This window comes from Candidatus Nomurabacteria bacterium (assembly GCA_023898665.1).
GTDB lineage: Bacteria > Patescibacteriota > Saccharimonadia > Saccharimonadales > HK-STAS-PATE-42 > HK-STAS-PATE-42.
The window spans coordinates 345,097-402,767 of record CP060233.1 but is presented as its reverse complement, the minus strand read 5'-3'; the positions used below and the strand labels follow the sequence as shown (position 1 = coordinate 402,767).

Below are 57,671 nucleotides of genomic sequence, written 5' to 3'. Positions count from 1 at the left end.
CTCGCTTACAAAAGTTGTGTAGAGATTCCCCAATTAGCTCAAGATGTAATTTAGGAACATTAGAACCTAAGACCTCAATCGCTCTGTCTATTATTTCGCCACACTCCCCAAAATAAGGGTCTTCTTTAATTAAATCATTCATATTTATTGTTAATCATTTACTGCGGCTATTATTGGGTGTGGGGCAGTGTATGTGTCTCCATCATGCAAATCAATATGGTCTGACAGAATTGTTGAACCAGTTTTAAAAACATCTACATGTCCGCGTATTAATTCAACCTCAACATCACTGCCTTGATTTATCGCAAGACATATACCTCTTGCCATACATAGCCTGCCACATTCTTCCATAGAATATAAATATGATGCTCGTACTTCTGCTATGTCAGATTCAGAACCAACACGACTTATTCGTTCCAGGGCTTTGTCAGCAAATTCTTGTCGAGGACAACCTGCCTCTCCAGTATTAATACCAGTCATCTTTCTTAAATTAAAAAATCTTAAAATTTTACAGTAGGAATATAAGTATAACAGAGGTTGTATATTTATTTCAAGAAATTATTTAACTTAAATGATCTTTAATATCATTGGCACTTAACTGTATGACAACTCCCGGTCTCGCTTCACCTCGCAAAATTCTTTCCGCGACAATATTCTCAACGGTTCTTTGGACAATTCTTCTCATTGGCCTTGCGCCAAGTAGGGGATCATTACCTTCTTTGACTAGAAGTTCTGCAGCCCCTTCCTCAAGAGAGACTTGCAGCTTTTGATTAGCTAAAGACTTATTAACACTTATCATAATAAGTTTAACAACTTCTACCAGCTCATCTTCGCTCAAACTTCTAAATGTAGCAACTTCGTCAAACCTATTCACAAACTCTGGCTTAAATATACCTTGATTAATAAGCTCTTTTAACAAACTATCCTCTAGGCTCTTCATAGAGGCTAAATCAGTACCATTTTTTTGCATGAAGTCGTTAATATACTCAGCTCCAGCGTTACTGGTAGCGATAATAATAGCCTCCCTAAAGCTGACTTGCTTATTTGCAGAATCACGTAGAATACCCTCATCTAGCATTTGAAGTAGTAAGTTCAAAACATTTGGGTGAGCTTTTTCGAGTTCATCCAGTAAAACAACGCTAAATGGTTTTTTAGAAATTTGGGCTGTTAAACTATTAGGATTCGCAGAAGCTGGAGCTAATAAGCGAGATACATCATTTGGCTGACTAAACTCGTTCATATCAATCCTGACCAAATCATCTTCCCCGCCAAAATAAGTGGCAGCTAAACTTTTGGCAAGCTCCGTTTTACCAACGCCTGTTGGACCTATAAACAAGAAAGTCCCGACCGGCTTTTTAGTGTTTCTCACTCCTGCTCGTGAACGTCTCAGCGCATCACTGACAACTTTTACGGCTCGAGACTGATTGATCATTCTCTGATGAATTAAATCTTCAAGATTCAATAACTTATCAGTTTCAGCTTGACCGACACTAGAAGCAGTCTGGACCTTAACTCCATAGTTTTTTTCAACAGCTTGCTCAATAGATTCCGGCATAACCCAACCATCTACAGCATAACTTGTACCATACTCTAAAAGCTTAATGACCTTACCAGGACTAGCTTCGTCCTGTATAAACCTTTCTGCAAGATCTACAGCCCGTTTTATTGTCTGATATAAGAATCTAACCTTGAGTTTTCCTTCTAAAATAAGAACTTGATCTTGAGCGACATGCATAGCTTCTTCTGAACTAACCTCGGACAAATTAATTCTATTTATTAATCCAGCTAACGAGGGATTAGAGTTACTCAATCTAAGCCATGCCTGATCGCTCATTGCTAAAATCAATTGATTTCCGCCAGCTTCTAGAACTTGAGACAAAACTCCACTTAAATCAATTTTTCCAGCACCATTTTCTAAAAATAATTCTGCATCATCCAAAAATAAAATGACATTTTTAGCTCTAAAAGCCTCATTAAATATTCTAATTAGTAGGTCCTCTAAACTTCCAGAACCCTTAGTATTAGCTATTAGAGTACTAGCTTCAATCTTAAAGATTTGTTTATATCTTAAGTTCTGTGGAACAGATGAATCTGGATATAGTAATTTCTCAGCAAGATTCCATACTAAATTAGTCTTTCCTATTCCAACTTTTCCGACAAGCCCAGCATTTAATCTTGAAGCCGCACTTAAAACATGCATCATTTGCTCAAGAGCTTGGCGATTACCTTCAAGTTCTCTATAAATATTTCCACTTCGGCCAATGCTATCACTTATATTGCTCGCAAAACTAGAAAGCAGAGGTGTATAGCCAAAACTTAAATCTCGTCCTATCCCTCCAGTTTTATTCTTTTTCTTACTCTTTTGGATTAAACTTTCAAAATGGTCAAACCATTCAATCGCATGAGGCAAATCTGTATCGTCTAAGCCAATACTACCCAAAACCTGACTTCGAGTATTAACATCCACCTCATCAAGCAGAACTAAAGCTATATAAATGCTTCTGACTAATCCTCCTGTTGATAAATTGTATTTTGATGTTTGAGAAATATTGTATGCCTTTTCAAGAACTGAAGAAATACTAATATCCTCTGGATTTTTAGCCTCAAGCATTATTCCGATTGTCTTTGGACTTATAGAAAATCTTGTAGACAAGAATCTGCCGCCAAAACTTTTTCTAAAGCACTCAAAGAGAGCCGAGATCATTACCATGTAAGTTTGATAGTAAATCTTGCTCTAATAAATCCGCGATTTCTTTAGGATCTTTAATAGCTTTTATCTCTTTTAGGCATAATGTGTAATAAAGCCATATCATTAACCAAATTATTGATGGGATTATAAATAAAAAACCTAGACTGCTAGAAAGTGAAGTTAAAAAGTAACCTGCCAAAAACAAAAAAGAAAGCCAGTAGAGTAAATAGAGCTCTCATCCAAGCTTCTTTTAAGAGATTAGACCTCCTAGCTTCTCTAGCTCTTTTATTATTTAAGTTTAAGTTAAAATCCATATCTTAAAACCCAAAGTTTAATATTGATAAGCCAACTAAAATTACTGGTAAAAGCGGTATAAATGGCCATAAGATATATGTTAGACCCATTGCAAATATTTCTAGTGCTAAAACTACTCCACCAAATAAGATCAAGAAAAACCTCACTAAAAGCCTATAGTCCTAGAAACTAAAGCATCAGTAATTTTTTCTCCGAAAGTTCTTTTATAGTTACTTACTGTTAAAGTTTGCCTGTAAGGCTGAAATAGATTCTTAGCCAGTAAACTTATACTAAAAAAATCTGATGTAGAAGAAAATAAAGCGTTAAACTTAATGCTCAAATCTTTAAGTCCAGCACCATACCACCATCCTAAGAGATCCACCCAAAACATACGTACAATTATAACAGATAGAGCTAATGTTTATATAACATAAAAAGGCCCTAGAAAATTCTAGGCAAAAAATATAGAGGGGCTATTTTTAATTTATTTTTAGTTATCATCCTCCTTTACTTTATTTTCATTACTAATGTGATGGCCTTTATCATGAGCTGGGAGTACGTCCTTAAGGTCTATATTAATACCTTGTTCTTTAAGCCATGCATCCATCTCATTCTTATTAGCATCCATTTTTAACTTCATTTCTTCACGAGAGAGTTTTTTACCAGAATTCATATTAGCTTGGTGTTCTGACTCTCTAGCCTGATGGACCTCCTTAAGCTTAACTTCTATGGCAGTTTTTTGCTCAGCCGTTATAGTGCCATCATCAACCTTTTTCTGTAAAGAAGCTTCTATTCTAGCCTGCACTTCTGATTCTCGCTTACCCCGCTCTTCTGATCTAAATGAATCTATTTCTTTAGATACATCTTCTTTATTTAAACCAAACTTAGTGGCGAGTCTTGCTGCGAGATTATCTCCACTACCTGAAGATGGAGAAGTAGCACTTACAGCCAAGCCAGCTACACCTAAAATCCCTAAAGTTGCGAAGCCCATAACCGCCATACTGGCTTTTTACTTATTTTTTCATTATTAATATAAGCCCGCTAAATTTGCTTGCTCATCCTCCTATTTGACTTATTAAAATTAATAACTAAATTATTTCGAAAACTAAATAGAAAGAATATGAGAAAATACGACTAAATTGTTGAAAGTTAAATTGTTAATACAAAAAGAGAAATTTAATAAAAATATAGTTCTTTTTGATGTTTTTATAGAAACTTTCTTTAGACTTCGCTTTCTCGATATTCCTCCTACTTACTACTACGTGAAGTATCTAAAAATTGTTTCAAACTTATCTTATGTTTCTACCTGCCGGATGATTAGCCGGAAGAACCCTGACCCATCTAGCTATCTTACTATCAGATTTTAAAATAACACCAACTACTTGATTCTCTCTTATCTCAGCTCCCATAGGGAAGACTTTGGTGTCCCCATCGATGCCAACATTAATCTCGCCACCTCCCATTAAAGATATTTTTAGATTATTTCTTTTTATATCAGTAATTTTGCCGTAAATTGTACTCTCGTTAAGAAGTCTATCCTCTGCCCTTAAATTATTATTTATTCCTAATTTATCAACGAATCTCTCAACTGGACCCTGCATTAAAACTGCACCAATTCCTATTGAACTAAATAAAACTATAGAAAATATTACAGTGTATCTAAGTCTATAGCCCCATTCACTACGATGAATCGCCCATGTTGCTGCCCCAACCAATATAATCAAAGAGAATAACATAAATAACGAGACTAATAGAGAAGATGTATCACCATAGTCAGAGTAGAATCTCACAGAGCTAGTAACACCGTAAATAGCTACTCCGCTACATAGCGCAAAGAAGACTCCAAGAACTAGCGGAAAATACTGCTTACCAGTTGTTCTGATCTCGCTCTTAGGTTTAAGTTTTTCAGCCTCTATTTTTTCTAAAACACTTAAACGCTCTTTGAGCTCTTTAATTTCTTGCTCATTATTCTTCTTTTTTACTTCTTTTGGCATACTAAATTACCTCCTCCATCTTTTTAACCTTAAGGTTATCTTTTGCCATCAGATCATTATTAATTACCTCTTTAAGCTTATCCTTCCCACGCTTTATTCTCGTACTAACCGTAGGAACCGGCATTCTTAAAATATCTCCAATCTCTTTATAAGATTTATTTTCAAGATAATACAACGTTAATGGCTCTCTATATTTAAGATCTACCTTTCTCAACCCATACATCAGGTTCTCATTGTTAAGTTTAATGTTCAACTCCTCAGTAATAGTCTCAGGGACTGAGATACTATCCCACCATTCATCCTCATCAACTGTTAGATCTTTTTTTGACTTTTTAAAAGAATCCATCGCACAATTATGAGCAATCCTATAAATCCAAGAGCTCCATTTGCCTTTTTTTGGATTGAAACTTCTTATATTTCTGTAAGCTTTTATAAAACAATCTTGAACCACGTCGTAAGCTAAGTTCTGCTCAACCCCTAAAGATCTTACATATCTCAACAATTTTGGCTCGTACCTTAAAATTAAATCCTCAAAGTATACTAAATTATTTAAATCATTTAAAAAAAGCTCTGCCACAGCTTCATCACTTTTTGTATCGTTCGTTTTCCTAGTCATATTTTTTTCTTTAGAGAGAAAAAGGGAAAATGAACATTTATATTTAATTATAAGATATCCCTACAATAATATTACTGTTCATATAGTCTAGATGTTTCAAACTATTTAAAAGAACCTGATGCCTGTGATGCAACTATCCCAAAAGCCACACTCACATTTAAACTTTCTTTTTTACCATATCTAGGTATTTCAACAATTTCATCCACTAAACTTAAGTCGTCAAAGTCTAGACCAGTAACCTCAGTACCTAATACAACAACATTCTTCTTACTCTTAAATTTATATCTACTAATATCCACAGACTTTGAGTTCTGCTCTAGGCCGATAATATTCCAACCCATATCTTTTAGTTTATTGACAGCTACTTCTAAAGATGATTCATGAATCATTGTTAAATTTTTTTCGGCACCTAAAGAGACTTTTTTAATCTGTTTATCTAACTTTTCTCTTATGTGAGGTAAACGTTGGTCATTTTCTAGGGTAGGGTAGGGAGTAACTCCCACAAACCACACATATTCGAACCCAAAAAAATCTGCAGTTCTTAAGATAGAGCCAACATTCTCACAGCTCCTCACATTATTTAACACCACAGCCAACTCTTTCATAATCTTTCTTATTCAAAGCTTTGTTAATTCAGCCAAGACTACCTTCGCACTATCTTCCCACTTAAATAATTTATTCCTTTCACGGCCTTTCTTTATTAAATCTTTTTTTAACTTCTCATTATCGATGGTATCTAGAATCTTTTTAGCAATATCGTCCTTGTCAGTAGGATCAAAATAAACTGCAGCATCCCCGCAAACTTCCGGAATGGCAGTCTTATCGCTTGCAATAACTGGAAGATCGTACGCCATCGCCTCTAGCGGGGGAATTCCAAATCCTTCAGAAAGAGAAGGGAAAACATACAGCTTTGCATGCTTAAATAACCAACCTTTTTCTCCATCACTGACAAACCCTAGGACATGAACTCTATCTTCAAGATTCAGCTCCCTAGCCCTATTTTGGATAGTCACATAATTTCTATCTTTCCTACCAGCAAAGACTAGGTTCAAATCAGGTTTAACATCTCGTATCTTATCCATCACTTCTAATAAGATATTTAAGTTCTTATGGCCATGATCTGTCCCAACATAAAGCAAAAAGTCTTTCTTAAGCAGCTTCTTAATAGACTCATCTTTTGTAAGTCTATTTAAAATAACACCCCCATTTACAGTTACACTAACTTTCTCTGGCTTTAGTTTGAAATAATCAATCACATCATTCTTTACATACTTAGAGGGAGTAAAGATATGCTTTGCACGCCAAACACTAAATCTAAAACTAAAGAGATTCAAAAAGAACATTAGAATTGAACGAGGAATAAGAGAGAAGGGGAGCTTACGGACTTTGTCCTTAATTACAGCTTTCTTATCCTTTTTCCACTCTTCACGCTTTTCAATCTTACTCTTAGGGTTAGCAATTCTGACTTGAGTCAGATCATGAACAGTTACAACAGTCTTTCTCTTAAAGTAAAAGAAAGGGATGTGTTGAAAACTTCCCCAAAAAACATCAGCTCTTAACCTGTACATTTCCCAAGCTAGGTTTAAATTACCTCTTATAAAGAACATATGGTTTCTAGCAGTGTTCTTAGAACGATATTCTCTAAAATTTGGAGCAGAAACATGCAACTTGGTCGCAGGATCTAAGATAATAATATATTCATTCTGATGATCTAACTTTTGAAGCTCATTTAAAATACCCTCAGCATAATCTCCAGTACCAGTACCAATTATGCGTGCATCGATTAAGATTCTTTGTTTAGTCTTGTTCATATGACAATGATTATACAAAATATCTAATGTTATAATCAGATTCAATGAGAATTCTAGTAACTGGAGGGGCTGGCTTCATCGGCAGTAATTTCGTTCACCTTACCCTCAAAGAACACCCTGAACACCATATAACTGTCATCGATAAGCTAACTTATGCCGGAAATAAACAAAGCTTAAGTGAGGTACTCGATAAGATCGAATTTATAGAGGGCGACATCTGTGATAAAAATTTGATTGATAAACTAATAAGCGAATGTGATTTAGTAGTTCATTTTGCAGCTGAAAGCCATAATGACAATTCCATTGCTGATCCTTATCCATTTATTGAGACAAATATTATAGGAACTTTTAGAATACTTGAAGCTGTAAAAAAACATAATAAAAAGCTTCATCATATATCTACGGATGAAGTTTATGGAGATTTAGAGCTTGATGATCCAGCTAAATTTACTCCAAATACACCGTATAATCCTTCCAGTCCGTACTCATCATCTAAAGCAAGTAGCGATATGCTAATAAGAGCATGGGTGAGAACGTATGGTATCCATGCCACCATTTCAAATTGCTCAAACAACTACGGTCCGAGGCAACATGTCGAAAAAATGATTCCGCGCCAGATTACTAATTTATTGTCTGGCTCAAAACTTAAACTCTATGGTAAAGGAGAGAACGTAAGAGACTGGATACATGTTGACGATCATAACAGTGGAGTATGGGCGATCATTGAAAAAGGTAAGTCTGGAGAGACCTACTTAATTGGCGCAGATGGTGAAAAAAGTAACATTGAAGTTTTTAATCTAATTCTTAAAGAGATGAATAAAGACGAAAGTTACTTAGAGCACGTTAAAGATAGGCCAGGCCACGACTTAAGATATGCAATTGACAATAGCAAGTTAGTAAATGAGCTCGGATGGTCACCTCGATATACAAACTTTGAAGAAGGACTTAGGGCAACAATCGAGTGGTACAAGAATAACGAAAAATGGTGGAAGCCTCAAAAGGTTGAGACTGAAGAGAAATACAAGAGGATAGGAGTATAAACATATGGCAGAAATACCTAGTACTGAATTCAAAGTCCAAGAAACAGACATACCAGGATTATTAGTTTTTGATGTTAACACAATAAGTGATGAGAGAGGTTTTTTCCAAGAGAAATTTCAAAAGGCAAAAGAAGCTCAATTAGGGTTGCCAGAAGATTTTGCACCAGTTCAGCACAATATTTCATTTAACAAAGATATAGGGGTGGTAAGAGGTATACATGCCGAACCTTGGAATAAATACATATCGGTTGTAACGGGTAGGATATTTTGTGCATTTGTGGACCTAAGAGAAGGGGAAAGCTTCGGCAAAGTAGTGCAAATTGAACTTGACCCTACCAAAGCAGTTTATCTTCCAAAAGGTTGCGGCAATAGCTTTATGACACTTGAACCTACATATTATTCCTATATCGTAGATGCACACTGGAAGCCGGACCAATATGATCAATATACATTTGTAAACTTGGCAGACCCCGAATTAGGTATTGATTGGCCTATCCCTCTTAGCGAAGCAACGATGAGTGATAAAGATAAAAATCACCCTTATTTAAAAGATTTAAATAAATAATATGAAAGTATTAATCACAGGGTCAAATGGTCAACTAGGCAGGGCACTAAAAAAGATTTTTCCAGATCATATTGCCGTAGATGCAGAAGAGCTAGATATAACAAATCTAAATAAAGTTGTGAACTTTAATATAGATGACTGTAAGGCAATTATAAATGCCGCTGCGTACACAAGAGTTGATGAAGCAGAAAAAGAAGAGAATGTGAAAATTGCTGAGACCATCAACGTTTCAGGTGTTACTAATCTAGTAGACTTAGCTGAAACTAACGAGATACCACTCGTTCATGTTTCTACAGATTATGTTTTTGACGGCACAAAGAATGGAGAATACACAGAAGTTGATGAGATAAATCCATTGAATATATACGGTAGGACTAAGGCTCAAGGAGACAAAGAGGCACAAAGAGCAGAAAGATTCTACATTTTTAGAACTTCATGGGTTATAGGAGACGGCAATAACTTTGTTCGAACTATGATATCTTTAGCGGAGAAAGGCATCAATCCCACAGTTGTAGATGATCAGTTCGGTAGACTTACATTCACTAATACTCTAGCAGCCGCAATTGAATTTGCCTTAACAAATAACGTCCCATATGGTGTATACAATCTCACAAATAGTGGCTCAATAGTTAGCTGGTTTGATATCGCAAAAAAAACATTTGAGCTTACTGGTCATGATCCATCCAGGGTGTTAGGAATTTCCACTGAAGAATACTACAAAGACAAAGAAAACATAGCTGCAAGACCAAAGAATAGCGCATTGAAGCTTGATAAAATAAAAGCTTCGGGTTTCAAACCAAGAAGTTGGGAATACGAATTAAAAGAATACATTAAAAAGGAGTTAGCAAACTAAATATGAAGGGAATTATTCTAGCGGGAGGTTCTGGAACTAGACTTTATCCAATAACAAAAGGAGTAAGTAAGCAGCTTATACCCCTATATGATAAACCAATGATTTACTACCCACTCAGTACATTAATGCTGGCTGGAATAAATGAAGTGCTAATTATATCAACACCAAAAGATCTGCCAAGGTTTAAAGAGTTATTAGGTGATGGAAAGGAATGGGGGATAAATCTAGAATATACCGTCCAAGAAGAGCCACGAGGCTTAGCAGATGCTTTTATACTAGGTGCAGATTTCATAGGAAGTGATAAAGTTGCACTAGTGTTGGGAGATAACATCTTCTATGGCTCGGAGATGGGCTCTAAACTTAAGCAATATACAGATATTGCTGGGGGACTAATATTTGGAGCAGAAGTCCATGATCCAGAAAGATATGGCGTCGTAGAGTTCGATAAAGACATGAATGTAGTCTCGATCGTAGAGAAACCAGAGCAGCCAAAGAGTAAATATGCCATTCCAGGATTATACTTTTTTGATAATAAGTGTGTTGAGTATGCAAAGAACGTTAAACCAAGCCCAAGAGGTGAGATAGAGATAACAGAAATCCAAAATGCATACCTAAAATCAGGTAACTTAAAGGTGGCTCTCTTAGATAGAGGTACTGCCTGGCTAGACACTGGAACCTTTGAGACACTTCATCAAGCAGGAGAATTTGTAAAAGTAATAGAACACAGACAAGGCGTAAAAGTTGGTTGCCCTGAAGAAATTGCTTTTAGAAACGGATGGATAGATAGAGATCAACTTATGACAATTGCCGAGCCATTAGTAAAGAGTGGCTACGGTAAATACTTATTAAGTATTGCAAATTCTTAACGCCAAAAGCTTAACTTTCTAACTAATTTAACCGTAGTGTTATCATTAATAATTTTTGGGTACCCAGGACTAATTAACATATAAATATCATCAGCGTTAATATTCTTTTTCTTTCTTAATCTTTGAATCTTAACTCTTTGTATGAACTTTTTTGGTAACAATACTATAAGTATTAATAAAGAAGATATTGTCTGCTTAAAATAACCCTGTTTTAAACCACTAACAATATTGCCGATCCATAAGACCTTAAATCTAAGCATTATTTGAAAGTAATTTTTTAAAGGTACATTTTTCACTAAAAGCATGATCTGATTTTTTACGCTCATCTTATAAGCTAAGCCACTTACCTTAGAGCTACTAGCTCCAATTTCATGCTCAACTATTGCCTTAGGAGTATAAATAACTTTCCAGCCCGCTAAATTTGCCCTAAAGCTTAAATCTGCATCCTCATAATAAGCAAAAAAATCTTCATCAAATAATCCAACTTCTTTTAGCATACTGACTCGATACATAGAGGCTCCACCAGAACCTCCAAAAACCTGGCATTCTTTATTGTATTGACCATTATCTTTTTCATCTCTTCCTCTAGGTGAAGATAGTCCCCAAGTATAAAACTGCTCGCCAGTCGTATCAATTGTCTTTCCATCAAGTTTTAATATTTTTGAGGTTGAGACTCCTGCTTTTTTGTTTTCATCAAGTACACTAGCTAAACTTAAAGTCCATTCTTTATGAGCTTTAGCATCAGAATTTAGAAGAGCTACGTAATCATATCCATTTTCAATGGCATGTCTTAAAACATTATTAGCCCCTCCAGCAAAACCTTTATTCTTTTTATTCTGATGAAGGATAATATTATCTTCATATTTATCCTTCAAAAAGTCGTAAGATCCATCGGTAGACCCATTATCGACAACAAAGATATCAATTTTAATAGATTGATCTAACAATGAATCAACTGCATCACTGATTATTTCAATATTATTCCAACAAAGGACACCAACTAGTATTTTTCTCATTAAACTTAAAGTGAAAATAGTTATTCAGGTATGCTAGAATTATACATTAACGTATTAAAAATGTCAGAAGTAAAAGCCCTATCCAATAACCTTTTCTCTAAGCGCAACAAATCTCTATTAAGAGAGCTTGTTAAGACAGAGTTTAAACTTAGATACCAAAACTCTTTCCTAGGCTACGCCTGGAGTTTACTTAAGCCTCTTGGACTATTCACTGTACTCTACGTTGTATTTACAAAAATATTCAGTTTCGGAGCAGGCATACCTCACTATCCAGTCTATCTCTTATTAGGTATAGTCCTATGGACATTCTTTATCGAATCAACTGGGGGAGCGTTGAGCTCAATAGTTGGAAGAGGTGATTTAATACGCAAAATCTCATTTCCTAAGTATATTATTGTTATTTCGGGTACAGTATCTTCCCTCATAAACTTGTTTTTAAGCCTAGTAATAGTTTTAATATTTGCACTATTCAATGGTGTCAGTTTTGGATCACAAGCCCTATTTGCCCCATTACTCATAGGTGAAGTATATGCACTAGTGCTAGGGATTGGGCTAATACTTTCTACCTTATATGTGAACTTCCGGGATCTTAGCCACATATGGGAGGTGTTAATGCAAGCAGCCTTTTATGCCATACCCATCATATACGATATTCACCTAGTTTTTACCGAATTCAATGCGACTGCAGCTAAAATAATAATGCTTAATCCTGTATCACAGATTATTCAAGATTTACGTTATAGTTTAGTTACAAAAAGTACAGCTAGAACAACTGACATAGTGCAGATGCCTTTTGCATTGATACCATACCTGCTTGTCCCATTAATTTTGTTAGTAGGTTCAGTATACTTTAGAAAGAGATCAAAGTTTTTTGCAGAACAGATTTAAGAACATATGGAAGAAAATAAAGAAGTAGCAATAAAGGTTGAGGGAGTATATAAAGACTTCATTCTTCCCCATGAGTTAAATAACAACTTAAAGCAAAAAATACTACATCCATTTAAAAGAACAAGCAGTGAGAAGCAACACGCATTAAAGAACATTTCATTCGAAGTTAATAAAGGAGAATTTTTTGGTATTGTAGGCAGGAATGGTAGCGGGAAATCAACTTTGCTTAAAGTTTTGGCAAAAATTTACACTCCGACTAAGGGTAATGTGTCTATAAATGGCTCCCTTACACCTTTTATTGAACTAGGCGTAGGTTTTAACCCAGAGCTTACTGGACGAGAAAATATATACATGAATGGTGCCATGCTTGGCTTCAATAAAAAAGAAGTCAATGAAATGTATGATGAAATTGTTGAATTTGCAGAACTTGAAAAATTCATGGACCAAAAGTTAAAAAACTACTCAAGTGGTATGCAGGTACGTTTGGCGTTCTCGATCGCAATAAGAGCAAAAACCGACATACTAATTATTGACGAAGTTCTAGCTGTTGGAGACAGTAACTTCCAAAGAAAATGTTACCGTACTTTTAACACATTAAAAGAGGAGGGTAAAACAATAGTATTTGTCTCACACAATATGGCAGATGTTGAGCGATATTGTGATAGGGTTGTTGTGCTTGATGCAGGCAATCAACTTGCGACATGTGATCCAACAGAAGCTAAAATTAGATACTTTCAGCTTAATGATTCTTCTGAACACTCAAAGAAAGAGTCTAGTTTAACAAATCAGTTTGTTAGGTGGGGCTCAGGAGAATTCATTACAGATAAAGTACAGACTATTAAAAAATCCGGAAAAGCTTCGTCTAGATTTTCTATTGGAGAAGATATCGGAATTAAAATGTCATTTAGCAACATATCCCTCAATAGTAATCAGAACTTAGTAGTTGGTCTAAACGTTACTGGTGAAAAGAACGAGAACATTATAGGACCGAACACGAAAAATGTTAAATTAGATTCCTCGATAAAAGAGTTAATACTATGGTTCAAAAAACCAAATCTCAATAGCGGCACATATTCCATTTCAGTTACTGTGTTCGACCCAAGCTTTACACAACAATTTGACAGTATAGAGCGTCCTGTCAGCTTTAGCGTATATGGCGAGACCAGTGAGGGCGGCTTAGTAATCATGGATAATTTATTCGAAGTTATAAAGTAGATTATGAAAAAAAGTTATTTCAAGCTGCAACCAGATGCCTTCACAAGATTTAGAACTGTGATTTTTCTTTTAGAAAGTATGACAAAAAACAGTTCTAAAAATAAGACATACTCAATTCTAGATATTGGGGGGTCATCGACTTTTATTTATGACTTCCTTATTGAAAGTGGCTTTGCCTTTGAATTAACAATAGTAGACCCAAGGCCAAAGCCAGCTGGTTTGAATAGCAAGATTACCTATATACAATCTACGGGGGAAGAAGCTAGAAAGCTTAATAAAAAATTCGACTTTACGATTATGATAGATATGCTCGAACATGTTTCAGGTGATGCAAATAAAAGATCAGTTATTGAATCTGCTATTCAACTAACAAAAGAAGCTGTAATTATTGCTGGTCCCTATGACGATTTCCAAACCGACAAATTTGAACATTCATTAAATTCCATAAATAAGGAGCTATTTGGAGTTGATCAGGATTGGCTATTAGAACATTTTGAATGTAAAAAACCAAATTTAGACAAAATCAGAAATTATTTTGACAAGGCTGGCTGGAAGACTAACTCTGTAGCTACATTACCATTTAATTTTTGGCTTGCCTCAGCATTTGCAAACTTAGCTACAGCTTCAAGTGAGCAGATTAAAAAAGCTACGATAGAAGCTATCAATACTGAATTTAATACAGAATTTGAGAAAAAGCCGTCAAGTTTCTTTACAGACCAAGGATACAGAAAAATAATCATTGCCTCACAAAATAAACTACCAGAAATAAAAATAAAATCAATAAGTAATAGTTCCTACCTAGATTATGAGATGCTTTACTCTATTATTATTGCTAAACTTGTTATGACGCAAACTAAAGCGATTTATGAAGCCAAGAAAACTTTAGGATCTCTAAGTTATGAGAAAGGTCTTGTAGAGCAAAAGTTTGAAACGCTCAAAGAAGAAATCGAAAGACTAAAAGATCGAAATAATGAGCTAGAGAGACATATTTTTAATCATAGAGCGGCACTAAAAAAAATCCCTTTGTCAGAGTCGACCATAAATCTTGTAAAAAAGATAAAGAAATAAATTCAATAATAAATATATGAGACCCAAAGCCAAGAGAATTGTATTACTTACAAAGAATGTGATTAAGAACCCTACTAGAGCAGTTAGTAAGGTTACCAGAAAACTGAGCAGCGAAGGCCTAACAGGCTTTATGTACGCAGTAAAAAATAAACTGATTGTTAATCAAAACGCGCCAACTAACAAAATTAACGATATGAATGAGGCATACCAGACATGGCGAATAGATAATTCATTGTCGGACAGAGATCTAAATACTCAAAGAGAAGAATCTAAAAACTTTAAAAAGAAACCAGTCATAAGCATAATAACCCCTGTGTATAAGCCCCCTACAGACGTGCTTGAGGATCTGATTAAATCCGTATTAAACCAAACTTATCCATACTTTGAACTCTGCATTGCTGAAGTTGCCCAGAATGAAGAATCTATTGCTCTACTAAAGAAATACCAAAAGATAGATAACCGTATTAAAGTACGATTCATGCCTACTAACGGAGGAATTGCGACCGACTCAAACGCATGCTTAGAACAGGCTACTGGGGACTATATAGCCCTTCTCGATCATGATGATTTAATTTCACCTGATGCATTATACGAAAACGCAAAGATGATAAACGAAGATGATTATGACTTTATTTATTCTGACAAAGATAAAATAGACGAAAATGGGAGACATTACGAGCCGATGTTTAAACCAGATTGGTCTCCAGAGATAATGTTTAATTCTAACTATCTCACTCATCTCAATGTCTTTAAACACTCCCTAATAAAAAAAATTGGTGGCTGGCAGACTAACACAGATGGAGCGCAAGATTGGGATTTATTCCTTAGATTGATTAAGGTATCAAAAAAAGTTGGCCACATACCGAAAGTTCTATACCATTGGAGAGTCCTAGAGACCTCCACTGCGCACTCAATAATGGCTAAGCCATATGCATTAGAAGGCCAAAGAAACGCAATTACTTACTCTGCAAAAAAAGCTGGATTAGATGTTACCGTTACACATACAAAAGATGGTTTTTTAAACTTACATTGGAAGAATCAAAGGGTTAATCAAAAAATCCTTATACTTTTCATAACTGATCTTGACGATACCACCTCTAAAGAAAGGCTCTCAAAGCAACTTAAAGGAGTTAATTTTGATTACAGCGTAGTAACAATAGATTCCCGTGATGGTAAAAAGTTTTTATCTTCAATAAGAGATAAAAAACCCGATCAAGACCTACTGGTGCTTAACTCAAATGTAAATTCTAAAATAAGCACCCAACAGATTCACGAAGTAGCCGGATGGCTAAGTATACCCGAGGTTGCTGTTGCAAGCCCTCATATCAAAGATCATAATGGAGGTTTATTTGATGTTGGCAGGATTCTAGGCTTTAGGTCTCTCTTTGGTCCAATATATTCAGAAGGCACCTACACACCTTCCATCTTTGGATTTCATGAGTGGGTCAGAAACACATCCGCTGGATCACCATTTTTCTCTTTAATTAAATCCTCAGCTTTATCAAAAATAAACAAAGATCTTTATTGCGAAGAGACTGATAGCGTACTCGACATTTTCTGGAAGATTAACTTGTTGTTGCGAGCTTCAGATTTTAGGATAGTCTCTACACCATACGTAACTTTAAATATTGAAAAAGAAACTTCTGGACAGGAAGATGCCCCATCTCTTTCAGTTGTCAAACTTGCTGAGAAATACTTCAGTAAAACTATTGGAGATGGTTACTTCAACCCTAATCTATCCTTACTACTCAGTGGACCACAGTTTGACGAACGAAATATCACAAGTGATTCACGAAAAGAACAGTTCTTAAAAAATCTCCAAAAAGGTGCTGATTTGAGACCTTATTTCTCAGAAATTCAGGGTAATAATGATGAAGACCAATCACAGTACCAAAATGAAGCTAATAACCTTTCTGCCCAATACGATTTCTCTCAAGAAGATATAGATTTGAGCATAAAAGCTGCTAATTCAACAGGAAAAATAAGCAGTATAGACTCTGCTATTTGGTTTATTCCGATGTTCGAAAGTTTGTATGCGGGGCTTAAAAATATTTTCGCTTTAGCTAACGAACTAACTATGCGAGAAGAAACAAGGCATACCTTCATACTTAATTCGAATGTGAGCATAAAGATACCAAAAAAACTTGTTATATCGCAATTCCCTGCATTAAAGGATTCCAGATTCATCGCTAGCAGAAACTCAAGCACCATAGATATAGAAAGCTCTACCATCGCCATCTGCACCTTATGGACAACTGCTTACGACATGCTCAAATACAATAAAACTAAACGAAAATGCTACATCCTTCAAGACTGGGAGCCTGATTTCTACCCCAAAGGTACTTTATCGGCAATGTCAGAAGCAACTTACGATTTTGGGTATCTAGCTTTAGCGGGAACAAAAGCTCTCGGCACTAGATATGAACAATACAATAAAAATAATGACTCTACTTATTTACCCTCGTTGCTTGATTTAAGTGATTATATAAATCACACTAAATCAAAAGCACAGAGCGCACCACTCTATGCAAATAAAAAAGTAAAGAGAGTAATGTTTTATGGAAGACCAGACTCGCCCCGGAATGGATTTGAGCTAGGAATAGCAGCACTAACTAAATTAAAAACCAAACTAGGAGATGATATCGAGATAGTAATTGCCGGGGCTCAGAGCTACTCAAAAAGTTACAAGCTGGAAGAAAAAGGACTATCAGTTGCTGGTAAAGTCCCTTATACTGATCTAAAAGATTTTTACTCCTCGTTTGATGCATGCCTATTTCTTATGTTCAGCCAACATCCAGGTGTAATACCTCTAGAAATGATGGCGTCAGGTGTACCAGTTGTTATCAACGATAACAAAAGCAGTGACTGGTCAGATCTATACAAGAATAACCAAAACTGTATAATTAGCAGAAATAGCCCTACAGAAATAGCAAATTCAATATTCAACGTACTAAATGATAATAAGGTAAGGGAAAAGCTCATATCAAATGGACTCAAACAAGCTAAAGATTATGGTGAAAAGCGCTACCAAGACGCAGTCATGGAAGTTATAAATAAGATAAAAGGATAGAATTATGATAAAAAAGGGTCTGACAAAAGTGAAGAAATCAAATGAGACTTGTGATGTTTGTGGTAATAACAGAAATAAGGATTTCAGAGTCATTGGAAAACAAAGATATGCTAAATGCTTAGAGTGTGGAACTATATATTCTACCACTCGCCATTTAAACTCAAAGAGTCCCGAAACTTATTTGGATGACCCAGAAGGATACCTCTCAATTATTAACCCAGAAGGTACTCGCTACATGGCCGGAGAGATAGATCACGCTTACAGATCTAAAGTTGGCAATCCTCATGGAAGATTGTTAGAGATTGGCTCAGGACTTGGCATGTTAAGCTATACTCTTTTTTCAAGAGGTTGGAATACATTTAGCTTAGAACTAAGCAAGCCTGCAGCTAGTTGGGCTAAAAAGGTATTTAAACTTCCTGTAGATACTTCTTTGATAGAAAACTACAAGCTAAAAGGTGACAAATTTGATTGCGTAGTTATGGTTGAGGTTATAGAGCATTTTTATGACATCCAAAAAGCATTGAAAAGTATTAGAAAGATTCAGAAAAAAGGTGGATTACTTTTTGGGACTACTCCAAACATCGACAGTGATCATTGGAAGGTAAGCGAACAAGACATTTATGATCCCACTGATCACATTGTCCTTTTCAACAAAAAATCACTTAAGAAGATTCTGGAAGATAATGGGTATAAAAATGTTGATGTAAAGTTTTTTGGCGGTGGCTCTAAGAATGACTCTAATTTAATGTATTCTGCTATTAAAAAATAATACATATGCTAGTCAGAGTTAAGAATGGTAAGGGGATGCTGGCCGGTAAGGTTTACTTAATTGACCAAGGTAGGCGTAGATGGTTACGAGACATTAATATCCTTTCGACTCTAGGAAATAAACCAGGTTATAGATGGCCCGAAGATATTCAGGAGATCACTGAACAAGAAGCCTTAAATTATCCTTATGGAGCGCCAACTCCAATCATTTTGGATCCTAAAATGAAAAAAATGAACAGAGACATGAACTTCATGCGTCAATTTATTACTCAAGGGCTAACTGGCAAAGGAGTAGAGTTTGGAGCAGCAGCAAACCCTCTGCCAATTCCATTAGGCACTAAAATATTATACGCCGACCTCTTCAATAAGGAACAGCTTGAATCTGAACTCTACTCAACCAGCTTATTTGAATATGTTCCCACTGATATACATACTAATTTTGACAAAATGGAGGGCATTAAGAACTCGAGCCTAGACTTTATAATCGCATCACATGTAATTGAACACGTCAGAGATCCTATAGGGGCAATGAATACAGCCTGGGATAAACTCAAAAAAGGCGGGGAGCTAGTGTTAATTGTACCGAAACGAGAAAGGACCTTAGATAAAACAAGGCCCGCGACACAGCTTGAACACTTGGTAGAAGATAATAAAAGTCCTTCTAGGTATAGAGACGCCCTTCATGTAGTCGAATTTTACGCCCACACAAATAAAATAAAAGACTTAAAAAAGGTATATGATCTAGCAATCAAGAGTATTACAGATGATCAGCATTCAATGCATTATCATGTATGGAACGAGCACGAGTTTAATAAAGTAATAAAATATATTAACTCAACAAAAAAGAAATGGAAGTACATCCTAAAAGAAAAAGCGCTACCAGGTAAAGAGAATTATGAGTTCTACATAAAACTCAGAAAAGTAGGGGAGTAAGGCCTAGATCTTCTCTTTTAATTTAATACAGTTCCATCAGGTATCAAAGTCATAACTGTACTATGTAAGTAAGTTTGTGTTATGCCGTTAAACCTCGTTCCAAGTAGACCACCATTCAATATCCATCGCTTTTTACCACCCTCAAGCCAATATACTTTTCCTGCATCATCTCGTATAAGTCTTGTTGCATTACGAGGGAAACCGTATGAATCAAATATACTTTGTGAAACATCCACTACGCTACCAGACACTCCAATATAGGCAAGTGCAGTGTCCGCATCTCCAAATCCTAACCCACCACCAAAACTTACTAGCTTCATCGAACCACTTGGTGATCTAACTACTAATGATGGAACGGTGTTATCATTTGGAATTAAATTTATAGTCTCTATATCTAATTGGTTAAACTCTTGACCCATTGATATATATCCTAGATTAAGTGCTTGAGCAGTACTTGTAAGTAAAACCTTACCTTTAGTAGATACTAGCCAAATATTGCTACTTCCATTGTCTTTCAATAAATAAGATGACCCTTGAGGTAATGTACTATTGTCAAACACATCACTACTCAAATCGAGTATTTTTGATGAGTCTATTCTATTTAAGATGTACTGGTTTAGCTCCTTCTTCTTTAGATTAGATAGGCTATAGACTTTACCAGATAATCGCACTAAAGGGCTAAGAGGTGCAGATTGGAGTGCATACCGATCTAGGCTAGAAGGCTTAGCTCTTATGGCTTGATCCAGAGCCCAACTATTCTTTACTTGATTATAGTTTGCCTGATACCTTTTTTTATCAATTACTGCAAAATACTGTCTTTGCCCACCTACGTCATAATAGACTATGTTTCCAATACTAATTCCAGTATCCATACTCTCTACTTGCTTTGTAGCGACATTAATAGGATTATCTGACCAAGAACTTACTTTTCTAGATTCAATTGGGTATTTAACCCCTCCCTGTAGAATGTAGTACTGACCGTTCGTGTCTTTAGAGACAGGCGAGCTTAATGAATCTCCATCGACATACTTATTTAACACCGCAACATCTATAGAATCTATAGCTTCGCCTTCTGGAACCCATTCATCAATAGCGGTCTGATTAGGGATGTAGTGCTTTGTATCCCCGCCCAAAATATAATACCTAACCGGTGCAGTAGATCTTGCAGACAATCCTAAATCAGCTCCATTAGCTAAAGTATCTAGCAAGTCATTACTAAGCAGAGATCTAGGACTAAAATTCTCAAATCCCCAAGCTTTTGCTATTTTGCCGTTTTTAACATAACGCTTTTTACCAGCCTCGATTACATACCACCTCCCAGTGCTAATATCCTCAGCTAACCAGTTTAAATCTTTTTTTGGCAAGGTTGAGCACAAATCAAGACTACAGTTGAAGTAGCTATCACCACTTGCGTTATACCAAGAGACTACATTATTGTCACTTGAAGACCACAACGAACCAGCCTCCACAAGATAACGCTTGCCTTGAAATTGCACGAACCTACCTGGTGCTCCGCCGGGTTGCAAACGCTCAACAAAAGATGTCGATGCGTACATGCCAGTAGCAGAATTACACCCCCAAGCTTTTGCTACTGAGGAACCAATCAAGTGGCGGACATTCGTATCCCCAATCCAACCATCAGAGCCCCCGATTACACCAACACATTTAGAGAGCCATCTCCCATCTCTAGCAGAATTAATAAATCCATCAGCTTGTATAGAGTCCTGGATATTTAAACCCCATAATGCAGCCACTCCCGAGGTTTGTACATAATGTCGCTCACCTCCATCCATCACAAAAACATTCCCAAATCGGTCTTTAGCCAAGTTAACTATATTAGGTCCGACAGACCGACTTGCAAAGTAAGTTAAAGGTGGCTCTTGGGCAGAATCCAAATCTATCCCCCATGCATCTGCGATTTCTTGTGACGGTATATAATGCAACCTTGAATAAGTGGCCAAATATATCTTACCATCTCGGACATCCTTTACTACTGCGCTATAGAGTGAAGGATCGGCACTTACAGTCCCGAACCAGTCTCTAAAATATCTCCAGAAGTTTCTATTTCCGTAAGCTGAGCACCCATCTCCCGTGCCATATAAATTATTCAATGCAGCTTGATTTGGTCTATATGGTGTGTAGTTATATAGCGCTGCCGTAGCGCCATTTTCAATATATACATTGCTGGCACCACAAGAAGTAGTTGGGGACCAGTAAATCGAGTTAACTTGACCAGCCCTGTATCTATACCCAGACGAATTCTGAACATATCTTTTGAATTGATATGCTGCCTTAGTCAATTGATTTACAAATCCATAATACTGTTCATCGCACGGTGCGGTGTCAGGGCAACCATAACCAGTAGCTATTTGATATTGTCGAGGTACTGGCCACTCATCAGTAACTAACCCTTGTTCTTTTTGAAGTAGTACGATTAGAGCTTTTGAGCTTACTCCCCAATCTGAGCTAACATTATAAATAATCTGAGCAGCGCTATGAGAACCTGGTGGGTTGTAATTTGGGTTACCAATATTATTTTCGTGTGTGGAAGGGTTCTCCCTATACTGAGGTAAACAAGTAAAGACAGTTGGCCAACCTCTTTGAGCAGCGTACTGAGCCCTAGTTATACCCCCGGTCATTTTAGAACCGTTAGTGTCACAAGTAACTTTATTATTCAAAAAGCTTTGAATCTCTGCCACACTCATCGAGTTAGAATTGAAGAAAACTGCATCGTCAATGATTCTCCCGGCGTTAAACTCAGACCCACTTAAAGCATTTGTTTTTGGAGAAAAATTAAAAACACTTAATAAAAGGACAACAAATAACGTTATACCTCCAAAACTAAGTCTCTTTCTTCTAATATCCATAGTTATTTTAATCAATATTAATAGTCTTTGATATAGATTTATCTTTAACCTTAGCTACTAAAGAGTATTGACCGATATTGGTAAATTCCACTTCTGGAGCACTGAGCGAGCATTTGCCAGCAGATACTTGAGCAGCCTTAGTAATAGCACGCCCGTCACTATCGGTGAATATAAAGCTACAATCACCAGAAGTCATGCCAGAAACCTCAACGCTTGCCCTAACCATCCCATCCGACTGACTAAAGCTTAAATTGCTTAACATTATTGGCTCAGCAGATTGAGTAGTGGAGTTATCCTCAGCGGATTGTTCGTTATCCTTAAGTGGTTCGTTTTGAGATTCTTCCTCAACCCGTTGCTTAGCAGAATCTACGTCGGCTTGCTCAGCAGTTTGTTGCTCCTGCTGACTTACCTCAGATGAGTTATCCCTAAAGAATGTCACGTACGCTATAGTAGCACAAAGGAGTAAAGCTACAACAATTGTCGCAACCAATTTATTTCTAGATTTATTTTTTTTGAGCTTTTTGTTTTTCATTCTAAATCCTGGTGTCTTGCACCTAAACTAATACCTACTTAAAAGATACACCCTTTACAGTTTAAAATCAAGACGCTTAAGTTTATTCTTCCTTAGCTTTCTTACTCTTACCCATTACTATATCTGCCATTCCTAGCCCCATAGCAACTACACCTATTGGTGTTATAAAACTCTCTACAAAATCATAAATCGGACCAGTGGATAAACCATTCAGACTGCTTGTGGATCCCAAGACAATACCTACATAATAACCCGTTAATACACCTAAGAGAATTGATAGCCCTAATCTCAGGACTAAATGACCTCGAGAGCTCCTAAAATTAAGTAAAGCTAAGATAGTAGGGAAGAGTATAAAGAAAAGAGCCACGGCAGCATTTAAAAAACTAGCGTCACCCTCAACACCATGACGTGATATCCAAGTAACAAAGCTAGAGTTATACTGGGTATTAAAGAATAAACCAGCATATAGACCAAAGACAGCCCCGCCGATTGTACTCTTTCTGAGATAAGCGCTCAGAGCATACATTACAGCAAAACCAACCATTAAAACATCAATCATAAGCTTAATTATAACCAAAAAAGATCCCAGACAAAATCTAGGATCTTTTAGTTTAAGTAATTTAGTAAGAACTAAACTAGCTCAACAGTAGCACCAGCTTCTTCTAGAGCCTTCTTCATAGCCTCAGCTTCTTCCTTTGGTACGCCTTCTTTGACGGCCTTAGGAGCCTCATCTACGATAGCCTTAGCCTCACCGAGACCTAAACCAGTAGCTTCTTTAACTGCTTTGATAACTGCAACCTTTTGAGCGCCAGCATCTTTTAACATAACAGTAAAGTCACTCTTAGCTTCATCACCACCAGCTTCATCACCACCAGCTGTAGGAGCAGCCCCAGCAACTGCAACAGCAGCTGCAGCAGGCTCAATACCGTATTCATCTTTTAAGATGTCACTTAATTCTTTTACTTCTAAAACAGTAAGCTTAACAAGCTCATCTGCTAATTTTTTAACATCTGCCATATTATTATTTAATTCCTTAAGTTATTTATTTACTTAATTTGCTTTAGCTTCAAGTGCCTGGACTAACCCGCCCAAGTTACCAGAAAGACCACTAACCACACCTCTAGCCGGAGCCTTAAGAGTATTGATTAGAGTGGCAAGCATTTCTTGTCTATTTGGTAGAGCAGCAAGAGCCTTAGCCCCAGCTTCGTCCATAAGAACGCCTTCATCACTAAATGCAGCCACGAGTTTAAGCTCGGGGTTCTTTTTAGCGAATTCATTGGCAAGCTTAGCTGCTGCTACTTCATCTTCAGGATTGAAGATGTACATTAGCTGACCAGCATGACCACTTAAATCAAGATCTTTTAAAGATTCAATTTTAGAAGCCGCATGCCTTAAAAGACGATTCTTAACAACTTTTACGCTGCTACCATTTTGTAATGCATTTCTGCGGAGTTCTTGAGCCTGAGCAACGCTCATCCCTTGGTACTCACAGATTACAGTCATCTTACTAGTCGTAAGAAGTTCTGTAACTTCAGCAACAACCGCATCTTTTTGTTCTTTTGTTAAAGCCATAAAACTTTATACCTTTATTTTTTTAAACACTAGCCGACCCTTTTCTTTTAAAAAGAGTAGTGCGCAGGATTTTGTTAAATTAAAAAGAGTCGTTGGCTCTCGCAAATGCCAATGACTCTTTTGAATCTGAAAAACCTTATTTAAAAAGTTTGTTCATTTTTATTATAGCAGAACTAGTCAAACAACTTGTGCTACTAATTTTTATACAAACATTTTTAATTTCAGACCCTCGGTAGTACTTCTTAAGCTGTTATAAAAAAATTTATTAACTTGCTCTGGCTACTGTCTTTGGGCAAAACCTAGGTACAAATTATACCAAAAAAGATATAATTGTCCAATAATTTTATTCAGTGACTAATCTATAGCTTAGATCAATTAAATCTTTTAAATCCTGCTCAGAGACCTCTCCAGAACAGACAATAGTATTCCAGTGCTTCTTATTTAAGTGATAGCCAGGCATCACCGTTATAAACTTCTCTCTTAAGTGCTCAGCCAGGTTAGGATCACACTTTAAACTTAAGTTAACAGGATCTTTACCAGATTGTATTATTGCAAACATCTTAGCTTTATCACCCTCGCCAACTTTGTAAACTTCGGCTTCTGGACCAAAAGGGAAGTCAAGCCAAGCATTTGGTTTAGCTAGTAGATAATCACGAATTTCTTGCCCATGAGTCATTTACCTCTAATTTTACCAAAGCCTATAAAATGCAACAAAAACATTGACTTGCATCATTGTTCTATGTTAGAATAATAACAATATGAGAAGACCTAGCCTTGGGGAAGTCCGTATTGTCACAGACTTAGGCGAAGGCGACCAAGTCGTTAGTGTCTACGAACTTTCCAGAACCCTTGAGTGCCTCAGTCTAGCTTGGGAGCTGTTCCATAAGAGCGGGGTAGTAGAGCTATGGACACCATCTGTCCAAATTGCAGAAATTAAAAAAACAGACGAGAGCTGCCCAAATTGCCCAATACAAATCACTAGAAGTGCCACACGACAAAAAGTAGTCGCGACATCAAGAACGCACACAATACCACCTGAGCACATGGGGTGTGCCGCCAATCTTTTAACACATGCTGCAGGGACTATGCTTAGCCTAAGTGCTACAAGTTAAAATACTAGAGCCTCATCCAGCCCTTCTCAAGGTAATATTTAAGCTCAGCCATGCTCTCGTGGATGTCGTAAAGCGCTCGATGACGCTCTTCTTTTTTGCGCCCTTCATGGCCATTACCTTCGATCCAAATTTTAAGCCCAGTTACATCAAACATACGGTAGTGGAGCAGAGAAGTTAGATCTGGCATATATTTCTCAATAAATTCACGATCTGCCCTGATAGAATTACCCGCTAAAATAATCTTTTCTTCTTTAGGGAAGCTTTTTTTACAAATCTTAATTAGCTCCTTTTCGATCTCTTTAAGACTTTTTTTAGACTTAGCGCATGCTTTTTTAAGTTTATCTCGTTCTTCTGGCATCGAGTTCCAAAAACCCTGTTCTTCAGCATCAAATCTTTTTTGAAGCTCATCTTCTGAGTAATGCACAACAGCTTCATACTCTTCTTCAATTTTAAGCTTAAAGTCAGAAACTAAAGCAGCAACTTCTGTAATTACCTCAGTATCAGTATCAAGACCGGTCATCTCTAGATCTATCCAAAGTAGCTTAGTCGGTTTTACCTTCTTTTTTATCGTTGTAGCTTTCATAATTTTTTAGATTACTTCTTATTCTTAGTAGCTTTTTTATTCATTCTGTGCTCTTTTAAGCTCTTTTTGGCAGCTAAAATATTAGTTTTTAGTCTGGCACGTTTTTCTCTTGTACTCGCCACATGCCACAAGCCAGGTATAAGAGAGGCTAGGATAATACCAATAATAATTAACTCAAAGTAGCGGCGTACCCAATCAATTTTACCAAAGTAGTATCCAATTAGAGTTACACCACCACCCCATAAAATACCACCAATCACATTAAACTTAATAAAGCTTAAATAGTGCATATTGCTCATACCCGCAACCATTGGTACGAAACTCCTTACCGCAGGCACAAATCTTGCAAAAACAATAGTTTTGCCTCCATGTTTGTTATAAAACTTTTCAGCCTCATTTAGATAGCCCATTTTAACAATAAAGCTATTTTTATTATTTTTAATCTTTTTTCCAGTTGTAGCACCAATAGCGTAGCCTGCGCTATCACCTAAAATTGCTGCCGATATACAAACTATTAAAAGAGGAATGATACCAAAATAGTTACCTCCCGCAGCTAAAATCCCAGCAGTAAGAAGCAAACTATCCCCAGGCAAGAAAAAACCAAAAAGAAGACCAGATTCTGCAAATAAAATCAGCCAAATTCCGAGCAAACCTACTGTAGTAACAAGTTGATTCAAATCCATATAGCTTAGAATTCTAACACAATAATCTGTACACTGACCCAAGTAAATACTATTAGATAGAAAAATAACATTTCTGTTAAACTTAAGCTTAATAAAACCAACTTACTAAACTTAAATAAAAGTGGAACCAGTAAATACTGCACAAAAAAACCAGTCAGGCACTCATGAGCAATTAAATATTGCTCAGCAGGATGCGCAAGAGACTAATGCTCAAATTATCGAGAGATTAAAAGAGCAACGCGATGAACTTCGTGGCATAAATAACTTAGGATTTGAGGTTAAAACAAAAAAGCCAAAATTTAAAAAACTAGTAATCATTTTATTAAGCTTAGTTAGCCTTAGCCTTACTTATATTTTTTTAATAAAACCAAACATAAATAAAACAGAGGACTCCTCTTCAGCAACTCAAAAGAGTTTTATGTTACCGTCGAACATAAATACAAAAACATCAGAAGAAAAACAGGCACTAAACATCATACTTCTAGCCAGAAATAATAAAGCAGATGAAATAATAACCGATTATTTGAATAAAGCTCAGCTAGGCACCTCAGAAGAGGATTTTAAAAAACTGATTAACTCATACAGTTTATCTGCTGATGGAGAACAGGTAGATCTAATAGAGAAAAAAGTCGGAAAAGTAAATTTTTCTCCCAGTGAAGAAGGTACAGCACTCCCAGAGACAAATACCGAGTTCGAAGCAGCTTCGCTTCTTTATAGGTCTAGTTACTATAGACATACAAATAATCTTTACCTAAAGATTAATTTATACAAACCCGACCCAACTGTAGATAACTGGAAGTTATACACATTCGAATTTAAAGCTGGTGATCGCACACCTCCGATAAAAGCCGAAATTAACGTAGCTGTATAATATTTTTTAAAAAATTGCTTGCAAAGCTAGTTTAAACAGTGCTACGCTTAAGCTCATAGGTTTAAAGTTGTGAGAGACTATAAAAGCCAAAGACAAAAGAGCTAAAAGATTTCTTAAACGATGAAAGATCGTTTTATAAATCTACATCCAAAAACAATAAACCAAAAATCTAAAAAATAAAACAAAGGCAAATAAAAATGAGTAACCTAGATGAAAAACAAATAAAACGCCTACGTAACTTAATAAAAGAGGCCGAGATGAATCTCCTTGCCGCTAAAGAGCTTTTAGTAAGTTTGGTCGGAGATGGAGAAGAGTTAAGCCATACAACACCTTATACTGAACCAGCAGATGGTGAAACTGTAGTGGAAGGAGTTTTTGATGGTCAGAACATGATTGGCTATAACAGCAAAATATACCCAGTTCAAGCTAATTATGCCAGTAAGTCTCATTTAGTCCAGGGGGATGTACTAAAATTAACTATTGTTGATGGAGGGAAGTTTTTATTTAAGCAAATCGGACCAGTTGCCAGAAAACAGCTAATAGCAACAATTACCCAAAGAGATGGAAATTATTTTGCTCAAGCAGAGAGTAAAGAATATAAAATACTCCTAGCAAGCGTGACCCATTTTAAGCTTAGTGTTGGAGATCAAGCTACTATAGTTGTCCCAGAAGAGAATCCAGAAGCTGAGTGGGCAGCAGTCGAAGCTCCTCTATAATCTGAGAGTGTTATACTAAAATTATCAAAAAAGATAATAAACAAAAAAACAAATGACAGACCTAGAGCAACCAGTAAATATAGTCCTCCAAATCACCAAACTAGATCTCCTTAAGTTTATAGTCCCAACTGTATCAGCTTTTGTAATCGGAATACTTTCGACTCCGTTTATAATGAAGTACTTTTTAGTCAAATACGACATTAGAAAAAAGAAGAGTGTAGCTAAAACTATTGACGGTAAAGCCACACCACTTACTGCTAGTATCGATAACGACGACAAAAAAGTTTTATACAGAATGGGTGGCTTAGTCATGCTCACAGGACTTTTAACTACTGCCTTAGGTATATGGATTATCTCTAAAATTACCAGCACAAGCGAATTTGTAAAATTAGACTTTATAAGTAGAAATCAGACTTGGCTGCCACTCTTTGGCTTAACAGTTGGAGCCATCGTGGGTGGAATAGATGAACTATTAGTAGCTGACAAGTTAAAAGGTAAACTGGCCAGATCTCTCGGAGGAGGACTTTCAATTAAATATAGGCTGATACCAGTTGCTCTTGTAGGAGCATTTTGTGGATGGTGGATGGCAGTTAAGCAAGATTTAAGCTCTCTTCATATACCTTTTTTTGGTAACTACAATATACCTGTACTCTTATTTATAGCTCTTTTTGTCATAGTTGTAGCAGCAACATATTCCGGGACAATTATTGATGGTGTCGATGGACTTTCTTCTGGAGTTTTCTCATCAATTCTTATGGCACTCGGAATTATTGCCATAACTCAAAGCAAATTTGATGTAGCAACTTTGTGTTTTGCTACCGTGGGAGCTTTATTTGCCTTCTTATGGTTTAACATCCCGCCAGCTAGGTTTATGCTCTCAGAAGTAGGCAGTATGGCCCTAACAGTGATGATTGCTATCATTGCCTTTATAACAGATGCAGTATTTGTTTTGCCAATAATAGCAGCGCTTCTTTACCTAACAACCTTCTCTGTGATAATCCAACTTCTTTCTAAAAGATTTAGAGGCAAAAAGATTTTCTTAGCCGCACCACTTCATGTCCATTTACAACTTATCGGTTGGCCAAAATATAAAGTAACCATGAGATACTGGGTCTTAAGTGTAATGTTTGCCTCTACTGGGCTTGCCGTTTACCTACTTGGTGGCCACTTCCGTTAGTTACTATTAAGTAAATTATCAAGATTTTCTTGATTCCTGCTAGCTAAAAATTCACCCACACATTCAGGAACAACTTGTAAACAAGTTCCTCTTCCCATAACTGTAACGGGATCAGCATTAGTCCCCTGACCAGCCATACTACCAACTGTTAGGCGTCCTTGAGTATCTACAGGCTTTTTCTGTGCAGATTGTAAAACTACTTTTTGATCCTGGCTATCTAAATGTCTTAACATCCATCTAAAATTATCCTCTGGATAAAGGAACGTTACTGGAATTTCTCCCATACGAGAAACTAAAGCATAGGCAACTTTATCATGTATAAATGGAGCTTTCCATATTAACGGCAAAACAATCCTAGATGAAGGTTCAACGGGTAATCTAAGAGTACCCACTAGAAGATAGGGGACTTCATGTATATGTATCCAGTCTTTCTTAATCATAATCTTTATTATACAACTATATTATCGCGCTGACAATATTAATTAAAAATTATTTAACAGTATCAATTTTAAGTTAGTTGGACTGCTATACTTAAGTAATAAATAAAGAGATATTAATTTCTATATAGCTTACAGTTATATATGGAGGGTTTTAAAGCGTGTCATCTCAAGCTCTATACAGAAAATACAGATCAAAAAGCCTTAAAGAGGTCGTCGGCCAACAGCATATCGTCGAAGTACTAGCAAGCGCGCTTAAGCAAGATAAAATATCCCATGCTTATTTATTTACTGGACCAAGAGGAGTAGGGAAGACTTCAATTGCCAGAATTTTCGCTCATGAGATAAACAAAGCAGAGTACCATTCAGAAAAAACTCATTTAGATATCATTGAGATTGATGCAGCTAGTAATAGTGGTGTTGATGACATGCGTGACCTGCGCGAGAAGATAACCTCCGCCCCCGCAAGTTTAAAATATAAAGTTTATATAATTGATGAGGTCCACATGCTTAGTGGAGCCAGTTTTGCGGCACTTCTTAAAACTATTGAAGAACCACCATCTCATGCAATATTCATTCTTGCTACAACTGACGCCCATAAAGTTCCAGCTACAATACTAAGTAGAGTACAAAAATTTTACTTTAAGCCTATAGACGAACAAGAGGTTGTTAAACATCTTGAAGATATTTGTAAAAAAGAAAATATAGATTTTGAAGATGAAGCACTAAAAATAATTGCAGAAAACTCAGAAGGCAGCATGCGTGATGCCTTAAGCTTACTCGATCAAATTGCCTCAGGCAATAAATCTGTAAGCTTAAGAAGTGTCCAAAACTCTCTAGGTTTATCAGAGGATAAAGCTCTAGAAAAACTCTGCCAAATTATAGAATCTAGCGAAACCGGTTTAATCCCAGAATTACTAAAAGAGTTAATAAAATCGGGCGCAGACTCAAAATCTCTTGCCCTGCAAGTATACAACAAACTTAAGACTCAACAAAAAACTTTTGAAGAATTACAAACCTTAAGTGAGCTCCTAACTTTAGGTTCTCTTACTAAACCAAACTTAGGCCTAGAAATAACACTTCTCAAATTAAGTAGTCTAAAAACATCAAATAACAAATCATCAAAAGATTCAGAAGAAAATAAGCCTCCTATTCCAGCGGTAGTTGAAACAGATAAGAAATTAGATGAAAAAATTACAGTGAGCAACAAAGAGATTAAAGAAAACTCAAAAAAGAATGAAGAGATAGAAAAGATCGATGAAAACGAAAATAAAAATAAATTATCTCTTAGGAACTTTTCAGAAAAGTGGTCAGATATCTTAGAAATAATTGCTAAAAAAAGCCCAGGCCTAAAAGCTGTACTAAAACCATCTGAGACTAAACTTACAGAAAAAACGTACAACCTAAGTATTAAATTAGTATATCCAGTGCACTTAAAAATATTTTCTGAAAATAAAAACAAGCAAATATTTAGAGAAGCATTTAACGAAATAGGTTTAAAAGTACCAAACATCGAAACTAGTCTTTTAGATAAAAAATCTCAAAACAAAAATAGCCCGCGAAGTGAAGATAACAATGAGACCAACAAAGAAACAAATTTAACTGATCTTTCTGATATTATTGGCTTAATGGGCGGAGGAGAAGCGGTCTCAATTTAATAAAATACACTCTTTAAAAAAAGGCTATAAAGAATGGCAAATAAAAAAATACAAAAGCTACCACCACAAAACTTAGATGCAGAAAAAAGTTTATTAGGAAGCGTCTTAATAAGTCAGGATGCCTTCTTTAAAATTGTAGACATTGTTAAAGCCGACGATTTTTATGAAAATAACCATAAGTTAATTTATGCAGCAATTGTTAAACTTACAGAAGAGCAAAAACCAGTCGATTTAGTAAGCTTAACTAACGCACTTTCTGAACGAGGTGAATTAGAAATAGTAGGAGGTAGTAGTTACATAGCAGAACTCACAACCTCCGTCGCAACGGCATCACATGCTAAACACTATGCAGATATTGTCTCCGAGAAATCACTCAGGAGAAGGTTAATATCCGCCAGTGAAGATATTATAGGCTTAAGCTATGATGAGGCAGACTCTGATACGAGTAGTATTTTAGACTCAGCCGAACAAAAAATATTTAACGTTGCAAAAAACTCTGTAAAGACAGATCTAATAAGTATAGAAACCATACTGACCGAACAGTTTGATAAATTAGAGTTACTGCATCAGCAGGGGGGTAAACTAGCAGGAATACCAACAGGATTTATCGATATAGATAAAAAACTAGCCGGCTTAAATAGGTCCGACTTAATTATTATTGCCGCTCGTCCAGCAATGGGTAAAACCACTTTGGCTCTAAATATTGCTCACAATATAGCAATAGACGAAAATCTACCAGTTCTATTTTTTAGCCTTGAGATGAGCAAAGAACAACTAGTAGACAAAATGCTCTCGACAGAATCAGGAGTAGATAACTCTAAACTAAGAACTGGAAATTTAACAGATGAAGATTTCGAAAATCTATCCCATGCATGGGGAGCTCTAGGTGAGGCGAACATGTATATAGATGATACTCCAGGAATTACCGTTACCGAAATGCGCGCAAAAGCTAGAAGACTTAGCTACAAACAAAAACCTGGCTTAATAGTCGTCGATTATTTACAGTTAATGAGCGGAACTGGCAAAGACTCTGGAAATCGAGTCCAAGAAGTTTCTGAAATTAGTCGTGGACTTAAGATACTCGCTCGTGAATTAGACGTACCAATTATTGCTCTTTCACAACTTTCGCGTAGTGTAGAATCTCGACATCCTCAAATCCCTCAATTAGCAGATTTAAGGGAGTCTGGGTCAATCGAACAAGATGCCGATATAGTCGCGTTTTTGTATAGAGAAGAATATTATAACCCGGAGACAGAAAAAAAGCATATCACAGACTTAATAATTGCGAAGTTCCGTAATGGTCCTACAGGCAAAGTAGAGCTTTACTTTAAACCTGATAATCAAAAATTTATGAACCTCGACAGAGGACATAGAGAATAAAAGATAACTAAAGTTGTTGTTATATAATAAAGCATAAACAAAATAATATTTATTCAATAAAATGGATCCCGCCAAAAAATTAAGTTTTAATTTTAGAGCAAAACTTAAAGCCTCGTTAAATCAGATAGGGTTTAACGATAAAGCACTAAAAATTATCTTTCTATTAGGCTTAGTCTTGTTTGGCCTTAGTCTATTGTTATTCAAATTTGAAATCTTAAGCAGTTTAAATTCGAACGAAATACTAAGACTTGATTCAGTTAGAAGTCTCAATACATTTGTTAAAAATCCAGCTGACCCAATCCATGGGTTAATACAGTGGCTAACATTAAAAATATTCTCAAATCACCATATTTTTGCACTCAGGTTCCCATCCGCTTTACTAGTTTCTATTGCTATGAGTGCTTGGGCAATTAGTTTTTACCTTAAGTTTAGAAACAGATACCTTCCATATGTATTTATTATCCTATCTATATGCTCGCCATGGATTATATTGATCTCTCACCAAGGATATGTACCTGGTATAGATATGTTCTTTTTATTAAGTTTAATAATTTCTGGATATTTCATACTATCTAAATCTGATATCAAACAAAAGCTCAGAAAATATTCTTTTTTTATAATCTCGATTGCTACAGGACTAATATCTATACAAATATTTGGGGTATATATCTACCTTGTACTAATAATTTTAGGAGTTAAGTCACAAAAAGTCAGAGGCTTTTTGGGCACTCTAACTAGAGCAGAGAAGACCTTAATCTTATCTCCAGTCTTTATTCTCCCACTTTTAAACATGGGTATATTAATATCAAATCTAGAAAGTTGGAAGCTACTAACAGGCTTTAATATATTCAGTAATCCAAAAGAAGTTTTAGAGAACCTCCTCCATAACACTAAATCAATTTTTGGGCTTAAACAAACTAAAGGTTTAAGTCTAGGAACGGGGAGACCTGACTTCCTCCTGATTGGTGCACTGAGCTTAACTCTTTACGAAGCCTTTAAAAAGAGACTTGCCAGACAAAACTTAATCATTGGATTTATTACTTCAATCCTATTCTCTTCATTATATTTATTCCCTACTTCTATCATCTTCTGCCTACCATTTACTATCGGAATTGTAAGCTTAGCCCTTGCTAATATGATCAGAATAATTGACGAAGCATTCCCGTTAAATCCATATCCTCGCAACTTAGCTCGAAGCGCTCTACTTATATTAATCTGCTTAATTACAATATTAAATATATACACCTTTATTACAGCTACGGCAAGAGTAAATACTCCTCAAAAAGTTAATCAGATTATCATAAATCGACAAAAAGTAGTAGAATAATAAATATGAGTAAAGTTACAGTGTATAGTACAACATGGTGTGGATTTTGCCACCAATTAAAGACCTGGCTAAAAGGCTTAGATGTTGAATTCGACGAAATAGACATTGAAGAAAATACCGATGCTGGACGCGAGGTTGTTGAAGCCACTAAGCAAATGGGTGTTCCTGTCACAAAAGTAGGTGAGAAATATATCGTAGGTTTTGATCGACCAAATCTAGAAGAAGCACTAAAGAACGAAAAACTTATCTAAACTTAATAAAAAAATTAACATAAACATAACCTATTAGCACTCATTTGCGTAGAGTGCTAATTCTGATATAATTTTAATTGAATATAGGTGATGAAGAAAAGAGTGATACTCTTAGAATAACCCAAGATGATTTTCTCACAAACAGACATTCCATCAAGACTTACAGAAAACGCTAAAGCAAGTTTAGCGAAAGCATTCCAGATTGCTATTAGTCAAGGGGATCAGACAATTACAGAAAAACATATACTACTGGGCTTAATAGGTAACCAAAATTCAACTGCTGTTAAGATCCTGAAAAATCATGGTATAGATTTTAAAAGAATCGAAGGAGCTTTTGGACTTAAAGATGTTAAAATCGAGCAAACTCCACATATCATCACAAGCTTTATTGATCCAAAGATCCAAGGTATTCTAGAAGGAGGCATCGAACTCTCAGAAGCATTTAATAAACAGGCATGTGGAACAGAACACTTACTCTTTTCAGTCTTAATACAAGCTTCGGAACAGCTTAAACAAACTCTTTCTTTAACAGGAATTTCTAAAGAAGAACTTGTTGACCATCTTGAAGATTATTTAATGATAGAAAAAGAGTCTGAAATTGAGCAAGAGCAAAATAATTCTAATCCAAAAACATCAACCCAAAAACGCTCAAAAAAGCAAAAGACAGCCCTCGAGTTCTTTGGAGATGATCTTAATAAAAGAGCTGGGGAAGGGAAGTTAGACCCACTCTATGGGAGAAGGGATCAATTAGAGCGCATAATGGTTGTACTCGGAAGACGCCAAAAAAATAACCCAATACTTGTAGGGGAGCCGGGAGTTGGTAAAACAGCTATCGTCGAAGGCCTGGCTCAACTCATAGTTAATGATGATAAAGATCTTCCTCACTCGCTCAAAAATAAAAAGATAATCTCAATTGATCTTGCCGACACAATCGCTGGAAGCAGATATAGAGGAGATTTTGAAGAAAGACTAAAAGCAATCATAAAAGAATCCACTGCAAGGCACGATATAATTCTTTTTATTGATGAAATCCATATGCTAAGTGGTGCTGGAAACGCAGAAGGAGGTATGGACGCTGGTAATATCTTGAAGCCTGCATTAGCACGAGGAGACTTACAAATAATTGGAGCAACGACTTCTGAAGAATATCAAAAACATATTAAAAAAGACCGAGCTCTAGCTAGAAGACTTCAAGCTATAGAAGTACCCGAGGCGAGTGAAGAGGATACCTACCAAATGCTTCTAACAAATAAAGATAAGTTACAAGAACACCATAATGTTACTATCCCAACTGAGACAATAAAAGAGGCCGTAAACTTAAGTAGTAGATATATCCCAGAGAGATTCTTACCGGATAAAGCCTTGGATTTATTAGACGAAGCTGCCGCTAAACTTAGGCTCTTAAAAGGACCAGTGGCACATGGTAGAGATATCAAAGCTCTAGAAGACGAGCTCAATAGTGTTAAATTAAACTTAAAAGTAGCTTTAGATAATGAAGACTACATAAAAGCCAACGAACTAAAAAACACCAGGCAGAATCTTGAAGAAAGATTAGTAGAGATTAAAAACAATAGCCCAAAGAAACAACACCCATTGCTAACAATACCTCATATAATCAAAGCCCTCTCAGTGATTACAAATATTCCAGAAAATAGAATAAAACCTAGCTTTAAAGATAACTCTGATTTAGCAAGAATTAAAAAATCGATTAAGTATAAGATTGTTGGTCAAGACCTAGCAGTAAATAGAGTTATAAGCACGCTCAGTAGATCAAATCTTGGCTTAACTGAAGATAAAAAACCACTAGCTAGCTTTATAGCAATGGGACCAAGTGGAACTGGTAAAACAGAGCTTGCAAGACAACTAGCGCTAGAACTTTTTAGCGAAGAATCAAGTTTCATTAAACTCGACATGAGCGAATTTGGTCAGAGTCATACATCCGCTCGGCTAATTGGATCTCCAGCAGGCTTTGTAGGATATGAGGAAGAATCGGAATTACTCTCTAAAGTAAAAAGGCGACCTTACAGTCTCATACTATTTGACGAGATAGAAAAAGCCCATCCACAAGTTATGAGCTTGCTCCTCCAGATTCTTGAAGATGGAAAGCTAACTTCTGCAAGAGGGGAGGACGTAAGCTTTAAAAATACTGTAATTATGCTAACCAGTAACCTTGGTTCAAAAAAGATGCTAGGATCAGCAGAGCTTGGTTTTAAGTCAGCAAAAACTATTGGAGACGAAGATTACTTAACTAGCACAATGAGATATGAGCTAGAAAAAGTCATGCCGATCGAACTAATTAACAGATTTGATGCAATTTTACCTTTTGTAGACTTTGACAAACAATCACTAAAAATAATAACCAATCTTAAATTAAATGAACTTGGCAACAGACTCGAGACTGGAAAGGCTAACATAAAACTAAACTTCGATGACTCTTTAATTAACCATTTTGTGAGTAATTATGAGCCTAAAGAGGGTATCAGAGGTATAAGTAACGCCATTGCTAAAGAGATAATTGATAAATTAACTCTACTAAACTCTAAACAATTAAAGGATACCCGGGAGATTAATCTAAAAATAAAAGATAATCAGATATATTTGGTTTAAAGTATTTTCTGCTTAACTTGTTCAGCGCTGTTTATAGCGGTATCAATGGCCTTTTTAGCGCCCTCAATGTTATCCCTAGATAGCATAAGTTGAGCATTCTCTATACTACCCTCAATTATAGCCCAAGAATTTCTTAGAGCATGCCTTTCTAGATGATATTGTTCGGATTCTGTATTCTCAACTCCACTAAGCTTAGCTACAAAAACAAAGCCTCGCATTCCAATTTTTCCGTAACCACTTCGAGCCCGTGATACAGAAACTGTCAAATCTATGTATCTTCCGTCTCCAACTTCATTTTTAAAGTTAATTGTCTGAGATCCTTTTAGCTCCGCCATTAAACGTCTAAAATCAACTGCAGACCCTTGAGCCGGTTTAAATACAGTTTCTACGGCTTGTCTTGATATACTAACGTTAGTATTTAAAAGATCCAAAGTCGCAGCATTATATAGAACCACGTGACCACTGTCATCAACAAATATCACAGCATCTTTAATACTATTAATTAGAGTTAAGGTTCTATTTCTTTCAAACTCTTCTTCTTCGGCAGTTCTTCTAAGTTCTGTTGCAAGAGCGGCAACTCGGAGCTGTAATCTTAAAAAAGCAAAAACAGCCAAACCTACAAAAGACATAAATGTTAGTGTGTATATAAGTTTTCCGTTATCATATAAATAATCAGTTCCAAAGGAGATGAATAATCCACTTATGGCAATCATGAAAGAAATAGCTAATATAAAAACTATATTAGATCTTAAAAGCTTGAATTCTCCCGGAGCCGACTTTACCTTCATTAATCTGATAAATTATTAACTTAAGCTTAATTCTAACAGAGTAGCCGGTAAAGTTCTACCACCAAACTTGAGACGAGTGCTTTTTAAGTTTCTGTCTTAGCATCATATAGTTTGGGCAGAACTTTTCAACTTCTTGCCAGAATTCTTTTTTGTGATTTTTATGCCTTGTGTGCGCGAGTTCATGCACAATTACATAGTCAATCAGCTTGCTCGGAAGAATCATTAACCAAAGACTTAAGTTGATGTCATTTCTAGAAGAACATGAGCCCCACCTGCCTGATGTATTTCTAATAGTCACAGAATTATATTGGGTCTGCATTTCATTTGATATATAAGCCAGTCTATTAGGTAAATAACCTTGAGCTTTTTCTCTTAGAGCTTTTACTACAAGAACCTCTAACTGATCCCTCTTCTCTTCATTAAGCTTAAGAGAAGTAGTTAAGAAAGGAGTTTTTAGAGTAATATAATTTTGATTCTTTCTGTATTTGAATTCAATATCTGCTAACCCTGGCTGATGTTCTATTTTAAAAATTAGACCAGGTATTAATAATTGACCATCAAAAATCTCAACATCTTGAGTAATTCCACTTTTCTGCTTTGCCTCATCGAGCCAAAGTTTATTATCTATAACAAATCTTCTTAAACTATATAAAGGGGTAGAGTAATTAGTACTAACTATAACTCCTCCAGTTTTATTTAATCTTAAAGTAGTACTTTTTTGACCTTTGCGTCTTTTAATCTTAATCATTCCGATTCCCTCTATTTCGAAACTTTGAGAGAAAGGCGATCCTGGATCATTCATACTTTTATTTACTTATCTCAGGACTGTTCTTGTTGAAGATATTGAAGATGAGGAGGAAGAGTTATTATTTAGATTATTCATATACATACTTGCAATCTTTTTTAAGACAATTACGCTTTGACTCTTAAAATCATGTTTACCACTGATCACAACAAATGATTCATTCTTTAAATCTGGTTTTTTAAAATTCTTACTTTGTTCTGTAAACTCATCTTCTGTCAATTGTACTGAGCCTCGATCATCAAGTCTTCTTTTATCTCTATTCGTTGCTCTAAACTTTGCAGTTTCTTCGTCTGTTTGAACCCAGACAATTAGAGTCCTATAGCCAGACTTTTGTGCCTTAGTAATTACCTCATTCCGTTGTTTAACATTATTGTAAGATCCCGTTAGTATTATGTGCCTAAAAGCTTTTAGTGCTTGATCATAAGTATTTTCTACTAATTTATTGCTGACTTTAGAAACATCTTCATAAGAAGAGTTTAAGTCTTGCAGTTCGGACTCGAATTTACCCGAATCTAAACAAAAAAATTTATAACTATCAGAGAATTGCCGAGCAAAAAAAGTCTTTCCACTACCTGGGATACCAATTACCAAAACCAGTAGAGGCTGAGCCGCACTTAGACCAGATGTTTCCATCAAAATACTACCCTTATCTAAAACTAAACTTTATAATAAGTATACACTGTAAAAGGCATGAAGTACCAATCATAAAATAAACAACAAAAAAAGCTATCTAAGATTAATACCTAGTTCATCAAGCTGAGCTTTATCAACTTCGCTTGGACTGTTCATCATCAAGTCAACACCAGAACCATTTTTAGGGAATGCTATGACTTCTCTAATATTAGGCTCGTCCCTCAAGACCATAAATATCCTATCAAGACCTGGTGCGCAGCCAGCATGAGGCGGTGCACCAAACTTAAATGCCTCAATCATAGCTCCAAAACGTTTATCAACAGTTTCTTTAGCAATACCAACAGATTCAAAAGCCCTATACATAACCTCTGGCTTATAGTTTCTAACTGCACCAGAAGCACATTCATAACCATTTATTACCAAGTCATATTGATCAGCTACAATCTTTAATCTTTCTTCATCCGTATTAACATCAAATGCACTAGCTCCATCTTTTGGCATACTAAACGGATTATGACCGAAATCTAATTTATTAGCTTTGTCGTCCCACTCATAGAAAGGGAAATCGACTACCCACAATACTGCCACCTCGTTAGGGTCTTTAAGTTCAAAATACTCAGCAAACTCGTTTCTAAGCGCACCAAGAACTTTATTAACAATACCGATACTATCAGCCCCAAAGAATACGGTATCCCCGTCTTCGACATCAAGTTTAGTCTTTATAGACTCAATTTCAGATTCACTTAAAAACTTAGCAATAGGAGATTGAACTTCTCCGCCTTTAAAACTAATATAAGCTAGCCCACCAGCTCCATTAAGCTTAGCTACTTCTGTAAACTTATCGATCTCAGAGCGAGATAAACTAGCGCCCCCCTTAACGCTAATCGCCTTAATAACACCGCCATTTTTTAGAGCTCCGGCAAAAACACCGAACTCAGTTTCTGAAAGATCTTCGCTTAAATCAACAAGCTCCATTCCAAATCTTAAGTCAGGTTTATCTGAACCATACTTGTTCATAGCCTCATCATAAGAAATTCTAGGGAATTCACTAAACTTAAGTTTTTTACCAGCAAACTCAGTTATCAACTTGACCCAAAGTGGATCCAGCATCTTCCTAACTTCTTCGCCATCTTCAACAAAGGCCATCTCTAAATCTAGTTGATAGAAATCACCCGGATGCCGATCTGCCCTAGGATCTTCATCTCTAAAGCATGGGGCAATTTGATAGTAACGGGGGAGTCCTCCTACCATTAATAATTGCTTAAACTGTTGCGGAGCTTGCGGCAAAGCAAAGAACTTACCAGGATGTAATCTCGAAGGGACCAAATAGTCTCTTGCACCTTCTGGGCTCGAGTTAGCTAGAATTGGAGTAGACACCTCAGTAAATTCATTTTGCTTCATATACTCATGAATAATGGAATTAAATTCTGAGCGAGCTTTTAAATGAGCCTGCATCTTCTCGCGCCTTAAGTCTAAGTATCTATACTTAAGTCTTGTTTCCTCACCAACATTTTCATCTTCGTTACGAATAGAGAAGGGAAGAGGTTTTGATTTATTCAGAATCTCTAAAATAGATACAACAACCTCAACTTTTCCGGTCTCTAAATTAGGATTAATCAGACCTTCTTCTCGCTCAACCACTCTACCAACAACTTTTAAAACATACTCATCACGTACATCTTCTGCAACTTTAAAAGATTGATCCGAGTCTGGATGAGCAGTAACTTGTACTAAACCGGATTCATCTCTTAGATCGATAAAAATAACACCACCATGATCACGGCGAGAATTCGCCCAACCCATCAAAACAACTTCTTCACCAATTTTATTAGAAGTATCTTTAGTTAGAACTCTTTTTGACATATATAAGCTTAATTATAACAGAGATGAGGGGAGTTTATCTAACTAACTCCCACTAATCCATGCAAGAAGTTTTCTTGCAGTTATAACTCCGCTGACTTGACCACCGGCTCCAGTTACTAATACAGCGTTTTGACCAGCTTGTAAGAATCCAGAAATCAGCTCATTAAGTTTAGTATCCTCAGTGACATACTGTAAGCCTTGTTCCATCTTATCGCCAACTTTTATCGAAGTAGGGGAGTTTAGCTGATTAACTGCCTCTGATCCAGATAAATATAATATCCCTAAAAAGTTATCCTTAGATCCACTAAAAGCCAAAGCCATGTCATATCCTTTTTTATGGAGCTCATCATAGATCACAGGGGTTAAATCTAGGTTTACATCAACTCTTGGTGCTAGCTTAACATCAAGCATAATGTCTTTAGCTTTTGTTTCTGAAGTTTTAAGCGATCTCTCGATTTTTTTGCGGGTATCATCACTCAAAACTTCAGAATCTATCCCAAATCTATATATAAATTCCTCTTCAGAATAAAATGATTTAGCCTTCTCAGAGTCATTATAAGACTTACCGTAAATCGGTTTTAAAATCATCTTAAACATATTGATAAGTTCTGGCATTTTCTTTATTAGTAACTTCTCCCAGTATCCAAACATTCTTGGAGCAATATCTCTAACGATAAAAAACCTCATTACAACAAAAGAGAATACCGAGATAAGCACTGCGCTCCATGCCTGATTTAATCTACTACTCAATAAAACTATGAAGAGACCTTCAGAAGTTAGGAAGAGTAGACTTAAAGTGATCTTAACTTCGGAAGAATGCCTTTTTACCCATGCTTGCTTTTTTGCTAAGCCGTCTCCTTCACGAGCTTTTCTTTTTAGCTCAAACTCACTCGGGAAGTCAGGAATAATATTAATATTTAAAAGTAATGCAGAAAAGTAAGCAAGAGAAATTATTAAACTAAAAAATAAGAAATCAAACATAAGCCTAATTATAGCACCCCTAATAAATACACCCAAACCACTCACTATATCTTCGTAACAGCCCTTAAATCATGCCAGTGCAAACTAGGATCTAATCAATTACTGGATCCTTCATAAGATCAGAAAGACACGGCCCTTTAATTTATTAGAACAATTTTAGATTTACTCTTCAGTTTTTTCTTCTGCAGCACCATTGTCGCTTGGTACATCAGCAGCTAACTCTTCTTCGCCTTCTTCTGGAGTATCGTTAGCAAGGTCCTCTTCACTAGTTACACGAGGAGCTTCAACAATGAATAGAACTTTTTCTAAATCGTCTTCACCAGGAAGCTCAACTCCTTCAGGGAGCTTGATGTCACTTACAAGAACTCTGTCTCCAACTTCATTCAACTTACTTCCATCTACTAAAATTTGCTCTGGTAAATTATGAGGAAGAGCTTCAATCTCGAATGAGTGAGTAACTGCAATAACATCTAGCCCAACTCGCTTAGCGGGGATGTCCACTTCTTCATCTAGGTGTACGGGAACTTCTGCAGTGACTTTTTCGTTAGCCTTAATTGCTTGGATTGTGAAGTGGATGATTTTACCTTTGACCGGCTCACGCTCAATCTCTTTGATCATCCCTAAATGCTTTTTGCCATCAATAGAAAAATCTACTGGCTGAGTTCTTCCAGCTTCTTTATAAACACCCTCAAAAATGTTTAAGGCAACCGATACGTTAGAAGACTCTTTACCATGCTCATTAATTACTCCAGGTAAGACTCCCTGACTTCTTAATGACTGAACTTTCTTACCAACGACAGTACGTTCGTTTAGTTCAATTGTTAGTTTTTTATTGTCACTCATTTTATAATCTACTTTCCTATACTTAAGATTTAGAGACTTTTATCTCTTTTGACCTGTAAGATTATACATTATTCTTGAGGAAGTTTCAAAAATAAGCTAAACTTAAGCAAGATAAAACAACTGTTTTAATAACTAAAATTGATAAAATGGAGTCCAAAAAAAGACTTAGACCATTCCTAATCTTAGCAGTAAGTCTAATAGCTATATTTTCAGTAACTGCAGCAAGCTACGCAAAATACCAAAGAGACGCTCAATTACTCAAAGAGCCAGAGGTAACTTCTGGAGATATTTCTGGCAAATTTATATCTTTAGCTGACTCACCTCCTCAGGTAGAAATACCTCAAACATCTGGAGGGACTAATCAGCCCTCAGGACCATCTAGACTAATAATACCTGATATTGGAGTTAACGCATTTATGGAAAGCAGGGGAGTAACCGCAGGTAACGCTGTAGACGTACCAAAGAGTTTATGGAATGTTTCTTGGTTTAATCAATCTTCAAGGCCAGGATCTCCCGGACCAGCGATGATAGTCGGTCATTATTCATCTTACGGTAAAGCTGTTTTTTCAAATCTTCATAAACTTAAAGTAGGACAAAAAATCATAGTGCGAGATGATAATAACCAAGTCTATACATACGCTGTTAAGTCTATAGATAGTTACCCTCAAGCCGAAGTACCAATGGCAGAATTATTAGGTGATAAACAATCAAAACCCAGACTTTCTTTAATAACATGCGGTGGGCAATATATTAAAAACGCAAGAGATTTTACTAATAGAACAGTCCTTCGAGCAGAAATAGTATAAGATATTAATATATGGAAGAAAATGCCCATTCAGACAATAACTTATCCTGGCAAGCCGACGAGTTTTATTACCATCAAAAAAGTATGTCATGGTATTTAACTGCCTTACTCTCTTCAGTACTTATTGCTTCAGTACCTTGGACAGTATCAGGAGGTGATGATTATATAACCTCAGGCATAATTTTAATTTCTCTTATAGGTCTAACTATTTATGCCAGCAGAAAACCGCAAAAAAAACACTTCGAACTCAGTAATACTAAACTTAAGATCAACTCCGAAAGTTTTGATTTACTTTTATTCTCAAGATACTGGGTAGAAGTATTCGAAACCCACACACAAATTACATTAATAGGAGTAAGAAGAACTACTCTGCCTATTTCTCTGAACTTAAAAGACAAAGAACTAACCAAAAAAGTACTAAATATACTCCAAACAGCTCTCCCACAAACAAACCCATCCAACAACCCAGTCGATTGGCTAATGCGCAAAGTTAAATTCTAGACTAAGTTTCTATTATTGTGATACACACTATTGGACAGCTCTATTATTCTTTCTAGCTCACGATTTTGGGCTCCGAAAGATAGTGCAGAAGACGCAGCCGCCACAGAAGAAGTAATAGTATAGCTAGAAAGCACAGCCGTTACACTGTCTTCGGCTCCAAGAAATTTTGCACTCATTAGAGATAAGGCGGTACCTACTAGAGTACTTACAATAAAAGCACCTCTTAATCTTGATCGAGATTCAACAACTTGAGTTTGATGGTCAATTGGATTAACAGAACCTAAATTTAACATAATAGACGTATTCCGAACGAAATGTTATCTAGATATTGTTAGTATAGCAAGGGGATGTTAAGAATGCTAGTTAAAAGCTTATGTTAGTATATCAATAGATCAAATGTCATAAGAATGAGTGAGATAAGCCAAGTTAGAGTCGACAGTCCCGAGTCATACACCCCACAGTTCGTGGATGAACTTGATGAGCTAAGAAGAAGAGCTTTTATAGATCAGTTACCGGATACATCAGAAATGAGCACTCATCAAATAGAGGCCATAGAAAACGAGTCAATCCTACTCGGTTCAGATCCGACAACCGATATAGAAGAATTCCGAGAAAAGCACCATCAACTACTGTCACAACTCGGAGAGGTCCTAACCTCAGAACTACCAGGCTTAAAAGATAATTTGGCAGAGAAAGTCGCCAAGTTTATTGATGAGGGCAGAATGGATGAGATTAAAGCCAGGCTCTTGGCTAGATCCGAAGAAACAAAGGAAGTAATTGTGCTAGACGACATACTCAAAACTGGCTATCCCGCCAAAGCCAGTTTCTTAAGTTTCCAAAGACAGGTAACCTTCTCTGGTAGAGCACTAACAAATGCTCTACACGCTCAAAGTTTTGGAGGTGACTACAGGGCAGTAGTAATAGAAAATTTACTCTCACACGAAATACTGCACTCATTTATGACCGGTGCTACGCAACTAACATTCGTTTCGCCTAATCACCAAGTGAGAAACGGAGTTAGACTGGACGATATAAGTAACCCTCTTTATAAAGAGGAGGCCCGTAATAAGCGCTACGGACGCTGGGCTAACGAAGCTCTTTTAGAAGTTTTAAGAAGAGATATTACAGACTACGACGAAGGAGCATACACTCCAGGAGTTATGATATTAGAACTGGCCGAAGAACTTAGTCCCGGTATTATAAAGGTTGGGTTGGAGGCAGCCTTCCTCGATGGGTCGCCAGGAGCCTTCTTCGGACAGCTTGAGCTACTTTTTGGGCCAAATGCTGTATTAGATGATCTCGATGAAGCAGTTTACCAAGCAGAATTAAACGGAATAGGAACTTTTGAAGACTTCGTTGTAGGCCTTCTGGAAGGAGGGGTTAAAGGCAGAGCAAAAGAAGTGCTCGCAAAACTTAAGGATAAACACGCACTATCTTTAAGCGATTGGCCAGAATAGCTAACCCATAGTAAGAAAAGAACACTTGAGCTCCTCCTTTGTACTCAATAGAAGTAAATTAATTCATATACGATTCTTATTCGAAAGTCTTGGTGACACTTAATAGACGTAGTCCGAACGGAATTCTATTTAAATATTGTAAGTATAGCAAGGAATATGTTAATCGACTAAGCTAAAATCAAGCCCAGTTTGCCCTAACAGCACTAGCGATCTCTTCGACGACTTCATCGCCAACGACCCTAACGTTCTCAGGACCGTGCAGATGATGTTGGCCGAAATTTGGATCCTCAAACATCACTCCAGCAAACTCTACTGGCTTACTGTATCTTGGCCTTAAGTGACTGTGAAAATGTGGCTTTGGCTCAGGTTTAGCGTACGCATTATTCATAAGTGTAGCCTCAGTAAGATAAGTGGCACCGAATACCTCTATACAAACCCGCTCATAGCGTTTCAATATAGCTCGCCAGTCCACCTCTTCACTAATAGTCAAATCACTCATTAAAGGTACGTGTCTCTGGGCAATAAGGGCAGCCCGTCCTAAGTAAAGCTGATCCTGAACAATAACTAAGCGGTGTCGAGGAGTCGAAAGTACAAGACCCTTAGTCTCATTTGCACTTTCACAGGAGTAGCAACCTTCTAGTGGTGTATGCGTCATAATAAGCAAATAATACCACAATAGTAGTATTATTTCAATACTTCGAGCTGTTGGTGTATCTTAATAGACGTATTCCGAACGAAATGCTATCTAGATATTGCTAGTATAGCAGGGGACTATAAATTAGATCTCTAAGCTCATTTCTTGATACTGACGCCAAACTTTATAGCCAAGACGCTCGTACCATTCAATCGAGAATACCCAATGCAAATGACTGGCAGTGCAACCACGCTCAATAAGTAGCCTTTCTGAATATACAGCTAGCTTGTAACCTATATAACGACCACGAAAGGCCTCGTTAACGCCAAGGCAACCGTATCCACCAGTCTTATCACCCAATATCTCAGTCCAAGGAAAATGAGTAGCATAGTTTTTATCCTTAGGGCTAAAAAGAAAATTAGTGCCGATGATCTCGGAACCTTCAGTTGCAAGCATAATATTGTCAAAATTCTTATTACTAACTTCTTTGGTAGACGTACCTTCCCACTCAGGAAAGTATTTCTTCTCAAACCCTAATATGTCCTCTGCATCGCTAGGGCTACTGAGTCTAGTTTGAACATTGCTACTGGAAATCTTTTCCTCAATGTCCTCAGGCACAGAGTACCTAGATAAATCACAGAACATATCGGTCACTAGTTCACCCGAAGCCCAACCCTTACACTCTAAAAACTTCAATGTTCCAGGTAAGTTTGTAGGTACTCCAGGCCAGAAGTATCCTCCACCTTGACCAGCCATAACCTTAACTTGACCAGATTTTTTTATCTTACTTATGGCACTGTCCAACAGTGCACTCCCCACACCTTTTCTCTGAGAATCAGGATGTACTAGAATAACAGTAATATTTGCGCCGTTAATGGTGATCATACCCACCAATTCATCCCCATCAAATGCAGTGAGTGTGGTGGAGTTCTTGTTGCTAAGTTTACCTATAAATGATCGCTCCGAAAGTGGCCAAATATCACCCAATGCACTTTGCCACAACGGATATAGTCCCTCAAGCGAGGTAGTTTCTTCTATCTTTATATTCATAACATTATCCTAACATAAAGAACTCCCTCGGGAGTTCTTACAGCTATCTCAATTTCAATGGTGTACCCGGCAGGACTCGAACCTGCGACCTTTGGCTCCGCAAGCCAACGCTCTATCCAGCTGAGCTACGGGTACATAATTTTCTTGATCTGTTAATATTATACTACAAAACATACTAACTCTTATATGCAAATAAATAAATTAAAAAACTTGATCGAGCAAAATAATAATGGGGCAGGGGATTTAGTAATAGCAGAAGGACTTCATGCAGTTAAACATGCTCTTAGATTTGAAGCTCAATTAAAGGATTTAGTCTGCAGAAACAAAGTAGATATTATTAAACTTGCCCAAAAGTTATGCCCTGATGTACTAGATTTATTGAATCAATATTTAGTGGAGATAGGGGATGATTTTGACAAATTATCAAAATCAAAAATTAGAACTGGAATTTTAGGTATTTTCAAAAAACCAAGAAATCACTCTCAGTTGATAGGAGGTTGGGATGAGGGGTTAAAAGTTTTGCTCGATAGTCCCAAAGATCTCAATAACATCGGAGCAGTCATAAGGGTTTGTGCCGCCGCAGGAATTAAGAATCTGATAATAACAGGAGAGACAAACCCTTGGAACACTCGGGCCATAAGAGCAGCAGCCGGACTCCAATTTGCAATGGAAATTACTAAACTTAATTCAGAAGAAATTACTAAACTTAAGTTACCATTGATCTCTTTTGATGAAAGAGGGAAGGATTTAAACTCAAAACTTAAGAAGCAAATACCAAGTAATGCAATATTAACTTTTGGCTCAGAACGAGATGGAATATCTGAAGAACTTAAGCTTAGTTCCGATTTAATAGTAAGGCTCGCAATGAGAGAAGGTGTAAGTAGCTTAAATCTAGCAACCTCAGTCGCAGCCGCACTTTACAGCTTAAAGTAGTGTATTATAAAAAAGATATGACGGAGAGCGCAGAACTTACACCATCTTTTTTTTCTTATCTAAAAAATATTCAGAGTTTCAAAGACTTTTGCGCAAAAGCAAAAGGTGAGTATAACAATGAGCTTTCAAAGATTCTTAGATCAGACTTAAAAGATGCTCAGCTTCTAAATGCAGTGGATAATGCAAATAGTATCTTGACCATAGCCTTCCAACATCTTGAGGTTACAGAATTAATCCACACTGATAAGAAGATAAGAGATTTTGCAAGTGAGAATATGCCTTATTTTTATTATCTTCCAGATAACACTCTAGCTTTCTTATTACTTGAGAATAGAGACCTATACGCTAAGATAAAAGATAATGTAAATAGAAACGACTTAACAGATCCACAGTCAATAAACTTCTACGACAAAGTAATGCTAGGATATAAACTCAATGGAGTTGAGTTAAATAACCAAGATGCTAAAAAACTAAAGAAACTTAGAGATAGAAATAAAGCCATTGAATCAGAGTTTGCCGCCAATATCGCAGAAAACATTCCGATCTTAACTTTCAACGAAGAAGAACTTGATGGCTTACCTGAAGACTTAATTGATGCAAATAGGCAAAAAGATGGCTCAATTAAAATTAAGCTGGTTTCAAGTAACCTAAGCTTAATAATCACTCAATGTAAAGTTAAAAAAACAAGAGAAAAAGCCGCCAAAGCATCAGGAGAATACTCAAAACCGTTGAATAAAAAACTTACTTTAGAATACTTAAAGAATGCCAAAGAGATGGCAATAATCTGCGGATTTAAAAACTATGCTGAACTCACAATGTCTAGCAAAATGATCGAAAACCCAAAAAATGCTCTTAAATTTATAGAGGCTCTAAGAGATTACTCACAAGAAAGACTTACTAAAGAAATTGACAGAATCAAAAGAGTTAAGCTTAAAATGGGCGACAAAACGAAGCTATCTAAAACTGATAGGGCATATTACAGCGAAAGACTAGTTGAGATAGTTTCTGGAGTAAAAGAGTCAGAATTACGTCCATACTTTCCGTTTAAGCACGTAAAAAAAGAGATCTTAAATATTTTTTCAGAAATGTTCTCAATTTCTTTTATACCCGAAGATATTGCTGAAAAATGGCATAAGGATATTGAGACATATCTTGTTAAATCGTCAGGAAACAAAATAATCGGTAGAATTCACCTAGACATGCACCCAAGAGAGGGGAAGTATACTCACGCATGCGAAAGCGATATCAGAACGAGCAAAAATGGTGGTGCGCTATCAGAAGCTATACTCGTATGCAACTTTAACAAACCAAATGATAAATCAGATGGGCTTCAAAGTATAGAAGAGGTAGAAACTTTCTTTCACGAGTTTGGACATCTTCTTCACCAAATACTAGGAACACAAAATAACAACTACTATGGCTTTGGTGGAACTTCAGTGCAGTGGGACTTTGTTGAAGCCCCGCCCCAACTCTTAGAAGAGATAATTAGAGACAAAAACGTGATCAAAAAATTAAGTAGTCATCATAAAACTGGCGAAAAGATCCCAGATGAGTTAATAGATAAAATGCTCAACCAAGATAAGCCAATTAGAGCTGCATTTATATCTGGGCAAGCAGGTCTCTCAATGATTTCTCTAGGTTTATTTACCTTAGATAAACCTTCTATAAAAGCCATAGAAGAATTGGAATGTAAAATTGCAAAAGATTATAGCCAAAGAGATAATAAGCCAAAGTATTTTATAACGTATAATTTTAGCCATGCTATCGGTAATTATACCTCTAACTACTACACTTACATGTGGTCACTAGCTATCTCAAAGGATCTATTTACTAAGTTTAATAAGAAGAACCTACTAGATAAAAAAGTGGCCGAACACTATAGAAAAACAATTTTAGAACCCGGAGGAAGCAAACCGGCAGCTGAGCTAGTAAGAGACTTTTTAGGAAGAGAATGGAATATGAATGCATTTAAAGAGTACCTCAAAGAAGGCGAAGAACTACTTGAGAAGATCTAGATCAATTACCAATCTTGTGTTAAGCTTAAGCATTAAGAGGGTGTTCTAACTAAAATAAAAATGCAAAACACTTTTGATAGACCAAAAAGAGCCTCGAACTCCAGGCAGAGCAAGAATGTTAGCACCTAAAATTAGTCGATTTACTAAAAAACAAATAATAATATTCTCTTTATTATTAGTAGTAGTAGTTCTAGTAATAATTTATTTCTTGTTTGTAAGAACTGACAATAAGTCTAGCTCGGTAAATATTTCTGAATCTACCCTAAAAACTTCTCCTACCAAAAAAACATATTCACCTTTAACTGGAGCAGAAGTAACCGAAGAACAAGCAAACCGACCACTAACTGCACTGATAATTGAGAACTCTGTAGATGCCCGTCCACAATCAGGCTTAAACCAAGCTGGGATAGTTTATGAAGCCATTGCAGAGGGGGGGATAACTCGCTTTGCTACAATTTATCAAGAAAATACTCCAGATGAGATAGGACCTGTTAGGTCACTTCGACCTTACTTTTTAGATTGGCTTAGACCATATGGCCCTACTGTTGTCCATGTGGGAGGCAGCAAAAGAGCCCTAAGCTTAGTTCGTGACGGAACTTGGAAAGATATGGACCAATTTGCAAATGGTAAAAGCTTTTGGAGATCAAAAGACAGAAAAGCCCCCCATAATGTTTATACTAAGTTTGAAAACATTGATAAGTTTAACGATTTAAAAGGCTACAAGTTAGAGCAGTTCCCAACTTTTGCTAGAAAAGATGACCAAAAGGCCTCAGCTCCTACAACTACCGAAGTTAAGCTTAATATATCCTCAAAACTCTATAATTCCGTCTTTGTATACAATCCCATCAATAACTCATACTTAAGATCACAAGGTGGGGCACCACATCTAGATAAATCAGGAACTCAAATAGAGCCAAAAGTTGTTGTTGCATTGATAATTCCTTCTAAAATCGTTCAAGAGGATGGATCACGTTACTCATATGCAACTATAGGGAGTGGGGAGGCAGTAGTTTTTCAAGATGGCATAGCTACTCCAGCTACTTGGACAAAAGTAGATCAAAAATCACAAATTAAACTTAAAGATAGCAGTGGAGCAGAAATAAAATTAAATAGAGGAAAAACTTGGTTTACAGTTTTAGACTCGAGAGGTAAATTAAGTTATAATTAAGACTAATATTTAGAGATGTCAAACTTTCCTAAAAAAGTAATTATAAATGCCGATGGTGGCTCAAGAGGTAACCCTGGACCAAGCGCCAGCGGTTTTGTAATTCAAGATACTCTTAGTGAGCGTGTATTAGAAACTGGTGGTAAGTTTTTAGGTATCACAACAAATAACCAAGCTGAGTATAGAGCTGTGCTGTTTGCTTTAGAGCGAGCAAAAGAGTTAGAAGTAGAAGAAATAGAATTCAGGCTCGATAGTTTATTGGTTGTTAACCAAATGAAGGGTATCTACAAAGTAAAAAACAAAGATCTAGCCGTAGTTTACGAGCAAATTAAAAAGTTAATGTCAGAATTCAAAAAAGTTGAATTCACCCACGTTTTGAGAGAATTTAACAAATTAGCCGATGCTGAAGCTAATCGCCTAATGGACGCGAATTAGGTACAGGACTCTGCCTAACCATAACTACTTCACCATATCCAAGTTGCATTCCCATTGGGATAACACCTTCAACCCACTCAGCAGCCCCATAGAGATCGAGCTCATCTTTAGTTTCAATTTGATAGTCTTCTAATAGACTTAAAAAAGCAAAAGATAGTTTGCTGAAATCTTTTAATGGGTTTGGCTCCATCTCAGGATTAACTTCAATCTCTGCATATCTTATAGCAATTCCGTACTTTATTGAGTGAGGAAGAATAAGTTTTTCGCCTGTCTCTTCTCGGGGATTTAAGTACGGGCTTTTATATGAGGCCATTGCAGTTTTAACAAGTACCCTTACTGACCTTGCCCTCCAAGTTTCTCCATAGTAGAGCTCGGAGAATACTGTTGCAATATCTTGTTCTGGAGGAAAGCCGTATGCCATAAACTAATGCAAGTTTATCAGCTCATATTAAGTAATGAAAGCTTAAGCTATTTAAGTTGGCGTCCAGCTGTCATTACCACAAAAACGAAAATATCCTCTTTTGTAAGCCCTGCCAAGTATTTAACGGTCCATGTATTAATATCCGCCTGAGGAGCAACTCTTCCGCCCAGGCATGAGCTATAGAGTCTCGTTATATAACTACTAAAGCCAAGTTGAGATTTACTTTTACCCTCATTACTGTATAAAAGTCCACGCGCTAGAACCTTTAAATTATAACCACTATCAATATATTTTTTAGTCCAGTAGGCAGAGCCACTGGGATCTGGGTTCCTTCCCATAAAAGCACCATATGCGCACTTAACAACTACTGATGCATCTTTATCATTTACTAATAACTTAGAAGCAGAAGGTGTATTACCAACTTTCTGTTGAGTGTATATATTATTTATCACATTTATAGACGAGTTACTACATGTATATGTAGAAGATAGATATCGATTAGATCTAACTGGCTTAATTTTTCCACCATTGGCGGTAGGAGCTGAGAAAGTCACATTTGAATAAGGTAAAGCACTGCAAGACGATGGTTGAGCTCCAAAATATTCTGTCCACATAACTGACCATGTACCGAGTCCAGTCCAAGTTCTTGGTATCTTAATCTTTGCAATAACCGTCTCTGTGCCAGTGAAAGTGTCTTTTATTGACCCTTGCCACCAATGCCCCGTGCTATCTGTACTGATTTTTTTCACCTTGAGCTTATACTCACGACCAGCTTGCCAATCAAAAGGAACTCTACAGCTTGTACCAGAGGTATTGTAACCATCAAATCCTTTTGACTCTAGGACACATGAGCCTGTCGTCCCAGAAAGTGCTGAACCAAATACTGAAAAAACGGCAGTCTTACCACTAGTGCCATTAACTCTATTTCCATTTGACTGCAGTCCAATGTAACCACCATCTCCACCAACCATTCTAAATTGATGAGACCAGAAGAATGGAGCATTAGGAGTCACTTGATTAATTGTCAGCCCATGCTCGAATTCCGTAAAACCCGAGCTTGTGGAGGGCCACGTCCAATCTGCGTACACTCCTCGAGCTGTTACTGCAGATACTCTCAAGCCAATGGCGATTCCGACCACTAAAATTAATATTGCAGCAATGCTTGATCTTTTCCAGTTAATCTTTCTTTTTGGGGTTAATCCAGATGGGTTATCATTGTAGTCCCATTCACCATCATTGCTAACTGTAAAAAAATTAATAAATCTTTTTTTAATGGGTAATTTAGACTTATTAGTAGTCTTTTTTTTACTTTTAATTAATCTCACTGGGCTCACTTTAGGACCTCTTAGGGTTCTTTATATTACTTATGCTTAATTTATATCACAAAAGTCTCAGATCTCATAAACAACATTCTTTCTTTCAACGACTATCTTCCAGTTGTTTGCTTTTGCGAGCTCATACAATTTCTTATCTGGGTTAAAGGCAATAGCATTCTCAACTATCTCCAACATTGGTGCATCACTTGATGTATCACCAACTGCATAAGAATCTTCATAACTTAAATTATGCTTCTTGATAAAATTCTTCAATAAATCTTTCTTATGATGAGATGCCACAAAAACATCCTTCTTAAGTTTAGATCCTTCTCGAGCGTAGTGAGTTCCCACAAAATCGTCAAAGCCATAATAATCAGCTAGCTTTTGGACAAGCTCATTATGGGAGCCGGAGATGAAAATAAGAAAATAATCTTTATATTTTAAATCTTTTATTAGTTCTCGAGTATATATATAAACCTGATCTTTATATTGCTCAAAGACATCCTCCACTATTTCTAAAAATACTTTTTCTTCTAGACCTTCTACAGTATCTTCAAAAGCCTCAATTAGCTTAATCTCGTATCGATAAAAACCATCTTCATTATTACGCACTTTCCAGTCCATCCGAGCCTCCTGAATTTTTTCATAAACTCCCTCACCTAGATATCCTTTTTTAGCCAGTCTATCAACCAACGCGTGATACAACTGCCACCTTATGAGTGTTCCATCAATATCAAAAACTGCAAACTTTTTACTCATCGACTTTATTTTTTTGGACAAACTTAATACTCAAAGAGTTAACACAGTGTCTTGTATCTTTATCGGTTAGCTGTTCACCACGGAAGACATGCCCCAGATGACCACCACATGTAGCGCAAGTGATTTCAGTTCGCCTGCCATCAATATCTAAAGTTTCTTTTACAGCTCCAGGAAAGTATTCATCAAAGCTTGGCCACCCACAACCAGACTTAAACTTATATTTAGCATCAAATAGGGGAGTGGAGCATTTTTTACAAACAAAAATACCTTCAGGAGGATAAAAATCATCATACTCACCAGAAAAAGGAGCCTCAGTACCCTTATCCTCAATAATTCTTTTTTCTTCAGGTGTTAGGTTATTAAAAATCACACCTGAATTATACCATTAAGAACTAGGGGGAGCTTTAAATACATCCACCGGATTAAATCTCTTAAAAACAATTCTTAGATCGTTTGGATCTAGAAGTTTACCGTCTGTATGAGATCTTAAGTATGTGTAGTCTATAGCCCCGCGTCTACATATCACTCTACCAAGAGTAAGGATACGTGGTGACTCAGGAGCCACATCAGGCACATCTACCTTCTTAGTAAATCTTATCCTCGCTGCACGAATTTCTTCTCCAATTCGCCACTTTTTATCTTTTCTCAACTGGTCATCAACTGTCGCTATTAATTTAAATCCAAAGATATCATCTACATATTTAAAACCATGAATTGTAGTCGTATATTTCTTTTGCAATGTCCTTGGACCAACTTTAGTAGCTAAGTCATCCGATAGATCTCTGAGCTTATTAAATAAATCATCACCTCTTAACCCTAAATGAGTGCAGTATACCCATGTATTTGATTGAGATATATACCTTATTCCTGGACCAATTTCTGGAACAAAAGTTGTTTCATCAGGAAGTGCTCCTGATATTCTTTCTACAAATCCTGCGTACCATTCGGGTGCCACCTCTCTCCCTAAATAATAGTTTGGCATTAAATTATCATTTGAATCAGGTTGTTCCATAAATAAAAAAAGGACATAATCCCACAAATGTAAAATCTGATTTTGGTGACCCTGAAGTCCCCGATTTATAGGAACATTATAGCAGAAATAGTGAGGTGGAATGAATCACTAGACCATTAGGCGACAGAGCTACGATCGAATATAGATCGTACAAATTCTTTACGGTCATCAAAGCCAGGGAACTCATCCTCCAATACTCTAATTAACCACCGCCCAGTCGTGTGACCACTTTCGAGCCACTTCTTAAGTCGCTCGACACCTGCCTCGTCTCTATCTGACTCTGGAATATCATCAAGTGCCTTCTTGAAGGCGTTATTATCTTCGTCGAACCTCTTAGTATCAAATCTCTTTGCAGCTTCTCGGTCGATAAGCATTGCGTACATTTCGTTAATCGTACCCTTATGTATGCTCTCAATGATAATATCCGTAACCCAGCCGGAGAAGATCTTATTCCTGTGCACTACAGACAAGAACTCTTCTTTTTGCCTATCGGAAGGGAATACTTGGACCTCATCTTCACCCTCCTGCCAAGCTTCTAGTCTTCTGTGTTCAATATGACCTGCTTCGTGGAATACGACATCGGTTAAGTAGTTAAATCCATCGTCTTGGTGAATCCTAATATATGGTTCATAGGGAGTCATCCTTACTACGTCAAGTATCTCTCTAGGCTGAGGCAACTCAGGTTGAAGAATGACATTCTCATTCGGATATTTACTTGCACCTACGGCAGTTGTTTCCAGCTCTTCGCATAGAAGCCAAGCATATGCTCCTCTGTAGTCATCTCTGTTTTGCCCAACAATACCAGGGTGTGCCATCTTGAAAACTCTAAAACCATCTGCACTCTTTGATGGGAGTTCTTCTACTGCGAATTCTTCGGTAGAAGCGTGTTGGCCTCTTGTAACAACAAATAAGTTCCGCGCATCATAAGTAACAAACCTAATATCATCAAGCACACCTTCTTCAACTAAGCCTGATCCAGCAAGAAGATCTACGCCATCTTGCAGGGTATCAAGATCACTCTCCTGCACCTCATAAGTCTCAAAGTATTTTTGTTCTGTTTTTTGCATCCATACACATATTACCATAAACACTATAAAATGTCCATATCAGACTTAATAAATGTATAAATGATTACCATCGCTCTCGATTTATAATAAAAGATCTCCCTGACAGGAGACTTTTTATTTATAATGAAAATTGGTGACCCCACCGGGAATCGAACCCGGATTGCCAGATTGAGAATCTGATGTCCTAACCGTTAGACGATGGGGCCAGTGACTAATATTATAACAGAGTAGGGGAGATTAGTTAAGAACATTTTAGTGATGTATTTTTGGAGTCTAAAACTCTGTTCTAACTACTCTATACTTAAGCTTAATGACTCAAGAAGAAGCAACTAAAATCCTTCAAATAGGAGTGAACACATTTTTGACTGGGCAAGCTGGCTCTGGCAAAACTTATACTTTAAACCAATTTATAAACTGGGCAAGAGAGCACAGAATTGGGATCGCTGTCACAGCCTCTACTGGCATTGCTGCAACGCATCTTAACGGCACAACTATCCATTCGTGGTCCGGAATTGGCATAAAAGAAGAAATCTCAGAAAAAGACTTAGAAAAACTAGCTAAGCAAAAAGAGCTAATAAAAAGATTTAAATCGACAAAAATTTTAATCATCGATGAAGTCTCAATGCTCTCTAGCAGCTTCTTTGATAATTTGAACTTAGTTTGCAAGCACATGAAAGAGAGTAGCCAGCCATTTGGTGGGATGCAAATAATACTCTGTGGAGATCTATT

At 36.6% G+C, this 57,671-nt stretch carries 59 protein-coding genes, 2 tRNA genes and 1 pseudogene (2 of these 62 only partly in view); 26 read left to right on the top strand and 36 right to left on the bottom strand.

Features of this window, described 5'->3' with window-relative positions; genetic code table 11:
- The 9 genes from H6799_02250 to H6799_02210 form a co-directional block, all read right to left on the bottom strand.
- A protein-coding gene (locus H6799_02250; protein USN97177.1) for a hypothetical protein crosses the window boundary here: on the bottom strand, positions 1-142 show its 5' portion. The gene continues 128 nt to the left of window position 1, outside the view; only the first 142 of its 270 coding nucleotides appear in the window; the start codon lies at positions 140-142; its stop codon lies beyond the left edge, outside the window.
- Positions 143-150: 8 nt separating this feature from the next.
- Positions 151-480 carry a hypothetical protein gene (locus tag H6799_02245; protein USN97176.1) on the bottom strand — a complete coding sequence of 110 codons (330 nt, stop codon included), beginning with the start codon at positions 478-480 and terminating at the stop codon, positions 151-153.
- An 82-nt stretch (positions 481-562) separates the two neighbouring features.
- The gene (locus H6799_02240; protein ID USN97175.1) at positions 563-2,704 is read right to left on the bottom strand and encodes an ATP-dependent Clp protease ATP-binding subunit; all 2,142 of its coding nucleotides are present in this window, start codon (positions 2,702-2,704) and stop codon (positions 563-565) included.
- 445 nt (positions 2,705-3,149) lie between these two features.
- Positions 3,150-3,374, bottom strand: a complete 225-nt coding sequence (locus H6799_02235; protein USN97174.1) for a hypothetical protein — start codon at positions 3,372-3,374, stop codon at positions 3,150-3,152.
- Between the two features lie 99 nt (positions 3,375-3,473).
- Complete coding sequence (locus tag H6799_02230; GenBank protein ID USN97173.1) at positions 3,474-3,983, bottom strand: hypothetical protein; 510 nt, start codon at positions 3,981-3,983, stop codon at positions 3,474-3,476.
- Between the two features lie 289 nt (positions 3,984-4,272).
- A complete protein-coding gene (locus H6799_02225; GenBank protein USN97172.1) occupies positions 4,273-4,977 on the bottom strand; it encodes a hypothetical protein in 705 nt (234 codons plus the stop codon).
- Between the two features lies 1 nt (position 4,978).
- Complete coding sequence (locus tag H6799_02220; GenBank protein USN97171.1) at positions 4,979-5,593, bottom strand: RNA polymerase sigma factor; 615 nt, start codon at positions 5,591-5,593, stop codon at positions 4,979-4,981.
- 101 nt (positions 5,594-5,694) lie between these two features.
- Entirely contained in the window at positions 5,695-6,198 is a 504-nt protein-coding gene (locus tag H6799_02215) for a TrmH family RNA methyltransferase (GenBank protein USN97170.1), read from the bottom strand.
- A 12-nt stretch (positions 6,199-6,210) separates the two neighbouring features.
- Positions 6,211-7,404 (bottom strand): glycosyltransferase family 4 protein, encoded by a 1,194-nt coding sequence (locus tag H6799_02210; GenBank protein ID USN97169.1) that lies wholly within the window; start codon positions 7,402-7,404, stop codon positions 6,211-6,213.
- A gap of 44 nt (positions 7,405-7,448) precedes the next feature.
- Between H6799_02210 and rfbB the strand changes: the two genes are divergently transcribed.
- The 3 genes and pseudogenes from rfbB to rfbA all read left to right on the top strand — a co-directional run bounded on the left by rfbB (position 7,449) and on the right by rfbA (position 10,728).
- Positions 7,449-8,444, top strand: a complete 996-nt coding sequence (gene rfbB / locus H6799_02205) for a dTDP-glucose 4,6-dehydratase (GenBank protein USN97168.1) — start codon at positions 7,449-7,451, stop codon at positions 8,442-8,444.
- Positions 8,445-8,448: 4 nt separating this feature from the next.
- Positions 8,449-9,862, top strand: a pseudogene (gene rfbD / locus H6799_02200) (dTDP-4-dehydrorhamnose reductase).
- A gap of 2 nt (positions 9,863-9,864) precedes the next feature.
- The gene (gene rfbA / locus H6799_02195; GenBank protein ID USN97167.1) at positions 9,865-10,728 is read left to right on the top strand and encodes a glucose-1-phosphate thymidylyltransferase RfbA; all 864 of its coding nucleotides are present in this window, start codon (positions 9,865-9,867) and stop codon (positions 10,726-10,728) included.
- Here rfbA and H6799_02190 read toward each other — a convergent pair.
- Positions 10,725-11,744 (bottom strand): glycosyltransferase family 2 protein, encoded by a 1,020-nt coding sequence (locus H6799_02190; protein ID USN97166.1) that lies wholly within the window; start codon positions 11,742-11,744, stop codon positions 10,725-10,727. The two genes, rfbA and H6799_02190, sit on opposite strands and share 4 nt — an antisense overlap.
- A gap of 60 nt (positions 11,745-11,804) precedes the next feature.
- On the opposite strand from H6799_02190, the gene H6799_02185 reads away from it, so the two are divergent.
- Genes H6799_02185 through H6799_02160 form a run of 6 tightly spaced genes read left to right on the top strand, consistent with a single transcriptional unit; the run spans position 11,805 to position 19,686 of the window.
- Positions 11,805-12,632: an ABC transporter permease gene (locus H6799_02185; GenBank protein USN97165.1), complete on the top strand. Its 828-nt coding sequence runs from the start codon at positions 11,805-11,807 to the stop codon at positions 12,630-12,632.
- Positions 12,633-12,638: 6 nt separating this feature from the next.
- The gene (locus tag H6799_02180) at positions 12,639-13,847 is read left to right on the top strand and encodes an ABC transporter ATP-binding protein (protein USN97164.1); all 1,209 of its coding nucleotides are present in this window, start codon (positions 12,639-12,641) and stop codon (positions 13,845-13,847) included.
- Positions 13,848-13,850: 3 nt separating this feature from the next.
- Positions 13,851-14,915 carry a hypothetical protein gene (locus H6799_02175; GenBank protein ID USN97163.1) on the top strand — a complete coding sequence of 355 codons (1,065 nt, stop codon included), beginning with the start codon at positions 13,851-13,853 and terminating at the stop codon, positions 14,913-14,915.
- A 16-nt stretch (positions 14,916-14,931) separates the two neighbouring features.
- The gene (locus H6799_02170) at positions 14,932-17,985 is read left to right on the top strand and encodes a glycosyltransferase (protein USN97162.1); all 3,054 of its coding nucleotides are present in this window, start codon (positions 14,932-14,934) and stop codon (positions 17,983-17,985) included.
- A 4-nt stretch (positions 17,986-17,989) separates the two neighbouring features.
- Positions 17,990-18,754 carry a class I SAM-dependent methyltransferase gene (locus tag H6799_02165; protein USN97161.1) on the top strand — a complete coding sequence of 255 codons (765 nt, stop codon included), beginning with the start codon at positions 17,990-17,992 and terminating at the stop codon, positions 18,752-18,754.
- A 5-nt stretch (positions 18,755-18,759) separates the two neighbouring features.
- A complete protein-coding gene (locus tag H6799_02160; protein ID USN97160.1) occupies positions 18,760-19,686 on the top strand; it encodes a methyltransferase domain-containing protein in 927 nt (308 codons plus the stop codon).
- Positions 19,687-19,703: 17 nt separating this feature from the next.
- Here the strand turns inward: H6799_02160 and H6799_02155 are convergent, their stop codons facing one another.
- The 6 genes from H6799_02155 to H6799_02130 form a co-directional block, all read right to left on the bottom strand.
- A complete protein-coding gene (locus H6799_02155; GenBank protein ID USN97159.1) occupies positions 19,704-22,553 on the bottom strand; it encodes a hypothetical protein in 2,850 nt (949 codons plus the stop codon).
- Between the two features lie 7 nt (positions 22,554-22,560).
- A complete protein-coding gene (locus H6799_02150) occupies positions 22,561-23,085 on the bottom strand; it encodes a hypothetical protein (GenBank protein ID USN97158.1) in 525 nt (174 codons plus the stop codon).
- A gap of 82 nt (positions 23,086-23,167) precedes the next feature.
- Positions 23,168-23,644, bottom strand: coding sequence for a hypothetical protein (locus tag H6799_02145; protein ID USN97157.1), 477 nt, complete (start codon positions 23,642-23,644; stop codon positions 23,168-23,170).
- Between the two features lie 71 nt (positions 23,645-23,715).
- Positions 23,716-24,102 (bottom strand): 50S ribosomal protein L7/L12, encoded by a 387-nt coding sequence (gene rplL / locus H6799_02140; protein USN97156.1) that lies wholly within the window; start codon positions 24,100-24,102, stop codon positions 23,716-23,718.
- Positions 24,103-24,135: 33 nt separating this feature from the next.
- Complete coding sequence (locus H6799_02135; protein ID USN97155.1) at positions 24,136-24,657, bottom strand: 50S ribosomal protein L10; 522 nt, start codon at positions 24,655-24,657, stop codon at positions 24,136-24,138.
- A gap of 343 nt (positions 24,658-25,000) precedes the next feature.
- Entirely contained in the window at positions 25,001-25,333 is a 333-nt protein-coding gene (locus H6799_02130) for an MmcQ/YjbR family DNA-binding protein (protein ID USN97154.1), read from the bottom strand.
- Positions 25,334-25,415: 82 nt separating this feature from the next.
- Between H6799_02130 and H6799_02125 the strand changes: the two genes are divergently transcribed.
- Positions 25,416-25,769: a hypothetical protein gene (locus H6799_02125; GenBank protein ID USN97153.1), complete on the top strand. Its 354-nt coding sequence runs from the start codon at positions 25,416-25,418 to the stop codon at positions 25,767-25,769.
- 4 nt (positions 25,770-25,773) lie between these two features.
- Here the strand turns inward: H6799_02125 and orn are convergent, their stop codons facing one another.
- Positions 25,774-26,352: an oligoribonuclease gene (orn, locus tag H6799_02120; GenBank protein USN97152.1), complete on the bottom strand. Its 579-nt coding sequence runs from the start codon at positions 26,350-26,352 to the stop codon at positions 25,774-25,776.
- 11 nt (positions 26,353-26,363) lie between these two features.
- Complete coding sequence (locus H6799_02115) at positions 26,364-27,035, bottom strand: VTT domain-containing protein (GenBank protein USN97151.1); 672 nt, start codon at positions 27,033-27,035, stop codon at positions 26,364-26,366.
- A 121-nt stretch (positions 27,036-27,156) separates the two neighbouring features.
- On the opposite strand from H6799_02115, the gene H6799_02110 reads away from it, so the two are divergent.
- The 3 genes from H6799_02110 (at position 27,157) to H6799_02100 (ending at position 29,799) form a co-directional block, all read left to right on the top strand.
- Positions 27,157-27,906, top strand: coding sequence for a hypothetical protein (locus H6799_02110; GenBank protein USN97150.1), 750 nt, complete (start codon positions 27,157-27,159; stop codon positions 27,904-27,906).
- A gap of 197 nt (positions 27,907-28,103) precedes the next feature.
- Positions 28,104-28,622 carry a hypothetical protein gene (locus tag H6799_02105; GenBank protein USN97149.1) on the top strand — a complete coding sequence of 173 codons (519 nt, stop codon included), beginning with the start codon at positions 28,104-28,106 and terminating at the stop codon, positions 28,620-28,622.
- Between the two features lie 52 nt (positions 28,623-28,674).
- Positions 28,675-29,799, top strand: a complete 1,125-nt coding sequence (locus H6799_02100; GenBank protein USN97148.1) for a hypothetical protein — start codon at positions 28,675-28,677, stop codon at positions 29,797-29,799.
- On the opposite strand, the gene H6799_02095 is transcribed toward H6799_02100, so the two are convergent.
- Entirely contained in the window at positions 29,796-30,083 is a 288-nt protein-coding gene (locus H6799_02095) for a hypothetical protein (protein USN97147.1), read from the bottom strand. The two genes, H6799_02100 and H6799_02095, sit on opposite strands and share 4 nt — an antisense overlap.
- Positions 30,084-30,397: 314 nt before the next feature.
- Here H6799_02095 and dnaX point away from each other — a divergent pair, with 314 nt between their 5' ends.
- From dnaX to H6799_02070, 5 genes are all read left to right on the top strand, one after another.
- Entirely contained in the window at positions 30,398-31,894 is a 1,497-nt protein-coding gene (gene dnaX, locus H6799_02090) for a DNA polymerase III subunit gamma/tau (GenBank protein ID USN97146.1), read from the top strand.
- 33 nt (positions 31,895-31,927) lie between these two features.
- Positions 31,928-33,274 carry a replicative DNA helicase gene (gene dnaB, locus H6799_02085; GenBank protein ID USN97145.1) on the top strand — a complete coding sequence of 449 codons (1,347 nt, stop codon included), beginning with the start codon at positions 31,928-31,930 and terminating at the stop codon, positions 33,272-33,274.
- Positions 33,275-33,335: 61 nt separating this feature from the next.
- Positions 33,336-34,601 carry a hypothetical protein gene (locus H6799_02080; GenBank protein USN97144.1) on the top strand — a complete coding sequence of 422 codons (1,266 nt, stop codon included), beginning with the start codon at positions 33,336-33,338 and terminating at the stop codon, positions 34,599-34,601.
- Positions 34,602-34,606: 5 nt separating this feature from the next.
- Positions 34,607-34,852 carry a glutaredoxin family protein gene (locus H6799_02075; GenBank protein USN97143.1) on the top strand — a complete coding sequence of 82 codons (246 nt, stop codon included), beginning with the start codon at positions 34,607-34,609 and terminating at the stop codon, positions 34,850-34,852.
- Between the two features lie 126 nt (positions 34,853-34,978).
- Positions 34,979-37,459 carry an ATP-dependent Clp protease ATP-binding subunit gene (locus H6799_02070; protein ID USN97142.1) on the top strand — a complete coding sequence of 827 codons (2,481 nt, stop codon included), beginning with the start codon at positions 34,979-34,981 and terminating at the stop codon, positions 37,457-37,459.
- Here the strand turns inward: H6799_02070 and H6799_02065 are convergent.
- From H6799_02065 to H6799_02040, 6 genes are all read right to left on the bottom strand, one after another.
- Entirely contained in the window at positions 37,456-38,247 is a 792-nt protein-coding gene (locus H6799_02065) for a PAS domain-containing protein (protein USN97141.1), read from the bottom strand. The two genes, H6799_02070 and H6799_02065, sit on opposite strands and share 4 nt — an antisense overlap.
- Positions 38,248-38,302: 55 nt before the next feature.
- Complete coding sequence (locus H6799_02060) at positions 38,303-39,049, bottom strand: M48 family metallopeptidase (protein USN97140.1); 747 nt, start codon at positions 39,047-39,049, stop codon at positions 38,303-38,305.
- A gap of 12 nt (positions 39,050-39,061) precedes the next feature.
- On the bottom strand, positions 39,062-39,685 hold the full coding sequence (locus tag H6799_02055; protein USN97139.1) for an ATP-binding protein: 624 nt from the start codon (positions 39,683-39,685) through the stop codon (positions 39,062-39,064).
- Between the two features lie 93 nt (positions 39,686-39,778).
- Positions 39,779-41,548, bottom strand: a complete 1,770-nt coding sequence (gene aspS / locus H6799_02050) for an aspartate--tRNA ligase (GenBank protein ID USN97138.1) — start codon at positions 41,546-41,548, stop codon at positions 39,779-39,781.
- A 42-nt stretch (positions 41,549-41,590) separates the two neighbouring features.
- A complete protein-coding gene (locus H6799_02045; protein ID USN97137.1) occupies positions 41,591-42,529 on the bottom strand; it encodes a hypothetical protein in 939 nt (312 codons plus the stop codon).
- A 162-nt stretch (positions 42,530-42,691) separates the two neighbouring features.
- Complete coding sequence (locus H6799_02040; GenBank protein USN97136.1) at positions 42,692-43,372, bottom strand: 50S ribosomal protein L25; 681 nt, start codon at positions 43,370-43,372, stop codon at positions 42,692-42,694.
- A gap of 146 nt (positions 43,373-43,518) precedes the next feature.
- On the opposite strand from H6799_02040, the gene H6799_02035 reads away from it, so the two are divergent.
- Together H6799_02035 and H6799_02030 are read left to right on the top strand one after the other, a co-directional pair.
- Complete coding sequence (locus H6799_02035; GenBank protein ID USN97135.1) at positions 43,519-44,178, top strand: class F sortase; 660 nt, start codon at positions 43,519-43,521, stop codon at positions 44,176-44,178.
- 11 nt (positions 44,179-44,189) lie between these two features.
- Positions 44,190-44,678 (top strand): hypothetical protein, encoded by a 489-nt coding sequence (locus H6799_02030; protein ID USN97134.1) that lies wholly within the window; start codon positions 44,190-44,192, stop codon positions 44,676-44,678.
- On the opposite strand, the gene H6799_02025 is transcribed toward H6799_02030, so the two are convergent.
- Entirely contained in the window at positions 44,675-44,971 is a 297-nt protein-coding gene (locus H6799_02025; GenBank protein ID USN97133.1) for a hypothetical protein, read from the bottom strand. The two genes, H6799_02030 and H6799_02025, sit on opposite strands and share 4 nt — an antisense overlap.
- A 114-nt stretch (positions 44,972-45,085) precedes the next feature.
- Here H6799_02025 and H6799_02020 point away from each other — a divergent pair, with 114 nt between their 5' ends.
- Positions 45,086-46,135, top strand: a complete 1,050-nt coding sequence (locus H6799_02020; protein ID USN97132.1) for a hypothetical protein — start codon at positions 45,086-45,088, stop codon at positions 46,133-46,135.
- A 178-nt stretch (positions 46,136-46,313) separates the two neighbouring features.
- Here the strand turns inward: H6799_02020 and H6799_02015 are convergent, their stop codons facing one another.
- The 3 genes from H6799_02015 to H6799_02005 form a co-directional block, all read right to left on the bottom strand.
- The gene (locus tag H6799_02015) at positions 46,314-46,790 is read right to left on the bottom strand and encodes a hypothetical protein (protein ID USN97131.1); all 477 of its coding nucleotides are present in this window, start codon (positions 46,788-46,790) and stop codon (positions 46,314-46,316) included.
- Between the two features lie 123 nt (positions 46,791-46,913).
- A complete protein-coding gene (locus tag H6799_02010) occupies positions 46,914-47,819 on the bottom strand; it encodes a GNAT family N-acetyltransferase (protein ID USN97130.1) in 906 nt (301 codons plus the stop codon).
- A 58-nt stretch (positions 47,820-47,877) separates the two neighbouring features.
- Positions 47,878-47,954: transfer RNA gene (locus tag H6799_02005), tRNA-Arg, on the bottom strand.
- A 51-nt stretch (positions 47,955-48,005) separates the two neighbouring features.
- Here H6799_02005 and H6799_02000 point away from each other — a divergent pair.
- The 4 genes from H6799_02000 to H6799_01985 all read left to right on the top strand — a co-directional run bounded on the left by H6799_02000 (position 48,006) and on the right by H6799_01985 (position 52,367).
- Complete coding sequence (locus H6799_02000) at positions 48,006-48,752, top strand: TrmH family RNA methyltransferase (protein USN97129.1); 747 nt, start codon at positions 48,006-48,008, stop codon at positions 48,750-48,752.
- A gap of 17 nt (positions 48,753-48,769) precedes the next feature.
- Positions 48,770-50,767 (top strand): hypothetical protein, encoded by a 1,998-nt coding sequence (locus H6799_01995; GenBank protein ID USN97128.1) that lies wholly within the window; start codon positions 48,770-48,772, stop codon positions 50,765-50,767.
- Positions 50,768-50,840: 73 nt separating this feature from the next.
- Positions 50,841-51,935: a DUF3048 domain-containing protein gene (locus H6799_01990; GenBank protein USN97127.1), complete on the top strand. Its 1,095-nt coding sequence runs from the start codon at positions 50,841-50,843 to the stop codon at positions 51,933-51,935.
- A gap of 15 nt (positions 51,936-51,950) precedes the next feature.
- Positions 51,951-52,367: a ribonuclease HI family protein gene (locus tag H6799_01985; protein USN97126.1), complete on the top strand. Its 417-nt coding sequence runs from the start codon at positions 51,951-51,953 to the stop codon at positions 52,365-52,367.
- Here H6799_01985 and H6799_01980 read toward each other — a convergent pair.
- The 7 genes from H6799_01980 to H6799_01950 form a co-directional block, all read right to left on the bottom strand.
- Positions 52,342-52,788 carry a hypothetical protein gene (locus H6799_01980; GenBank protein ID USN97125.1) on the bottom strand — a complete coding sequence of 149 codons (447 nt, stop codon included), beginning with the start codon at positions 52,786-52,788 and terminating at the stop codon, positions 52,342-52,344. The two genes, H6799_01985 and H6799_01980, sit on opposite strands and share 26 nt — an antisense overlap.
- Positions 52,789-52,835: 47 nt before the next feature.
- Positions 52,836-54,113, bottom strand: a complete 1,278-nt coding sequence (locus tag H6799_01975) for a hypothetical protein (protein USN97124.1) — start codon at positions 54,111-54,113, stop codon at positions 52,836-52,838.
- 66 nt (positions 54,114-54,179) lie between these two features.
- The gene (locus tag H6799_01970; protein USN97123.1) at positions 54,180-54,863 is read right to left on the bottom strand and encodes an HAD family phosphatase; all 684 of its coding nucleotides are present in this window, start codon (positions 54,861-54,863) and stop codon (positions 54,180-54,182) included.
- A complete protein-coding gene (locus H6799_01965) occupies positions 54,856-55,233 on the bottom strand; it encodes a methionine-R-sulfoxide reductase (GenBank protein ID USN97122.1) in 378 nt (125 codons plus the stop codon). Before H6799_01965 ends, H6799_01970 begins: the two co-directional genes overlap by 8 nt.
- A 15-nt stretch (positions 55,234-55,248) precedes the next feature.
- On the bottom strand, positions 55,249-55,875 hold the full coding sequence (locus tag H6799_01960; protein USN97121.1) for a hypothetical protein: 627 nt from the start codon (positions 55,873-55,875) through the stop codon (positions 55,249-55,251).
- Positions 55,876-55,991: 116 nt separating this feature from the next.
- On the bottom strand, positions 55,992-56,942 hold the full coding sequence (locus H6799_01955; GenBank protein USN97836.1) for a hypothetical protein: 951 nt from the start codon (positions 56,940-56,942) through the stop codon (positions 55,992-55,994).
- 131 nt (positions 56,943-57,073) lie between these two features.
- Positions 57,074-57,148 (bottom strand) — tRNA-Glu (locus H6799_01950).
- Positions 57,149-57,252: 104 nt separating this feature from the next.
- Between H6799_01950 and H6799_01945 the strand changes: the two genes are divergently transcribed.
- A protein-coding gene (locus H6799_01945; GenBank protein ID USN97835.1) for an AAA family ATPase crosses the window boundary here: on the top strand, positions 57,253-57,671 show its beginning. The gene runs 1,297 nt beyond the window's last position; only the first 419 of its 1,716 coding nucleotides appear in the window; it begins with the start codon at positions 57,253-57,255; its stop codon lies beyond the right edge, outside the window.

What these genes read in the sequence shown, in the direction of transcription:
- rplL (USN97156.1), bottom strand. Translation starts at nt 24,102, where the DNA reads ATGGCAGATGTTAAAAAATTAGCAGATGAGCTTGTTAAGCTTACTGTT.
- H6799_02185 (USN97165.1), top strand. Translation starts at nt 11,805, where the DNA reads ATGTCAGAAGTAAAAGCCCTATCCAATAACCTTTTCTCTAAGCGCAAC.
- dnaB (USN97145.1), top strand. Translation starts at nt 31,928, where the DNA reads ATGGCAAATAAAAAAATACAAAAGCTACCACCACAAAACTTAGATGCA.
- H6799_02135 (USN97155.1), bottom strand. Translation starts at nt 24,657, where the DNA reads ATGGCTTTAACAAAAGAACAAAAAGATGCGGTTGTTGCTGAAGTTACA.
- H6799_02075 (USN97143.1), top strand. Translation starts at nt 34,607, where the DNA reads ATGAGTAAAGTTACAGTGTATAGTACAACATGGTGTGGATTTTGCCAC.
- H6799_02215 (USN97170.1), bottom strand. Translation starts at nt 6,198, where the DNA reads ATGAAAGAGTTGGCTGTGGTGTTAAATAATGTGAGGAGCTGTGAGAAT.
- aspS (USN97138.1), bottom strand. Translation starts at nt 41,548, where the DNA reads ATGTCAAAAAGAGTTCTAACTAAAGATACTTCTAATAAAATTGGTGAA.
- H6799_02070 (USN97142.1), top strand. Translation starts at nt 34,979, where the DNA reads ATGATTTTCTCACAAACAGACATTCCATCAAGACTTACAGAAAACGCT.
- H6799_02065 (USN97141.1), bottom strand. Translation starts at nt 38,247, where the DNA reads ATGAAGGTAAAGTCGGCTCCGGGAGAATTCAAGCTTTTAAGATCTAAT.
- orn (USN97152.1), bottom strand. Translation starts at nt 26,352, where the DNA reads ATGAAAGCTACAACGATAAAAAAGAAGGTAAAACCGACTAAGCTACTT.
- H6799_02125 (USN97153.1), top strand. Translation starts at nt 25,416, where the DNA reads ATGAGAAGACCTAGCCTTGGGGAAGTCCGTATTGTCACAGACTTAGGC.
- H6799_02115 (USN97151.1), bottom strand. Translation starts at nt 27,035, where the DNA reads ATGGATTTGAATCAACTTGTTACTACAGTAGGTTTGCTCGGAATTTGG.
- H6799_02180 (USN97164.1), top strand. Translation starts at nt 12,639, where the DNA reads ATGGAAGAAAATAAAGAAGTAGCAATAAAGGTTGAGGGAGTATATAAA.
- H6799_02095 (USN97147.1), bottom strand. Translation starts at nt 30,083, where the DNA reads ATGGGAGAAATTCCAGTAACGTTCCTTTATCCAGAGGATAATTTTAGA.
- H6799_02055 (USN97139.1), bottom strand. Translation starts at nt 39,685, where the DNA reads ATGGAAACATCTGGTCTAAGTGCGGCTCAGCCTCTACTGGTTTTGGTA.
- H6799_02080 (USN97144.1), top strand. Translation starts at nt 33,336, where the DNA reads ATGGATCCCGCCAAAAAATTAAGTTTTAATTTTAGAGCAAAACTTAAA.
- H6799_02020 (USN97132.1), top strand. Translation starts at nt 45,086, where the DNA reads ATGAGTGAGATAAGCCAAGTTAGAGTCGACAGTCCCGAGTCATACACC.
- H6799_02035 (USN97135.1), top strand. Translation starts at nt 43,519, where the DNA reads ATGGAGTCCAAAAAAAGACTTAGACCATTCCTAATCTTAGCAGTAAGT.
- H6799_02155 (USN97159.1), bottom strand. Translation starts at nt 22,553, where the DNA reads ATGGATATTAGAAGAAAGAGACTTAGTTTTGGAGGTATAACGTTATTT.
- H6799_02245 (USN97176.1), bottom strand. Translation starts at nt 480, where the DNA reads ATGACTGGTATTAATACTGGAGAGGCAGGTTGTCCTCGACAAGAATTT.
- H6799_02230 (USN97173.1), bottom strand. Translation starts at nt 3,983, where the DNA reads ATGGCGGTTATGGGCTTCGCAACTTTAGGGATTTTAGGTGTAGCTGGC.
- H6799_01960 (USN97121.1), bottom strand. Translation starts at nt 55,875, where the DNA reads ATGGAACAACCTGATTCAAATGATAATTTAATGCCAAACTATTATTTA.
- H6799_01970 (USN97123.1), bottom strand. Translation starts at nt 54,863, where the DNA reads ATGAGTAAAAAGTTTGCAGTTTTTGATATTGATGGAACACTCATAAGG.
- rfbB (USN97168.1), top strand. Translation starts at nt 7,449, where the DNA reads ATGAGAATTCTAGTAACTGGAGGGGCTGGCTTCATCGGCAGTAATTTC.
- H6799_02025 (USN97133.1), bottom strand. Translation starts at nt 44,971, where the DNA reads ATGTTAAATTTAGGTTCTGTTAATCCAATTGACCATCAAACTCAAGTT.
- H6799_02010 (USN97130.1), bottom strand. Translation starts at nt 47,819, where the DNA reads ATGAATATAAAGATAGAAGAAACTACCTCGCTTGAGGGACTATATCCG.
- H6799_02060 (USN97140.1), bottom strand. Translation starts at nt 39,049, where the DNA reads ATGAATGATCCAGGATCGCCTTTCTCTCAAAGTTTCGAAATAGAGGGA.
- H6799_02045 (USN97137.1), bottom strand. Translation starts at nt 42,529, where the DNA reads ATGTTTGATTTCTTATTTTTTAGTTTAATAATTTCTCTTGCTTACTTT.
- H6799_02170 (USN97162.1), top strand. Translation starts at nt 14,932, where the DNA reads ATGAGACCCAAAGCCAAGAGAATTGTATTACTTACAAAGAATGTGATT.
- rfbA (USN97167.1), top strand. Translation starts at nt 9,865, where the DNA reads ATGAAGGGAATTATTCTAGCGGGAGGTTCTGGAACTAGACTTTATCCA.
- H6799_01995 (USN97128.1), top strand. Translation starts at nt 48,770, where the DNA reads ATGACGGAGAGCGCAGAACTTACACCATCTTTTTTTTCTTATCTAAAA.
- H6799_02145 (USN97157.1), bottom strand. Translation starts at nt 23,644, where the DNA reads ATGATTGATGTTTTAATGGTTGGTTTTGCTGTAATGTATGCTCTGAGC.
- H6799_02160 (USN97160.1), top strand. Translation starts at nt 18,760, where the DNA reads ATGCTAGTCAGAGTTAAGAATGGTAAGGGGATGCTGGCCGGTAAGGTT.
- H6799_02150 (USN97158.1), bottom strand. Translation starts at nt 23,085, where the DNA reads ATGAAAAACAAAAAGCTCAAAAAAAATAAATCTAGAAATAAATTGGTT.
- H6799_02015 (USN97131.1), bottom strand. Translation starts at nt 46,790, where the DNA reads ATGACGCATACACCACTAGAAGGTTGCTACTCCTGTGAAAGTGCAAAT.
- H6799_02040 (USN97136.1), bottom strand. Translation starts at nt 43,372, where the DNA reads ATGAGTGACAATAAAAAACTAACAATTGAACTAAACGAACGTACTGTC.
- H6799_02000 (USN97129.1), top strand. Translation starts at nt 48,006, where the DNA reads ATGCAAATAAATAAATTAAAAAACTTGATCGAGCAAAATAATAATGGG.
- H6799_01955 (USN97836.1), bottom strand. Translation starts at nt 56,942, where the DNA reads ATGCAAAAAACAGAACAAAAATACTTTGAGACTTATGAGGTGCAGGAG.
- H6799_02235 (USN97174.1), bottom strand. Translation starts at nt 3,374, where the DNA reads ATGTTTTGGGTGGATCTCTTAGGATGGTGGTATGGTGCTGGACTTAAA.
- H6799_02130 (USN97154.1), bottom strand. Translation starts at nt 25,333, where the DNA reads ATGACTCATGGGCAAGAAATTCGTGATTATCTACTAGCTAAACCAAAT.
- H6799_02225 (USN97172.1), bottom strand. Translation starts at nt 4,977, where the DNA reads ATGCCAAAAGAAGTAAAAAAGAAGAATAATGAGCAAGAAATTAAAGAG.
- H6799_02220 (USN97171.1), bottom strand. Translation starts at nt 5,593, where the DNA reads ATGACTAGGAAAACGAACGATACAAAAAGTGATGAAGCTGTGGCAGAG.
- H6799_02175 (USN97163.1), top strand. Translation starts at nt 13,851, where the DNA reads ATGAAAAAAAGTTATTTCAAGCTGCAACCAGATGCCTTCACAAGATTT.
- H6799_02240 (USN97175.1), bottom strand. Translation starts at nt 2,704, where the DNA reads ATGATCTCGGCTCTCTTTGAGTGCTTTAGAAAAAGTTTTGGCGGCAGA.
- H6799_02165 (USN97161.1), top strand. Translation starts at nt 17,990, where the DNA reads ATGATAAAAAAGGGTCTGACAAAAGTGAAGAAATCAAATGAGACTTGT.
- H6799_02030 (USN97134.1), top strand. Translation starts at nt 44,190, where the DNA reads ATGGAAGAAAATGCCCATTCAGACAATAACTTATCCTGGCAAGCCGAC.
- H6799_02210 (USN97169.1), bottom strand. Translation starts at nt 7,404, where the DNA reads ATGAACAAGACTAAACAAAGAATCTTAATCGATGCACGCATAATTGGT.
- H6799_02105 (USN97149.1), top strand. Translation starts at nt 28,104, where the DNA reads ATGAGTAACCTAGATGAAAAACAAATAAAACGCCTACGTAACTTAATA.
- H6799_02190 (USN97166.1), bottom strand. Translation starts at nt 11,744, where the DNA reads ATGAGAAAAATACTAGTTGGTGTCCTTTGTTGGAATAATATTGAAATA.
- H6799_02100 (USN97148.1), top strand. Translation starts at nt 28,675, where the DNA reads ATGACAGACCTAGAGCAACCAGTAAATATAGTCCTCCAAATCACCAAA.
- H6799_01985 (USN97126.1), top strand. Translation starts at nt 51,951, where the DNA reads ATGTCAAACTTTCCTAAAAAAGTAATTATAAATGCCGATGGTGGCTCA.
- H6799_01980 (USN97125.1), bottom strand. Translation starts at nt 52,788, where the DNA reads ATGGCATACGGCTTTCCTCCAGAACAAGATATTGCAACAGTATTCTCC.